Source organism: Corallococcus sp. BB11-1 (assembly GCF_026626625.1).
GTDB classification, from domain to species: Bacteria; Myxococcota; Myxococcia; order Myxococcales; family Myxococcaceae; genus Corallococcus; species Corallococcus soli.
Genome location: NZ_JAPNJY010000002.1, coordinates 172230 through 229900, shown reverse-complemented (window position 1 = coordinate 229900; position 57671 = coordinate 172230). Strand labels below are relative to the sequence as shown.

The following is a 57671-nucleotide window of genomic DNA, read 5'->3' as shown; positions in this document are numbered from 1 at the left end:
TGGGCGTCTTGTTCGGCAGCTTCACCGTCTTGACGAGCACGCGGTCCAGGTTGTTGGCCGCGCCGCCCTGCCAGGAGAACTGCCCTTCGATGGGGGGCGTCGTGACCTGCGGGCGGGGCTTCGTGGGCAGGTTCACCACCAGCGCCTGCTTCGCGTTCTTGGACGTCACGCCCGAGGGGCCCAGCTTGTGGTACGAGTACAGGCCGTGCGTCGTGGTGGCGTGGTCCAGCCAGCCCAGTTGCAGCTTGTCCCAGGCGAAGAAGTCACCCGGCCGGCTGCCGATGTCCGTGGTGCCGTCGTTCAGGTACGAGCCCGAGGACATGATGCTCCAGAAGCCCGTCCCGTTGTCCGCCGCGTTCGTCGTGTCGTAGTGGTCCGGCAGGCCCAGGTCGTGGCCGTACTCGTGCGCGAACACGCCCAGTCCGCCGTTCTCCGGCTGGATGGTGTAGTCGCCCACCCACTTGTCCACGTTCGGCGCGAAGCGGGTGCCGCCGTTCGGGTTGTACGCGGGGCCGGGGCCGTCCGCGCTCAGGCCCGTGCTGTAGGCGAACCAGCGGTGGCTCCAGATGGCGTTGGGGCCCTGGTCGCCGCCGCCCGTCTCCTCGCCCACGCCCGCGTGGACGATCTGGAAGTGGTCGATGTAGCCGTCCGGCTCGTCGAAGTTGCCGTCGCCGTCGTGGTCATACCGGTCCCACGTGTCGAACGTGTCCAGGTACGCCTTGATCTCCGCGGGCGTCTTGCCGGCGGCCACCTGGCCCTGCGTCCACACCTTGATGGCGTCGCTGATGAGCGGCCACACGGAGTTGGAGCAGCTGGAGGAGCCGCACAGGTTGTTGCCGTAGCGCGCGGAGTTGTACGGCACGCGCACCCACTCGGACACCGCGCCGTTGACGGTGTAGCGGCCCGACGACGCGGCCTTGTAGAAGTTCGCCACCGAGTCCGCGCCCGGCGTCGAGTCGAAGTAGAGCCGCTCGTAGTGCGCGCGGTCGTAGTCCGGCTGCCAGATGGTGGTGTTGTCCACCGTCCGGTCCGGCTGGGCAATCACGTTGTGCAGCGGCCCGGGCACGTCACCGCCGGGGTTCGTCACGGGGTTGCCGAACACCGGGTGGATCTGCGTCCCGTACTCCACCAGGATGACGAAGATGCGGTCCGTGCGCTCCAGCTCCAGCTCCACGAACTTGCCGTTGCCCAGCTTGTGCACCCGGCCCGCCTGAGCGCTGCCTTCAATGCGCTCCTTCAGGGCCTGGGCCTTGAGCTCCTTCTGCTGCTCGCCCAACCGGTGCGGCAGGTCGTCGGACACGTCCACGGCCTGCTTGCGCAGGGACGTGGACGGCGGCGCGATGTCGGGTTGCGGCTTCTCGTACCACGCGCGCTCCGCGTACGCCGACGGGGCGATCGCGAGCAGGCTCCAGGCAAGCCATGACGGGGGTTTCCGCATTGCCACTCCAGTTTGGAAGGATCCCAGTGAGGTCCGGGATGACCGAGGTTTTAGTGGAAGCCATGGGATGATGGGAAGACCGGGAGGTTAAAAAATTCCCACAAGGACGGACCAGGTCTCCGTCTTCCGGCGGGCAGAAAGCGAAGAATGGGTAGGTGGCGCTCCGCGTCGAGGGACTACGTTTCGGGTCGCTATGGCGCGTACACGTCCCGTGGATCCCCCGCTGCGGCGGGATGTCCGGCTCTTGGGCCGGCTCTTGGGAGAAGTCCTGGTCGAACAGGAGGGGCAGGCCCTGTTCGACAAGGAAGAAGAGGTGCGCCACCTGGCCATCCAGCGGCGGCGTGGGCCGGTGGCGGGCCGGCGCGCGGCGGCGGCGGAGCTGGCGGCCGTGCTGCGGCGGCTGCCGTCGGAGCAGGTGGAGCCGGTGCTGCGCGCCTTCTCCGTGTACTTCCAGCTGGTGAACCTGGCGGAGCAGCACCACCGGCTGCGCCGCGCGCGGGCCCACGCGAGCCCCACCTCCACCCGGCCCCAGCGGGGGTCGCTGGAGGCGTCGTTGCTGGCGTTGAAGGCCGCGGGCGTGAGCTCGGAGAAGGTGCGCGAGACGCTGGGGACGTTGAAGGTGACGCTGACGTTCACCGCGCACCCGACCCAGGCGGTGCGCAGGACGCTGCTGGAGAAGCTGTACCGGCTGGCGCGGCTGTTGGAAGAGCGGGACCGCGTGGCGCTGACCCCGCGCGAGTCCGCCGCCAACCTGCTGTCCATGCGCGAGGAGATCACCGCGCTCTGGCAGACGGACGAGCTGCGCCGCGAGCGCCCCACCGTGGGTGACGAGGTGAAGAACGTCCACTGGTACGTGGAGGAGATGCTGTCGGAGCCGGTGGCCCGGCTGCCGGAGGCGCTGGACTGGGCCTTCGAGCGCGCCTACGGCGAGCCGCTGGGCGCGCTGGACACCCCCGTGCGCATCCACTCGTGGGTGGGCGGGGACATGGACGGCAACCCGCTGGTGACGCCGGAGGTGTTCGCGGACACGCTGCGCGCGCACCGCGCCCGGGGCCTGCGGCTGTTCCTGCGGGACGTGGAGCGCCTGGGCGGGATGCTGTCCCAGTCGGAGCGGCACGCGCGGCCCACGCAGGAGTTGGAGCGGTCGCTGGAGGAGGACGCGAAGGCGCTGCCGGAGGTGGCGAAGCAGCAGGGCCCCCGCACGTCGGGTGAGCCGTGGCGCCGCAAGCTGCGCTTCATGGAGGAGCGCCTGTCGCTGGCGCTCGAGCACGTCGTGGCCCGGCGCGAAGGCCGGCCCTCCCAGCTCGCGCCCCAGGCGTACCGTTCCCCGGAGGCGCTGGGGGACGACCTGGCGGTGCTGGAGCGGTCGCTCTTCGCGGCCCGCGCCGAACAGGGGGGCCTGCGCGAGGTGCGCCGCATGTCCGAGCGCGTGCGCGCGCTGGGCCTGGGCCTGGGCGAGCTGGAGGTGCGCGCGCCGGCCGAGGACGCGGTGAGCGCGGCGGCCTCCTTCAACGGCGGGCCCGCGCCCACGGAGGGTGGCGCCCGGCTGATGGCGGTGCTGGAGAGGCTGCGCGAAGGCCAGGACGAGGGCGGCGAGTCCGTCTGCCGCACGCTCATCCTCTCCATGGCCTCCACCGCGGACGACGTGCTGGCGGCGTTCCAGTGCCTCAAGCACGCGGGCCTCTGGGACGAGGAGCGCCAGTGCGCCACCGTGGACGTGGCGCCCCTGTTCGAACAGCTGGGCGCGCTGGACGCGGGGCCCCAGGTGCTGCGCACGCTGTTCGCGCACGCGGAGTACCGCCAGCACCTGAAGGGCCGGGGCGTGCAGGAGGTGATGGTGGGCTACAGCGACTCCGGCAAGGAGGTGGGCCTGCTGGCCGCGAGCGCCGCGCTGTACCGCGCGCAGGTGGCGCTCACCCACGTGGCGGACGAGCACGAGGTGCCCCTGCGCCTGTTCCACGGCCGGGGTGAGACGGTGGCGCGCGGCGGCGGTCCCGCCCAGACGGCCATCCTCGCGCTGCCGCCGGGCACGGTGGCCGGGGCCTACAAGGCCACCGAACAGGGCGAGGCGATGGACCACAAGTACGCCCGTCCGGAGCTGGCGCAGCGCACGCTGGAGCTGGTGGTGGGCGGCGTGCTGCTGCACACGCTGGATGCGCAGCCGCGCCCGTCCCCCGAGGACGAGACGGCGTTCCGTGCCGCGTTCGACCAGCTGGCGGAGGAGGGCCGCAAGGAATACCGCGCGCTGGTGTGGGACGACCCGCGCTTCGTGGAGTTCTTCATGACGGGCACGCCGGTGGAGGAGATCTCCGCGCTGCCCATCGGTTCGCGCCCCAGCAAGCGCAAGGCGGGCGGGCTGGACACGCTGCGCGCCATTCCGTGGAGCTTCGCCTGGACGCAGACGCGCGCCATCGTCCCGGCCTGGTACGGCGTGGGCACCGCGCTGGAGACGTACGCGGCCACGCCCGAGGGCGCGGCGCTCCTGCAGCGCATGTACAAGGAGTGGCCCTTCTTCCACGCGGTCATCGACAACGTGACCATGGTGCTGGCGAAGACGGACATGGCCATCGCGGCGCGGTACGCGAAGCTGGCCCCCGCGTCCACGCGGCCCCTGTGGCTGCGCATCCAGCAGGAGCACGCCCGCACGCGCCGCGCGGTGAAGACGCTGACGGGGGAGGGGAAGCTGCTGGACAACAACCCGCAGCTGCAGCGGAGCATCGCGCTGCGCAACCCCTACGTGGACCCCATGTCCTTCCTCCAGGTGGAGCTGCTCAAGCGCAAGCGGGAGGGGGACGCGGCGTGTGACAGGCCGCTGCTGCTGGCCCTCAACGGCATCGCGGCGGGGATGCGGAACACCGGTTAGAGAAGAGCCCTACTCAAGCCAGTCAGGAGCGCGTGGGATGGCCCAGGAGACGTTCACCGTGGAGGAGATCAACCCGAAGCACGGCTTCGCGCGCCTGCGCCCGGAGGCCGGGGAGGGGCTGCTCCACACCGCCCTCTATCCGGAGCCGGAGTTCACGAACGCGCCGCCCTTCCAGCTGCGCCAGGGGGACCGGGTGACGGGCCAGCGCCGGGGGCAGACGGTGTCGGAGGTGTCCTGGGTGACGCGCGTGGAGCCGCCCTGGGAGGAGGTGGAGCGCGTGGCGGAGCTGCTCGCGCTGCTGGAGCGCTGGGAGATCCGCGTCCCCTTCGAGGCCCGGCTCCTCGCCGAGCACGCCTGGCGCGACAGCCGGGAGAACCCCCTGCGCGACGAGCTCCAGGCGCAGCTGCCCACCTTCTTCGACCTCGAGGGCGCCCACCCCTTCGAGGACCCGTCCCTGCTGGAGCGCCTGTCGGCCGCCATGCAGCCGTACCTGCCGGGCTTCTCCGTGCAGCCGGTGCAGGGGCAGCCCGCGGTGCGCGTGGAGCCCGGCGCCGTGGAGGTCACCGCGGGCGTGGGGAGCTGGGACATCCCGCAGCCCACCTTCGCCCCGATGATCGCGGAGGTGAACGCCCGGCTCGCCGCCGTCCAGGCCCCGGTGCGCTGGGTGCCCACCCGCGAGGACTGGATGCTCGCGCCCCCCGCGCTGGCCGCGCTCCTCCAGAAGCACGGCCTGCTCGAAGGCACCGCCATCCCTGCCTGAAGGCCCTGGCGGGTGGAGCTGCTGTCGCGCTGTGTCATAGGACGGTGTGAGGTCAAACGATTGTTTGATAGAGGAAGGAGACACCATGGGTCTCCGCCACCTCGCCTCCGTCTTCGTAGGTTTCTTCGTCCTCCTTGGGGCTGCCTGCGGGCCCGAGCCGGAGCGCCGGCTGGAAGAGGCGGTGCTGCCCGCGCGTCCGTTCGTCTCCATCGACGGGCAGGAGCCGGTTCAGCAGCGCCTGTTCGGCTCGGTGTCGAGCGACGTGGGCGTGCCCCGGGTGGAGGTCTATGAGGACGGGCACTTCCTGGGCTTCGCCGACGTGGAGGCTGGCCGTTGGAGCCTGCCGTGGTGGCCGGGCCGGCGCGCGTTGAGCCTGGAGGTCGTGGCGAAGCATCCGCTGGGCGGCACGGCGCGGGCGCGCGTGGACTTCCAGCACCTGGCGTTCGACGCGAGGCCCGGGCTCTACCACCCGGAGACGCTGCTGGCGCTGCCCACGGCGCGGGGCGTGCGGACGTACTTCACGCGGGACGGCTCCACGCCCACGCCCGCGTCGCCGCTCTACACCGGCCCCATCGCGCTCTTCGCCCGCGCCAGTCCGCCCGTGACGTGGGCCTTCGTTCCCACGACGCCCGCCACCGCGCTGGAGGGCTTGCGGTGGGGCGCGCCCCAGGAGGAGGTCCCCCAGGCCTCGGTGGTGCGCTTCCGGCAGTACGTGGGCGCGGAGCCGGTGGGGCCGGTGCGCACGCGCACGTTCCTCATCGGGCGGGCGCCGTACACGCTGCCGGTGCTGTCGCTCGTCACCGACGCGGCGAACTTCTTCGCTTCGGACCTGGGCATCTACGTCCCCGGCCTCGTGTTCGAGGCGAGCCCGGAGGAGCCATGGGTGGGCAACTACACGCAGGACGGCAAGGCGTGGGAGCGCCCCGTCCACGTGGAGTGGTTCGAGACCACGGGCGCGCGCGTGCTCGCGCAGGACGCGGGCGTGCGCATCCACGGCTCCGGCAGCGCGGTGCTGCCACAGAAGGGCCTGCGGCTGTACGCCAGGGAGGAGTACGGCCCGAAGACGTTCGCGGGCCCGGTGTTTCCCGGCTCGTCGGTGACGGACTTCACGCGGCTGCTGGTGCGCGCGTCCGGGCAGGACCAGGGACAGGCGCGGCTGCGCGACTGCGCCCTGCAGGGCCTGCTCGCGCAGACGCGGCTGGCGCTCCAGGCCTGCCGTCCCACGCTCGTGTTCCTCGACGGCGAATACTGGGGCCTGCACGAGCTGCGCGAGCGCTACGACGAGTACTACCTCGCCTCCCACCACGGCGTGGACCGCAAGAAGGTCGTCATCCTGGAGCGCGACGGCGAGCTGGACGTGGGGGAGGACGGGGACGCCCAGCCCTACCTGGAGCTGCTCGACTATGTGCGGACGCATGACCTGGCGGTGCCGGAGCACTACGCCCACGTGGAGGCGCGCATCGACGTGGAGGACTTCATCGACTACCAGGTGGCCCAGCTCTACCTGGGCAACCAGGACTGGCCCCAGAACAACGTGAAGTTCTGGCGGTTGCGCACGGGCGCGCCGGAGGCCCCCCACGGGAAGGATGGACGCTGGCGCTGGCTCGTGTACGACCTGGACTACGCGCTCCGCCCGGAGCCCGCCTTCGACAGCCTGGGGCGCGTGCTGGAGGACCCCTCGCTGGAGTCGTCGACCGTCCTGCTGCGGCGGCTGCTCCAGTCACCGGGGTTCAAGGCCCGGTTCGTCGAGCGCTTCCTCTGGCACCTGGAGCACACCTTCGCCCCGGAGCGGGTGGTGGCGTACGTGGACGCGGTGGCGGAGCAACTGGCGCCGGAGATGCCCGCGCACGTGGCGCGCTGGCTCCAGCCGGCCTCCGTGGAGGGGTGGCGCGTGAACGTCGAGGAGCTGCGTGAAACGGCGCGTCAGCGGCCGGCGTTCATGCGCCAGTACCTGGCCCGGTACCTGGGGCCGCTCTAGCGGTTCGTCTTCTCGGGGAGTTCGGTGCCGTAGCTGCCGCTGCGCACGTCCACCAGCCGGCCGTCGCGGAAGATGGCGACCTGCATGAGCCGGTGGGGGCCGAAGTTGTAGGTCCACTCCTCGACGGTGGAGGTGGTCCCCACCTCCACGGTGCGCTCCTCGGTGGGGCTCCGCTGCCTGTACCGGTCGCTGACGTACTCCGTGCGGGTGCGCTTCGACATGGGCTCGCCGCACTTGATCAGCGCGTCGTCGGTGGAGGCCCCCTCGGACACGAGCTTGTTTTCGCAGCGCAGGGACGACGCATGGACGAGCGAGGGCAGGGCGAGGCAGGCGACGACGAGGCTTGCGGACAGGGCACGCATGGAGGCTCCGGGAGGGACGCGGTACAGGGGGTTGCGTTCGGACGCGCGGACCCCGAACCTATTCAAACCCGCCCCGTCGTTTCCAGCCGCGGCGCGCCGCCCCGGGGTACTACAGGCCGCCCTTCGCCTTGAGCACGCGCACCACCTCGGCGGCCATCACCCGGTGGCCCTCCTCGGACGGGTGGATGCCGTCCACCTCCAGGCCGTCCAGGAACAGGTGCACGTTGCCCGGCTGGCGCGTCACCGCCTCCAGGTCGATGACCTCCGCGCGCGTCTGGGCACGGAGCCACGCGTTGAACTCCAGGCGCTGCGACTTCACCGCTTCGTAGCTGCCGTAGTTCGTCTTCTCCTTGGGCAGCAGCGTGCTCACCCACAGGCGGCACCGGGGCTGGAGCTGATCGAACAGCTGCGTCATCCGCTGCTCCAGCTTCGCCTGCGTCATGCCCTCCGAGGCCAGGTCGTTGGTGCCCAGCAGCACGATGCAGTCGGTGAAGCCCTGCATCGCGAGCACCTCCTGCGGCAACTGGAGGTTGGCGTCCCAGAAGCCCTGGCCGGACGCCCCCGAGTTCACCACCGGCACCCCGAGCGCTTGCTCCACCAGGGCCGGCCACGCGTTGCGCGTGTCGTTCTTCGTGTCCATGTAGCCTTCGGTGATGCTGTCGCCGATGGCCACGAACGCCCGGCCCGGCGCGCCCTCCACGTCCACCGTCGCCACGGCCTGCGCGAACTCCCACGGCTGTCCGCCCAGCGCGCCCTGCGTCGTCGCGTACGCACCGGAGCGCGCGAAGCTGCCCGGGAATGCCTCGATGCGGCTCTGGGCCAGCTCGCCCCGGACCTCGAAGGAGATCGCCACCTCGTCCCGGAACCCCACCGGGAACGCCACCGGATCCGACGTCACCAGCGAGCGCGTGCTCGCGGTGAAGCCCGGCTGGCCATTGAAGGTGAGGGCCACCGGCGCGGAGGCCAGCGCTCCGTTTTCGCCCGCCTTCGCCACGGTGGCCCGCTGCAGCGTCATGCTGCCGTTGCCCGAACGGAAGGTGACGCGCACCCGGCTGCCCGCGCGCCCCACGGGGACGCGCAGGCGGTAGGTGGTGAGGCTCCCCACGGAGTTGTTTTCACGCAGCGCCTGGTGGAAGCCCGGCTGGAACGCGATGGCCGGAGGCGCCACGGGCGGGGTGCCCTGCACCTTGCGGTCGTCATGCAGCGTCAACGTGGGGGCCGCCTCCACGGCTGGCGCCGGCGCGGTGACCTCCGCGTCGGTGCTGCCGGATGCGCCGGTCGGCTCCAGCCCCGGCTCCTCCACGCCGCCACAGCCCATCATCAGGCCCAGGGCACCCACCCAGCCAAAGCGCAGCGCCTTCGTCAGACCCATGCCCACAACCCTCCCGGCGCAAGACAATGTGCACGACCTCGCTTCCTGGCGACCGGAGGATTCACGGAACGCGCCAATCCGCCGGGAGCCCCGAGCGGCCCGCGCTGGGAAACGGCCCGGGACGACTTCCACCGCAAGGGGCGAAGGCCGGGCCACCCGGACGGGGAGGCTCCCCTGGAGGGCCGGGAACCTGCCCCCCCTGGGAAAACCCTTCACCCTCCACCTTCGGCCCTCCTCAGGGCACGCAGGCGCCGACGTCGCCGTTGTTGGCGATGGCCCGGCAGGTGCCGTTCGGGCAGGCGGGCGAACCCGAAGGCAGGCGGCACAGCGTCCGGCACGTGCCCACGCCGTCGGACACCGCGCAAGTGCTGCCCGGTGAACACTGGTTGCTGAACTCGCACGGGCTGCCCGGCGTCAGCGTGCCGCTGCCCGCGCACACCGGGCCGTTGGTCGCGGGATAGCAGCCCAGCGGACCCTGGCAGTCCTGGGCGAACGCATCACACCCCGCGGACGGCGGGCCGCACACCAGCGGAAGCTCGTCCGTGCCGGGCAGGCGCAGCACGGTGTTGCAGTCCCCGGAGGCGCAGTCGGAGGTCGCGTGGCACAGCTTGCGGCAGAAGAAGCCGGTGCCGCCGTCGGCGAGCACGTCGTTCTTGCAGAACAGGCCCGCCGCGCACGAGTCGTAGCGCTGCCCCGCGGGCGCGTCCGCCGCCAGCGTGCACGCCGCGCCCTCCGTGGCGGTGCCCGCGCTGACGCACTGGCGCTGCGTGTCCCCGCCCTCCAGCGTCACGTACGTGCACCGCTGCCCGGCCGGGCAGCCCTCCTGGCGCACCGGATCACACGCGCCCGGGAAGCACCGGCTGCCCGTGCCGCCATCCGCCAGGTCCGTGTACAGACAGTCCTCTGCCGCCGCGCACCCGTCCTGCTTCACCACGTTGCAGGTGAAGTCCGAACGGCCCGTGCCGCCATCCCCCGGGTCCACGGTCCCGGAATCTCCGGCATCGACCCCGGAATCCACGGTAGTCCCCGCATCCGCCGGGGGGCGGATCGTCTCACCATCGTCGCAGCCCGCCGCCCACAGCCCCAGCAACAGGGCACCACCCAACAACACGAGACGTGAAGACATCCGGAAACTCCTGGCGTGGAAGTAGTCTGGGACTTACACGAGCCGTTCCACCTCACGGGGCCCCTTGAACCGGGCCTGGAAACCAGCCGACACTTCCCGTTTCAGGACCGAGGGGGTCAGGGTGCGCATGAACACGAAGTTGGATGGGCCAGTGGAGCCAGACCCGTACTTGAACCGCCGCGCCGAGGAGCGCGTGGCGGCCCGGTTCGAGGTGCGTTTCGAGCAGGCGGAGGACGCGGCGCGCGCGCTGCGGGCGTACTCGCTCAATCTGTCCGCCGGTGGACTGTGCCTGCGCACGCGCAAGGCCTACGACGTGGGGTCGCAGGTGCGGCTGGCCATGGTGGTGGACGGCGAGGAGTTCCACCTCACCGGCGTCATCGCCTGGGTGCGCGACGAGGCGGAGGCCATCGGCGTGCGCTTCATCGACGTGAGCGAAGAGGACCACGAGCGCCTGCGCCGGGTCATCGCGAGCTTCAAGCGCTGAAGGCCCTGCTCGCGGCCCACCCACCGCACCGGGAGTCCGGGGCGCCCGCGAATCGGGCGGCCCGCTCCGTGAGCGAGGGCAGGGCGCGAGGCCGTGACTAGCGCTGCGTCTCGCTCTCGGCGTGGCGGAACACGCCGGAGTCGCCCTCGACGTAGCCGCACGCCTTGTAGAAGGCGCGCGTCTCGTCGGTGACGTTGAGCGGGGCGATGAGCTGGAGCTGCTTGACGCTCAGCACCTTGCCCCGCTGCGCCACCTGCGCGAGCAGCGCGCGGCCCACGCCCCGGCGCCGCCAGCCCTCGGACACGACGAGCTCGTCCACGGTGGCCACGCGTCCGCGCAGCCGCAGCTGCGGACGGTGGGAGAAGGACACCATGCCCACCGCGCGGTCCTGCGGGTCGCCGGCCACGAAGATCTCAATCTCCGGATGGCTGATGACCCAGTGCACGGTCTGCTGGTCGGTGCCCTGCGGGTAGCCCAGCTCGCGCAGGAGCAGCGCCATGACCTCGGCGTCGCCTCGACGCGCGCGGCGGATGCGGAAGGCGTTGGCGTCGGGGGCGGGGGTCATGGTGCGGACGATGGGCTGGGACAAGGCATCCGTGATTCTAACGACAGGGCCGTCGGACCTCCAAAGAGGAACGACGGCCCTTTGACGACTTCACGTACGAAAGCAGGGACGCCCGGTGTGGGCAGGCCCGCTCAGGGCTGTTCGCCGGCCAGTGAGCGGATGGCGGAGGTGATGTCCGCCTGCTGCGGCACCGACGCCATCTCCAGCGCGTCCGCCAGGCCGATGCCCGGGATGAACTTGCCGGCCACCAGCCGGGGCGGCGCGAGCAGGGAGTAGAACAGCTCCTCCACCGTGCGCCGGACCAGGTGCTCGCCGAAGTTCGTGACCTCCGTGTCCTCGTTCACGAACAGGACGCGGCCCGTCTTCTGGATGGACGCCTTGATGAGCTCCCAGTCGTAGGGCCACAGCGAGCGCAGGTCGATGACCTCCACGCTGAAGCCGTCCTCCTTGAGCTGATCGGCGGCCTTCGCGCACAGGGGCAGGGTGCGGCCGTAGCTGACCACGGTGACCTGGGTGCCCTCGCGCACCACCTTGCCCTTGCCGATGGGCACGGAGAACGCCTCCAGCGTCGGCCACTGGGGCTTCCACTGCGAGCGGTCCCCCAGCGGCGCGTCGATGAGCTTCGACAGTGCGCGGTCGTCGTCGGGCTCGCCCGGGATGCGCTCGTCGCCCTTGACGCGCAGCAGCGCCTTGGGCTCCAGGAACATGACGGGGTTCGGGTCCTGGCACGCGGAGATGAGCAGCCCGTACGCGTCCAGCGGCGTGGAGGGCATCACCACCTTCCAGCCGGGGATGTGGGTCATCGTCGCGTCGAAGGAATGCGAGTGGTACATGGACCCGCGGATGCCGCTGCCCACCGGCGTGCGCACCACCATGGGCAGGTTCCAGTCACCGTTCGTCGCCCAGTGCGTGTTGCCCGCGATCTTCAGCAGGTCGATGGTGTTGTAGATGTAGTCGCAGAACTGGATCTCCGCGACCGGGCGGTTGCCGGCCATCGCCAGGCCCATGGCCGCGCCGATGATGCCGCGCTCGTCCAGGGGGCTGTTCCACGCCGTCTTCAGGCCCTGCGTGCAGGTGAAGACGCCGCCCAGCGGGGCGCCCACGTCCTCGCCGAAGATGTCGGTGACGCCCAGGTTCTCCTCGGCGTAGTGAAGGGCCATGCGGATGGCCTGTGCCATGTTCGCCATGGTTATTTCTTCTCCGCGTAGATGTGGTCCCAGATGCTGTCGCCAGAGGGTTGCGGTTCATCCCGCACAGTGCGCGCCGCCGCCGCCAGCTCCTCGCTGTAGCGGTTGCGCACCTCCTCCATCTGCTCCCGGCTGAGGACGCCTTCCTGCTCCAGGCGGGCCTCGAACAGGCGCAGGCAGTCCTGCTCCTCGTTGACGAAGTTCGCGCCGGACGCGGACGAATGCCCGTACAGGCGCGACACCCGCGCTTCGATGAAGTACGGCTTGCGCTCCTTGCGCACGTACTCCATCGCCGTCTGGAGCTCCTGGTAGGACTCCACCGGATCATTCCCGTTGATGGTCTTCGCCGGGATGTTGAAGGCGCGCGCGCGGTCGCTGATGTTCGTCTCGCCGTGCTGGCCGTCGGCGGTGGTGGAGATGCCCCACTTGTTGTTGGTGACGATGATCAGGATGGGCAGCGGGTTGGCGGGGCGGCTGCTCCACACCAGGCAGGTGGGGAAGTCACCCTCGGCCGTGCCCGCGTCGCCGCCGGTGACGATGGTGATGGCATCGCCGCCGTGGCGCTTCTGGGCCATCGCCGTGCCCGGCGCGATGGAGTACTGCACCTCGATGGGCGACGTGATGGGCGCGATGTTCTTCGAGCGCCGCGTGAAGTGGCCCGCGAAGTTGCGGCCGCCGGAGTAGGGGTCCGTGGCGGTGTTCTTCATCTGCCGCAGCGCCCCGATGGGCTCCTCGCCCATGGCCAGCAGCGTCGCGGACTGGCGGTAGTGCGCGTGCAGGTAGTCGTAGTCCAGGCCCTCGCCCACCTTCATGAGCATGCCCAGGGGGACGTTGAACGCCTCCTCACCGGGGCCGCCAATCCAGAAGTAGCCGTGGCCCTGCTTGTACATCTGGATGAGGCGCTCCTCGAGGACGCGCGCCTTCACCATCAGGTCGTGGATGCGGATGAGCTGCTCTCGGGCGAGCGAAAGCGGCGCGGAGTTTTCTTTGATCAGCCGGGGCCGTGACACGCGCGGAGGACCTCGAAAAAGGGGAAAGGGAAGGCCCCTATACTCCGAACGCGGCCCTCCGACTCAAGGACCTGCGTGCAACGGTGTTCTCCGCCCCCCGTTCAGCCCCCGGTGGCGCGACGCGGCAATGAGCACAACTCATCCATCCCCCCCACCGGGCGCCCGGATCCCCCCACGGCCCCACGCTTAGTCCGGGTGGAAGACACGGGGAGCGGCCGGCTGCCCGGTCGGGGAGGGGCAGGGCGGATCCGTTGAAACGGCTGGAAGGTGGGCTCCTCGCGTCAATGAGGAAGTGAGATAGAGTCCGCGCCGCCCCGCCCGTGTATCCCCCCAGCGGGCCTCCCCAGGTGTGCCTTGTCCCGTACGAACACGCGCTTGAACCCCGCGCCTGATGCCCCTGATGCGTCCCCGGACGCGACGGCGGGGGCCACCCCGCCGCCTCCCCCCGAGTACACCGGCACCCATTCCCGGGAGCTGACCGTCCTTCCCGGGGAGCACACGGCCACCCGGATGACGGGGTCGGTGGGGCTGCCGCAGGCGGACGGCACGCACACGCTCATCGCGCCGCTGGAAGCGGGCGAGCTGCCCAACGTGGCGGCCATCCGCGGGCTGCGGTTGGATCAGCTGCTGCTGCTGACCACCGGGGCGCTGGTCATCATCATCGTGGGCCTGCTGGCGGCGCTGTCGGCGAAGACGACGGAGTCGCAGCTCACGGAGGCGTCGGACCGCTTCACGCAGCGGCTGCAGTCCCAGGCGCGCGAGCTGGGCCAGACGGTGAGCCACACCCTGGCGCTCACCTCCGCCACCAGCCTGCGGGACAACAACTACGCGTTCCTCACGGAGGTGGCGCGCTCCATCATCGCGGACAACCGCAACATCCTGCGCGTGCAGATGTTCGACGCGGACTCGCAGCTCGTCGCGGACAGCGACCCGGCCGCGAAGCTGGGCTCCGCCTCCGGGGGCCGCACCGCGGAGCGTCGCTGGGCCAGCGCCTTCTTCAACGGCCAGCCCGTCTTCGAGTTCCAGGAGCCGCTCGACTACGGCGCCCAGGCCGGCAAGGGCGTGGTCGTCATCAGCTATTCGCTGGAGGAGCTGCAGAAGCAGCTGCACGAATTGGAGGAGGCCAACCGCGCCGCGGTGCGCGCCAACACCCTGCGCATCGTGGGCCTGGGCCTGGGCTTCGTGGTGCTGGCGGGCGTGCTGGCCGCGTACCAGAGCCGGCGCATCACCAAGCCGCTGGGCGTGCTCACCCACCGCGTGATGCAGCTGGCCGCCGGTGACCTGGGCGCCCGCGCGGGCACGGCGCCGGGCGCGGGCCGCGAGGTGACGACGCTGGGCGTGGTGTTCAACCACATGGCCGAGCGCATCAAGGTGCTGCTGGAGGACGTGCGCGCCAAGGCACAGCTGGAGCGCGAGGTGTCGCTCGCGCGCACGGTGCAGGAGACGCTGCTGCCCGGCCGCGACGCCGTGACGGTGGGGCCCCTGCGGCTGGCCGGCCTCGTGGTGCCGGCGGACGCGTGCGGCGGCGACTGGTGGTTCCGCGCCGCGCTGGATGACCGGCGCGTCGTCATCGGCATCGGGGACGTGACGGGCCACGGCCTGTCCACGTCACTGGTGGCCACCAGCGCCACCAGCGGCTTCGCGTCCGCCATGACGCTGCGCGAGCCGTCGCAGGTGCACGCGCAGATGCTGATCACCGCGCTCAACGTGACGCTGGCCAACGTGGGCCGGGGCGAGCACCAGATGTCCAGCGCGCTGGCGGTCATCGACGTCTACAACGGGCAGATCGACTACGCGGCGGGCGGACACCCCGCGGCGGCCGTGTTCAACCGGACCACCGGGCAGATGGCCTCCCTGCCGGCGCGCGGCCCGCTGCTGGGCGCGAACGTCGCGTCGGAGTTCACCTCGCGCCAGGCGCAGCTGCGGCCCGGCGACATCGTGGTCTGGTACACGGACGGCCTCACCGAGGCGCGTGACGGCGCCAACCGCCTGTACGGCACGCAGCGGCTGGCCGCCGCGCTCCAGGCCAACGCCCACCTCCCCGCCGACGCCCTGCGCGACGCGCTCCTCGCGGACGTGCGCGCCTTCAGCGCCGGCCAGCCCCAGCGCGACGACATCACCGTCATCGTCGCTGAATTCAGTCCCGCCCCCTCGCCGTGATGAACCGCATGCGCCCATTCCCCCGCTCCCCGCGCCGCGCCTCCACCGCGCTCGTCCTGCTGGCCACGCTGGCCGGCCCGCCGACGGCGCTCGCGCAGTTCCGTCCTCCGCCCGCCACGGAGGCCCAGCGCCTCTCGGAGCAGGGGGAGCAGGCGCTCGTGTCCGCCAACGCCGCCGCCGCCAAGGGCGACAAGAAGGAGGCGGAGGAGAAGTTCCGCCGGGCGCTCCAGCTCTTCGAGCAGGCCCTGGCCCAGGATCCGCAGTCCGTCGCGGCCGCCGCGGGCCTGGGCAGCGCGGCCAACGCGGTCCAGGACTTCCAGCGCACGGCGGCGCGGCTGCAGCCCGTCTTCGCCCAGCACCCCGGGGAGCTGTCGCTGGCGTATCCGCTGGGCACCGCGTACTTCAAGCTGCGCCGCTTCGCCGAAGCGGTGCCGGTGCTGGAGCAGGTGGCGGCGGCGGATCAGCCCGACCACCTCATCGTCCACTACTACCTGGCCAGCTACTACCTGTACGCGCAGGACGGGAACCGGGCGGTGACGCGGCTGCAGCGCTACCTGGCCCTGCGCCCGGAGAAGCTCGCCGGCAACGACTTCCAGATCCATGAGCTGCTGGGCAAGGCGCACCTGCTGCGCCGGGACACGCCCGCCGCGCGCGCCGCCTTCGAGAAGTCCCAGGCGGGCCGCCAGGAGTCCGCGCCCGCGCAGATCGGCCTGGCCGCCGTGCTGGAGATGGAGGGCCGCGTGCCGGAAGCCCGCGCGCTGCTGGAGCGGCTGGTGACGAAGTTCCCGCAGGTCGCGGAGCCGAAGGAGCGCCTCGCGCGCCTGTACCTGTCCGCCGGGGACGTGCCTCGCGCGGAGGCCCAGGCGCTGGCCCTGGTGAAGCTGGGGGGCACGCCCGCCGCGCACCTGCTGCTGGGCGACGTGCGGCTCGCGCAGAAGCAGCCCGCGCAGGCGGAGACCGAGTTCCGCAAGGTGCTGCAACTGCAGCCGGGCCTGCTGATGGGGCAGATCGCGGTGGGCAAGGCGCTCCAGGCGCAGTCGCGTCACGAGGAGGCCATCCAGTTCCTGGAGACGGCGGTGAAGGCCGGCGGCGGCAGCCTGGAGCTGTGGGCGACGCTGGGCTCCGTCAACCGCCGCGCTGGCCGCTTCCAGCGCGCGGTGGAGGTGCACCGGCGCGTGGTGGAGATGGCGCCGCGTCAGGCCCTGGGCTGGATGCTGCTGGGGGCGGATCACTTCGCCACCGGCCAGTGGGATCAGGCCATCGAGGACTACAGCGGCGCGCTCCAGGTGGAGCCCAACCACCCCGGCGCGAAGCAGTGGCTGGCCCGGGCGCTGGCCCACCGCGCCAGGGATCGCGCCGGCACGCAGCGCATGGATGACGCCATGCGGGACCTGCGCCGCGCGTATGACCTGGATCGCTCCGTGCCCATGGCCCGCCGCCTGGGCGCGGTGCTGCTGGACAGCCGTCAGTTCGCGGAGGCCCGCAAGGTGATGGAGGGCGCGGTGACGCTGCCGGGCGCGACCTGGCGCGAGCACCTGCTGTTGGGCTACGCCCGGCTGGGCAGCGGGGACGCGCAGGCCGCGCTCGCCGCGTTCACCCAGTCCGCTGAAGCCACGCAGGAGCCGGATCAGCGCGCGGAGGCGTCCGCGGGCGCCGCGCTCGCGGAGGTGGAGCTGGGCCAGGTGGACGCCGCGGTGCAGCGGCTGTCGGACGCGGGTCCGTCCAAGTCCGCCGCGAAGGTGGCGGAGGCGAACCTGCCGCGCGTGCTGGTGCGCCGGGCCCTGGCGAAGCTGGAGGCCGGTGACGCCGCCGCGGCCCACCGCGACCTGGACGCGGTGGACCGGGTGGGCACGGGCAAGCGCACGGACCTGGCGAAGCTCGCGACCTTCGCCCGGGCGCTCGCGCGCGCGGAGGAGGGGAGGTTCGCGGAGGCCTCGTCCGGGCTGAAGCGCGCGCTCACCCCCGCGCCGGCCTGGGCCTGGCCCAACACGCGGGCCCTCGCGGAGTCGTGGGTGCTGTACCGCCAGGGCAAGGTGGCGCCGGCGCGCAAGCTGCTCACCACCGCCCAGAAGAAGCCCATGCCCGGGCAGCCCCGCTGGATGGGGGCCCTCACCGGCGCGCTGCTGCGCCGCGAGGCGGCCATCGCGTATTCCTCCGGGAACATGAAGGCGTCGCAGAAGGCGCTGAAGGCCGCGCTCGCCGCGACGCCCGACGACGCGCTCGTGCAGCACAACCTGGCGTGCGTGGACTGGCGCCAGGGGAACACGTCCGGCGCGCTGGCGACGTGGAAGCGCCTGGAGCCGAGCGTGGCCGTCGCCGCGCTCAACCTGGGCATCGACGCGCAGGAGCGCCGCCACGAGCCCGCGGAGGCCGTGGAGGCCTGGCGCCGCTACCTGGCGGCGGGCGCGGGCCCCCGCGCCGCCCAGGTGCGGGAGTGGAAGGATCGCCTGCAGGGACTCTACGGTCTGGGGGACGCCTCGGGCGCCGCCCCGGCCGGGGTCACCGCGGAGGAGACGCCGTGAAGACGCCATCCGTTGTCGCGCACCGCGGCCTCATGCTCGCCGCCGTGCTGTTGCTGAGTGCCTCCCCCGCGTCCGCGGCGCCGAAGAAGGCGACCCTGGGCGTGTTCCTCGCCACCACGCTGTCGGACGGTCAGGAGCGCTTCCAGTACGCCGAAGCGCTCGCCCAGAAGCTGGAGTCGGGCCTGGGCCGCCCCGTCGCCGCCCGCAGCTTCGGCCGCTACGAGGACTTCTCCAAGGCGGTGGGGGAGGGGCTCATCGACTTCGCCGTGGTGGACGCGTGGGCCGCGGTCCAACTGGGCGCCAAGGCCCAGCCCGTGGCGTACGCGCCGCGCGCCGGTGAGACGCAGCAGCGCTGGGCCATCATCTCCACCCAGAAGGGCTCCGTGAAGGACCTGGCCGGCAAGCGCATGGCGCTGGTCAAGGGCGCGGGCCCCGCGGATCCGAAGTTCGTCTCCCACGTCGTCCTGGGCGGCGACCTGGATGCCCAGAAGCACTTCAAGCTGGTGCCGGTGCCCAACGTGGAGTCGGCGGTGAAGATGCTGGAGGCCCGGGGCGCGGAGGCCGCGCTCGTGCCGGTGACGCATGCTCCCAAGGATCTGCGCGTGCTGTTCCGCAGCGGCCGGGTGCCGGGCGCGGTGCTGGTGGAACTCAAGGGCGCGGGCGACACGCTCTCCCAGTCCCTGTCCGCCGTGGGCGCGGTGGCCCCCTTCGACGCCTTCACGGCCATTCCGGGTCGCGAGTTCGAGGACTTCCGCAGGCTCGTGACGCAGGGCCCGCCGCGCCGCCAGCCCGTGTTCGCGGACGCGCCCGAGCTGCGCGTGGAGACCCCGGTGCTCGTGCAATCCGAGTCCCTGGGCCCCGCGCTGCCGCCGTTCACGGAGGACCTGGCCGTCTCCTCCGAACAGCCGGACGACTGAACCTGGAAGGACTGATCCGTGAGCGTACCTGGGGACGACTCACGGGATTTGCCTGCATCGGAGGCCACGACTTGGCCCCGGTCGAAGGACTGCGGTAGCGTCCCGTCTTGAGCGCTATCGTTCAGGGTTGGAAGTTCGCCCGTTGGAACGATTGTCAGGCGCATCGGCTTTGAACCGGGGCGTACAGGACCGTTGAAGGCGCTCTGCTTTCCCTCGTGGAATTGAGATCGATGGACTCGACTGGGTACTTTGGGCCGCAAAACCATGCGGCGAAGAAGGTTTTGGGTCGTCGGAGCGCACGGGTGTCGCTGTCCCTGCTGCTGTGCGCCTTCGCATGGCTGTCGCCGGGGCTTGGTCGGGCCCAGGATGAAGCGGAGTCCGCGCCAAAGACGCGGACGAAGCCCGCGCGCAAGCGCGTCACGCCCGCCACGCCCCGGACGCCGCGCGCCGCGAAGCCGCGCAAGGGGACGAAGCCCGCGCCCGTGACGCCGCCGGCCGCTCCGGACACGGGGCCGTTGGTGGACGACCCGTTCGTGACCAGCGATCCCGCGACCCCGGTGGCGGATCCCCCCGCCGCGACGGCGACGACCCCCGCGCTGCCGCCGCCGCTGCCGGTCGCCACCCCGGGCTCGCCCTACGACGGCCCCTCCACCAGCGGGCCGCTGTCCCTGGACGCGCCCACCACCCCGCCGCCCGCGGACGCCTCCGCGGGGAGCGTTCCGCTGCCGCCCGCGCAGCCGCTGAGCAACAACAACGTCCCCGACCGCGCCCCCTTCACGGAGCCCAGCCCGGATCGCGCCATGCCGCCGCCCTCGGGGCTCGCGGGCCTGGACGGGCCGGATCCGCTGGCCGTGGACGCGCTGGAGGAGTCCGTCAGCCGCGTGCTGAGCGAGGCGGTGGTGACGACGGCGTCCAAGCGCCGCCAGCGCATCGCGGACGTGCCCCTGACGGTGTCGTGGATCCCCGCGGAGGAGCTGGAAGGCACCGGCCAGTTCTCGCTCTGTGAAGCCATCCAGTACTTCCCCGGCATGGAGTGCCGCCGGGGCTCCATGCGCAAGGCGGCGGTGAGCGCGCGCGGCCTGGGCTCCAACTACCTGTCCAACCGCCTGCTGCTGCTGAAGGACGGCCGCCCGCTGACGGACCCCTGGACGGGCCAGTTCTACGCGGACGAAACGACGCCCATGACGAACCTCAAGCAGGTGGAGGTCATCCGCGGCCCCGGTTCGTCGCTCTACGGCTCCAACGCCTTCAGCGGCGTCATCAACATCATCGAACGGCAGCCCTCGGACCTCATCCCCAAGGGGCAGAACATGGGCGCGGACGCGCGCGTCCTCGCGGGCCAGGACAAGACGTGGCGGCTGCAGAGCACCGTGGCCGGCCGGGGCGGGCCCGTGGAGGCGCTGCTGGGCTACTACGGCTTCGGTTCGGACGGCCCCCAGCTCTTCAATGATCCGCGCGTGGGCCAGGTGGACGACAACGAGGACTCGCTGGTGCACCAGGTCAACGGCAAGGTGCGCGTGGGCCCGCTGGCGCTGGACGCGGACTTCACCGACGCGAACATCGGCCGTCCGGGTGGCCAGAACATCTCCACCGTGGGCAACTGCGGCCGCTGCCACTACACGGCGCAGGACAACGAGCACGTGCAGAACCTGAACACCTCCATCCAGGTGGATCAGCAGCTGAACGACAAGGTGCGCGTGTTCGCCCAGGGCTACGCCTTCTTCAAGCGCCGCGACGTGGCGCTGGAGAACCAGGTCACGGGCGCGCTGGAGTCCGCGCTGGGCAAGCGCCGCCGGCTGGGCGGCGAGGCCCGGGCGCACTTCTCGCTGGATCGCCTGTCGCTCACCGTCGGTGGCGACGTGAAGGCCGATCAGGTGAACAACCAGAACATCCTCTCCGGCCTGGGCCTGGACGACACGAAGCAGACCATCCTGGGCGGCTTCGTGGACGCGGAGTACCGCATCACGGACCGGCTGGTGGTGGGCGCGGGCGCCCGCTACGACCGCTACCAGATCCCCGAGCGCGTGTGGACGGCGCGCAGCGATCAGGTCTCCCCGCGCGCCAGCGTCGTGTTCCACGCCATCCCGGAGCTGCTCACGCTGCGCACCAACTACGGCCGCGCCTTCCGCGCGCCCACCCTGGCGGAGCTGGCCATCAACCAGCAGATGTACGCCGCGACGCTGCTGGGCAACCCGGGCCTGCGCGCGGAGACGCTGGACACGGTGGAGGCCGCGGTGGACTTCTGGCCCCTGGAGCGCAAGGTGCGCCTGACGGGCACGGCCTTCTTCAACCGCGCCAACAACTTCATCAACCAGGAGCTGCTCTTCGGCTCCACGTCGCAGTTCAAGAACCTGGGCGACGCGCGGGTGGCGGGCTTCGAGGCCGAGGCCGCGGCGCAGGTGCCGGCCCTCAACTCGTCCTTCGACGTGGCCTACCAGTTCCTGGACGCCCGGGCCCTGCCCGCGGACGGCGGCCCGGACTACACCCTGGACTACGCGCCCAGCCACCGCATCTACGCGCGCGGCCGGACCAACATCGGCAAGGTCGCGTTCGTGGAGATCTACGGCCTGTTCGTGGGCCCGCGCTTCGACCCGGGCTTCGTCGTGGACGAGCTCACCGGCACCACCCAGCGCGTGCGGCTGCCCAGCTACATCACGGCCTCGGCGCGCGTGGGCTTCCAGGTGCACGAGCGCGTGGCGGTCTCGCTGCTGGGCACCAACCTCTTCAACGCCAGCTATGAGGAGTCGCACGGCTTCCCGGCGCCTCCCCAGGGCCTCTTCACCGAAATCCGGCTGCGTTACTAGTAGGCCCCTTGGAAACCGCGACGCCTTCGAAGACCCCCCTGTTGGAGCTGACTCCGGACGAGTCGCTGACGCCGGCCGCGCTGGAGCGGGCGGCGGGGGCGCTCGCCCGGGATGGGCTCCTGCTGCGGCATGGGGTGGCCCACACGCCGCGCCTGGTGCTGTTCGACGGGCGGCTGGGCGCCGCGCAGGTGCCCCTGCTGGAGCGTGAGCCGGCCGCGCTGCTGCTGGCGACCCGGGAGCCGGACGGGGAGCCTTCCGCCTGGGAGGTGGCGCTGCTGTCCTCGCTGCTCCGGGGCTCGAGCCTGCTGCCGCTCCAGGTCCGGACCGGGCGCGCGCGGCTGACGAAGGTGGCGCAGGTGGGGCCGGCGTGCGAGGCGGCCTCGGAGGCGGTGCTGGAGGCGGGTGGTTCGCGGGTGGCGGCGGGGCTCGTGGCGGACGTGGCGCATGAGCTCGCGGCGAACGCGCTCCTGGACGCGCCGGTGGACGAGGCCGGGGTGCCCCGGTACGCGCACCGGCGGGACCAGGTGCGGGAAGTGGCGCCCGAGGATGCGTGTCTGCTGGAGTGGGGCGTGGGGGAGGGGAGGGCCTGGGTGCAGGGCGTGGATCGCTTCGGACGGCTGAAGGCGTCGCCGTTGATCCGGGTGCTGCGTTCGTGGGGTGGCAAGGCCCAGGTGGATGCTTCCGGGGGAGGGGCGGGGCTGGGGCTCCGCCGCATCCTGGAGCACAGCGATGCGGTGGCGGTGCGGGTGGTCCCGGGACGCGCGACGGAGTTCGCGTGCGCCGTGGACCTGGGGGAGGCGCGTCGCAGGGCCGCGCATCCCAAGTCCCTGCTGTTCTGTCTGGAGCGAGGGTAAGGCGGGTGGAGAGCCAAACTTCCAATGCCGGCATCAACACCGTGCGCGTGGGGAACCTTCTCCACGTCCGGGTGTCCGGCGTCATCGACGAGACGTTCCCCCTGTCCTCGTCCACCAAGGGCCTCAGCGGCCTGCTCGTGGTGGACCTGGGCCTGCTGGAGCGCATCAGCTCGTTCGGCGTGCGACGGTGGATCGAATTCGTCGGGCACCCGCCGCAGGGCGTGGCGGGGCTGTACGTCATCAACGCGCCGCCCATCGTGGTGGATCAGCTCAACATGGTGGAGGGCTTCGCGGGCGTCGCGCGCGTGCTCTCCCTGCTGGCGCCCTACACCTGCCGCTTCTGCAAGGAGGACCGGCTGCGGCTGGTCAACCTGGTGGACGAGGCCAAGGCCCTGGAGCAGGGCGGGGCGCCCGAGCACCACTGCCCCGTGTGCGCCCAGCCGCTGGAGTTCGCGGACGAGCCCACGGAGTTCTTCGACTTCGCGCGCCGCCAGCAGTTCTCCACGGTGGACCCCGCGGTGCTGCGCTACCTGCGCGCGAGCACGCCGTCGGAGTCGTCCGAGCTCTCCTCGCACCTGAAGATCGTCCAGGACGACATCACCTTCATCACGCTGGCCTCCACCCTCAAGGGCGACCTCAACGTGCGCCGGCTGGCGGCGGGCCTGGAGGGGCGCGTCGCGTTCGACTGCTGCCACGTGACGAAGGCGGAGCCGGAGGCGCTGGCCCGCTTCGAACAGGTGCTGGAGGTCGCGGCGCAGGGCGCCCAGGTGGTGCTCTCCCGCGTGCCGCCGCCCATGCTGGGGCTGCTGGCGCGCTCCGCCAAGACGCTGCCGGTGAGGCTGGCCACGCTGTGGCTGCCGTGCGACTGCCGCAACTGCGGGCAGGTGTACCACCAGCGCATCCAGGCCGCCGAGTACCTGGAGGCCCTGCGCAACAAGGGCAACCTGGACCGCGTGTGCCCTGTCTGCGGCGGGACGGCGCGCGCTCCGGCGCTGACGCAGTTCCAGGGGTTGCTCGCGCGCCTGACGCTGACGGAGCGGGCGCTGGACGACATTGAAGCGCTGGAGCAGCGCGCGCTCAGCCAGTACCTGTTCGGCTCCACGAACATCGACCCCGCGTCGATGAAGCACAGCTCGCCCACGGACCTCCACGCCCAGAGCGCGCGGGTGCAGATCATCCGCCGGCTGGGGCAGGGCGGCATGGCGGAGGTGTTCCTCGCCAAGCAGCAGGGCGCGAAGGGCTTCGAGAAGTACGTGGTGATGAAGAAGATCCTCGCGCAGTTCGCGGAGAACCCCGAGTTCGTCGACATGCTCTTCGCGGAGGCGCGCGCCAACGCCCGCCTCACGCACCCCAACGTCGTGCAGACCTTCGACGTGGGCGTGACGGACGGCGTGGCGTACATCCTGATGGAGTACGTGCGCGGCCCGGACCTCAAGCGCCTGCTCACGGAGCTGCGCCGCAAGGGCATGGCGCTGCCGCTGGAGCACGCGCTGCGCATCGTGGCGGAGGTGGCCGCGGGCCTGCACTACGCGCACAGCTACGTGGATCCGTCCGGCACCGCGCACCCGGTGGTGCACCGCGACGTCAGCCCCCACAACGTCCTCATCTCGCTGGACGGCGCCATCAAGCTCAGCGACTTCGGCATCGCCAAGGTGCAGGGCGAGGAGCACACGCAGGCGGGCGTCATCAAGGGGAAGATCTCCTACCTGTCCCCGGAGGCCGCCAGCGGCCGGCCGCTGGACTGGCGCAACGACGTCTTCGCGCTGGGCGTCGTCCTCTTCGAGCTGCTCACCGGCCAGCTGCCGTTCCGCCGGGACCATGACGCGGCCACGCTCGCGGCCATCGTGCGCGAACCGGCGCCGGTGCCCTCGCAGCTCAAGCCGCACATCCCGCAGGACGTGTCCGACCTCATCCTCCGGGCCCTGGTGAAGGACCCGGCGCGGCGCACGCCCTCCGCGGCGGCGATGCGCGAGGAGATCGAAGCGGTCATCGTGCACCACCGGCTGAGCTCCTCGCCCGCGTCGGTGGCGCAGTTCTTCAAGGAGGCCCTGGGGGACCGGCTCGCGGAGTACGCGCCGTCCACCAGCGGCACGGGCTCCCACCCCAAGCCGCTCGTGCCCGGCACCGGCTCCCACCCGCGCTCGCCGGCCCCGGGCTCCCATTCGGGCGCCAGCCACAGCGGCATGCGCGCTCCGGCGGACATCTCGCGGCCGCCGGTGAAGGGCGCCTCGGGCAGCATGCCCCGGATGGATCCAGGCGAGCCGCGGCCGCCTCCCCCGCCTCCCCCGCCCCCCATGGCGCCGCCCCCGGTGGCGTCGGACCGGGAGCGCGACCACACCGAGGTCGTCTCGCTGTCGTCCTCGGACATCCGCGCGGTCCCCGTGGTGCCGCCGGTGCCCCCGGCGCGCGCGGCCCCGAGCGCGCCTCCGCCTCCCGCCGTCGCGCCGGTCTCCGCGCTGCCGCCGCCCACCGCGGTGCGCTCGGCCGCCGCCGCGGCGGTGCCCACGCGGGTGGCCCCCATGCCCGCCGCCCCGGCGCGTCCGTCGGTGGCGGTGCCCTCGGTGGCGTCCGTCGCGCCCCCGCAGGCGCCCGTGGCCGCGGCCCAGCCGCCGCGCTCCAGCGCGGAGCACGCGTCCCCCGGTCCGTCGAGGCCGGGGACGGGCCGCATCGTGGCGCCGGTGCCTCCGATTGCCCCCGAGCCCGCGAAGCCGGTGGCCCCGAAGCCGGTGGCTCCGCCCGTCGTCGCGGCGACCGCGCCCGGCGCGACGCCCGCGCCGGCCTCCCGCCTGCGCACGCCGCTGCTCATCGGCGCCGGTGTCCTGCTGGTGGGCGCGTTGGCCGCCGTGGTGCTCATCCCTTCCGGGGGCGTGGAGATCCTCAACGCCCAGGAAGGCGAGCGCGTCTACGTGGGCGGCGTCCGCCTGGAAGCGGATCGCACCCTCCCGCCCGGCGCCTCCTCCGGTTCGATGCTGGTGGCCACCGCGGTGGACGGCCAGCTGCACCGCTTCGGCAAGGTCATGCAGTCTGAACGCATCGACCTGCGCACGCTCGCGGACGCGGCCCCGCCCCCCGGCAGCACCGGCACCTTGAGCATCACCGGCTCCTCCGGCTGCCGGGTCGCGTTTGGGGAAGCAGCCCCTGGAGGGGACCACGCCGCTGGCCAGCGCCCTGCCCGCGGGCCGCGAGTTCGAAGTGCGCGTCTCCTGCGGCGGAAAGCCTGACCTCGTGCGCTGGGTCATGGCGGTCCCCGGACAGGGCGTCGCACTCGACGTCCCCTGAGCCGTGCTCCTCACTCCATCCGGCGCCCGCCGGATGGATTTTGAGAAGATGTGATTATGCGCTCGTTGAAGGATTTTACGAGGGCGGGTAACCTCCATGTTCTGCGCTGACCCACCCCCCGGGTCACGCAAACAGGCGAATTCGCGGAGGGAAACCACAGTGACGAGCATGGTCTCGAACGGCGGCACGACTCGGGCGGACGCAGCGCTGGAGTCCAAGAAACAGCAACTTCTCACGGCGTATATGTCCTTCGCGCCGAATCCCAAGAATGTGGAAACCGTGGTGGCGCTCAAGGAAGGCGCTCCCGGCGCGCCGCGCCTCTTCTTCTGCCCGGCCACGGACGGAACGATTTCCTACCTGCGCAATTACATCCCGTACCTGCCGGAGGACTGGTGGTTCTACGGGTGCCAGACGCCGGGGCTCGAAGGGGAGCGCACGCCGTTCCGCACCATCGAGGAGATCGCGGCGTACGACGTGGAGAAGATCCTCGCCATCCAGCCTGAGGGCCCGTACCACATCGGTGGCTTCTGCAACGGCGGGCTCGTGGCCTATGAGATCTGCAAGAAGCTGAAGGAGAAGGGCCACGAAATCGCGCTGTGCCTGGACCTGCTGCCACTGTTCCCCCGGCAGTGGACGGACCTGGCGCACCTGGAGTCGCCGCGCAAGCGCGTGGTGCAGGACTTCCTCTTCGTGTTCGAGGAGTTCCTGGGCAACTCCATGACGGACTTCCCCGTGGAGTCGGTGCTGTCGCAGAAGGACGACGTGCAGATCGACACGTTCCTGCGCCTGCTCCGCGAGCACGGCTACCTGCGAAACGATCAGGAGGAGCAGCTCTTCCGGCACCGCGTGAACGTCTACAACGCGGGCCTGGAGGCGATGCTCGCGTACAAGCCGACGAACTTCCAGGGCGTCATCGACGTCATCGCCGCGGGTGAGGAGGAGCGCTACAAGAACGAGATCCAGGCGGACTCGCCCTATGCGACGCACCTGTGCGTGGTGCAGTCGAACCAGAAGCGCGTGCACTACGTGGACGTGCCGGGCAAGACGTTCGTGAACGGGCAGCAGCCCGGGCTGGACAAGATTGGCGAAGTCATCCGTTCCATCACCACCCGCGTGGCGTTGAAGCAGCCGGTGGAGACGTGTCGGTGAAGTCGCACCATGCGGCCGACGATGCCATCGCCATCGTCGGCCTCGCATGTCGCTTCCCCGGCGCGAGGGATGCCGCCGCCTTCTGGGAGAATCTCCGGGAAGGCGTGACGAGCATCTCCTCGACGCCGGAGGAGCGGTGGTACTGGGGCAGCGATCCCCGCGCCGACGACGTGTCCCCGCGCCGAGCCGGCTACCTGTCGGACGTGGACCGCTTCGACGCGCGCTTCTTCGGTCTCTCCCGGCGTGAAGCCGAGTGGATGGATCCGCAGCAGCGCATCATGCTGGAGCTGGCGTACGCGTGCCTGGAGGACTCGGGCCATGCGCCGACGTCGCTGTCGGGCGCGGCCGTGGGCGTCTACGTGGGCGTGTCGAACGCGGACTACCGGGAGCTGTACCACCTGGGCAGCCGGCTCGCGGAGCCGCACACGTCGCTGGGGCTCGCGACGTCGCTGATGGCCAACCGCATCTCCCACCACTTCAACTGGAAGGGCCCCAGCGTCCCGGTGGACACGGCGTGCTCCAGCTCGCTCGTGGCGCTCCACCAGGCGGTGAGGGATCTGCGCGCGGGCGACTGCGACCACGCGCTCGTGGGGGGCGTGAACCTCTGTCTGACGCCCTTCGTCTTCAACTGCTTCACGCGCGCGGGGATGCTCTCGCCGGACGGGCTGTGCAAGACCTTCGACGCGCGGGCGGATGGCTACGTCCGGGGCGAAGGGGCGGGGTTCGTGCTGCTGCGTCCGCTGTCGCGGGCGCTGGCGGACGGGGACGCCATCTACGGCGTCGTCCGTGGCACCGCCGTCAACCACGGTGGCGCCGCCGTCACGCTGACGTCGCCCAACGCCTTCTCGCAGTCGGCCGTCATCGAGAAGGCCTTCCGCGACGCGGACGTGCGTCCGGATCAGGTGTCCTACGTGGAGGCCCATGGGACCGGGACGCCGCTGGGAGACCCCATTGAGATCACCGCCCTCAAGCGAGCGTTCTCGCACATGGCCCGCGACGCGGGCGTCTCGCTGGGCGAGCGCACCATCGCGCTCGGTTCGGTGAAGACGCAGGTGGGCCACCTGGAGTCGGCGGCGGGCATCGCCGGGCTCGCGAAGGTCCTCCTGGCGCTCCAGCATGAGGAGCTGCCGGGGCTCGGGCAGTTCCAGACCCTCAACCCGAGGATCCGCCTGGAGCGCTCGCCGTTCCACCTGCCCACCCGTCCCACGCCCTGGCCCCGTGGCGAGCGCGTGGCGGGCCTCAGCTCCTTCGGCTTCGGAGGCGTCAACGCGCACGCGGTCATCGCGGAGGCCCCCGCCCGGGTCGCCCGCGCCGTGCCCACCTCACCGAGCGCGGCGCGACACGTCTTCGTCCTGTCCGCCCCGACCGGGGATCGCCTGAAGGCCCGTGCCGCCGACCTGCTCGCCTTCCTGGAGCGGGAGTCCACCGGGGCGCAGGCCCTGGCGGAGGACGCGTTCGCCTCGCTGCTCTACACGCTGCAGGTCGGCCGCGACGCGATGTCGGAGCGGCTGGCCGCGGTCGTGGGCTCGGCCCCGGAGCTGGTGTCGCTCCTGCGCGCCTTCGTCACCGACGGCGACGCGCCCTCCGTGATGCGGGGCCGGGTGGAGCGGGCGGTGAAGGGCTCCGGCCGCGACGCGGACTCCTGGGACGCCCGGACGCTCTGCGCCCGGTGGACGGAAGGCGCGGCCGTGGACTGGGCCCGCCTGCATGGCGAAGCCGCGCCCTGGCGCATGCGGCTGCCCACGTACCCCTTCGACGACCAGCGCTACTGGCAGACGGAGAAGCCGGCGCACCTGGCGTGGGGCAATCCCACGGTGTCCCTGCCGGACCGCAACGCGTCCATCCAGGCGCTGCTGGCGCGGCACCTGGACGACGAGCAGGCCCGTCGCGACGCCTGTGTCTTCGGCGTGCACCGGGCGCTCCACGCGCTGGGGCTGGGCACGGCCCAGCGCAGGGCGGGGCTGCGGGAGCGGCTGGGCGTGGCGGCGAACCACGAGCGACTGCTGGGCGAGATGCTGCGCATCGCCGCCTCAGCGGGCCTCCTGCTGGAGGAGGACGGGGACCTGCTCCGGCTCACCGGGGACGTGCCGCCGCCTCCGCCGAGGAGCGAGGCGCCGACGGCGCGGCTGCTGTGGACGTGCCTGGACAACCTGGTGCCGGTGCTGCGCGGAGAGACGCGCGCCACGGAGGTCGTCTTCCCCAACGGCTCCATGGAGCTGGTGGAGGCGGTCTACGCGGGCAACGACATCGCGGACTTCTTCAACGTCCGCGCCGCGGACGCGGTGGAGGCCGCGGTCGTCTCCCGGCTCGCCCACCTCCCGCCGGGGGAGTCGCTGCGCCTGCTCGAAGTCGGCGCGGGCACCGGTGGCACGTCCCAGTTCCTCTTCGAGCGCCTGCGGCCCTACGCGGATCGGCTCGTGTACACGTACACGGACCGCTCGCGCAGCTTCCTCATGCACGCGGAGCGCTTCCGGGAGCAGGCGCCGTCCCTGACGCTGGCGGTGCTCGACATCGAAAAGCCCTTCGACTCCGGCTCCACCGTCGAGCCGGGCCCGTACGACATCGTCGTCGCCTCCAACGTGCTGCACGCCACGCGCGACATCCAGCGCACCGTGGAGAACGTGGGGGCCTTCCTCGCGCCGGGAGGCGTGCTGGTCCTCAACGAGCTGGCCTCCGTCACGGAGTTCACGACGCTGACGTTCGGCCTGCTGGAGGGCTGGTGGCTCTTCGAGGACGCCGAGCTGCGCATGCCGGGCTCTCCGGCGCTGTCGTTCGCGCAGTGGTCGCACGTGCTCGGACGCAAGCGCTTCGTGGAGATCCGCTCGGTGGCGGGGGTGGGCACGGAGCACCTGGGCCAGCAGCTGGTGACGGCGGTGTGGTCGGGAACGTCCTCGGCGGCGACCCGGGCCCCCACCGCGCGCAACGTCCTCCGGCAGGGGGGCCTGGAGGCCGCGCTCGAGCGGCGTCCGGATGAAACGCCCGAACAGAGCCTCATCGCCACGCTGGCGGTGCTGCTGAAGGTCGCGGCCGAGGAGATCGTCCTGGACGCGCGGCTCAACGACCTGGGCGTGGACTCGCTCGTGGCCATGGACCTGCGCAGCCAGCTGGGCAGCCGCCTGGGGTGCACCATCCCCATGAGCCTCTACCTGGACGACCTCACGGTCGGGGAAGCAGCGCAGCGACTCGCACAACTCCAGGGCACGTCCGCGGGGCAACCCCCTGCGGCGGCGCCCGATGACAACGAAGAAGGCCATGTCTGACTTCGAGAGCGGACTCGGGCAGCTCATCAGCCGGGGCGTTGAACTCTGGGCCGAGGCGGATCGCCTCCACTTCAAGAAGGTGGGGGGCAAGCTGGCTCCGGAGGACAAGGCGTTCCTCCAGGAGCAGAAGCCCCGCATCCTGGAGTTCCTCCGGGGCCGGAGGCTGACGTGGCTGAGCGGCATCCAGCAGCGCATCTGGTTCATCTCCCGGTACGCGCCGGAGTCCAACGCGTACACCATCCCGTTCCTGTTCCGCGTGGACGGGCCGGTGGACGTGGAGCGGCTGCGCGCCTGCCTGGAGCAGCTCACCGAGCGGCACCTGTCGCTGCGCGCCGTCTTCCCGAGCGTCGCGGGCGTCCCCGTCCAGCTCTTCGAGCAGCACGTCCCCATGGCGCTGCCCGTCATCGACCTGCCGGACGACCCCGCACTGCATGACGAGGTGATCCACGCCACGCTGGTGCGGCCGTTCGACATGTCGAGGGCGCCGCTGTTCAAGGCCTTCCTGTTCCGCGCCCCCGACGGCCGCCATCAGCTGGGCCTCACCATGCACCACCTGGTGTCGGACGGCTGGTCCCTGCGGTTGATGGTGGACGAGCTGACGGCGCTCTACACGGACGCGAACGCCCTGGCGCCGCTGCGCGAGGAGCAGTCCATCATCCACTTCCTGCGCGCGGAGCGGACGCAGGACCCCACGCTGGCGACCCAGAACCTGGGCTACTGGCGCAAGCAGCTCGCCGCGCCTCCCGTCATCGAACTGCCGTGTGACTTCGAGCGCCCGCGGCAGCTCACCTACGACGGCGCCCAGGTGCCCTCCGCCTTCTCCGCGAACACCTCCCGGCGGCTGCACCGCTTCGCCCGGGAGCAGCGCACCACGCTGTTCTCCGTGCTGCTCGCCGCGTTCGGCACCCTGCTGCACCAGCACACGAAGCAGCGCGACCTGCTCATCGGCACGCCGTACGCCAACCGCGAGGACGCGGCCTTCCAGGGCATCGTCGGGTGCCTCATGTCCACGCTGGTGCTGCGACTGGACACCGACCCGGGCATCTCCTTCCGCCAGCTGCTGGCGCAGTCGGGGACCGTGCTGAAGGACGCGCTGCGCCACTCGGCGATGTCGTTCGATCGCATCGTCGAGGCCCTGTCGCTGGAGCGCGACACCAGCCGCAATCCCGTGTTCCAGGTCCTCTTCGGGCAGATTCCCACCGACGCGAAGGAGCGCCCGGGCCTGCGGCTGACCAATGCGTACCTGGACGCGCGCAAGTCGCAGTTCGACCTGGAGTACTACTACCTCACCGGCGAGACGGACGACGTCCTCTCCGGCAGCTTCGTCTTCAACACCAACCTGTTCCGCCGCGAGACGGTGGAGGCGCTCCAGGCCTCCTGGCTCCAGCTCGTCGAGTGGTTGCTGGATCACCCGGATGCCTCGCTGGGCACGGCGCCCCGGTGGACGCCCGCGCAGCGCGCGCGGGTGACGGAGGGGTGGAACCACACGGCGCGGGCATGGGAGCATGCCGGCCCGCTGCAGGGGCTCGTCTTCCGTGAGCACGCGCACGCGCCGTCGGAGGTGGCGGTGCGCTGTGAGCAGGACCAGGTCAGCTTCGAGGGGCTGGCGCGGCGCTCGGACCTGGTGGCCGCGGCCCTCGTCGCGCGGGGCGTCGGCGTGGGGACGCTCGTCGGCATCAAGATGGCGCGCGGCGTGGACATGGTCGTCGCGCTGCTGGGCATCCTCAAGGCGGGCGCGGCCTTCGTGCCGCTCGACCCCGGCTTCCCGGAGGAGCGGCTGGCCTACATGATGCGCACGGCGCAGGTGCGCTGGGTCGCCTGCGATGCCAGCACGGCCGGGACGCTCCCGGAGGGCGTGGAGGCCCTGCGCGTCCACGACCTGCGGGAGCCGGCCCCCGGTGAACCGACCGCGTTCTCCGCGCCAGCGCTGACGGGTGACGACCTGGCCTACGTGATGTTCACGTCGGGTTCGACGGGCGCTCCCAAGGGCGTGCGCGTGACGCACGCGAACGCGGTGAACCTCCTGCTGTCCATGGGCGTGGCGCCGGGCATCGCGCCCGGGGATCGCTTCCTCGCCGTGACGTCGCTGTGCTTCGACATCTCCGTGCTGGAGATCTTCCTGCCCCTGAGCGTGGGGGCCACCCTGGTGGTGGCGTCGGACGCGACGCAAGGGGACGCCGCGCGGATGCTCCAGGTGCTGGACGCCGAGGACATCACCGTGATGCAGGGCACGCCGTCCACCTGGCAGCTGCTCATGAACTACGGGTGGAAGGGCCGCCCCGGGCTCAAGGCGCTGTGCGGCGGGGAGGCGCTGAGCGTGGCGCTCGCGCGTGAACTCACGCAGAAGACCGCCGAGCTGTGGAACGTCTACGGCCCCACGGAGACCACCATCTGGTCCGCGCGCCGACGGGTGCCCCGGGACACGGCGGCGGTGGACCTGGGACACCCCATCGAGAACACGCGTTTCTACGTGCTGGGCGACGACCTCCGCCCGGTGCCGCCCGGCGTCGTGGGCGAGCTGTACATCGCCGGCGCGGGCGTGGCCCGGGACTACCTCCACCGCGAGGACCTCACCGCCGAGCGGTTCGTGACGCTGGACCTGTCGGAGTTCGGCGCGGTGGCGGAGCGCTGCTACCGCACGGGCGACCGCGTCCGCTACCTGCCCGACGGCGCGCTCGCGTTCCTCGGCCGGGCGGACCATCAGGTGAAGCTGCGCGGCTACCGCATCGAGCTGGGGGAGATTGAAACGCAGCTGGGCGCGCTGGAGGGGGTGGCGGAGGCCATCGTCGTCGTGCAGCGCGGCGGGGCAGGGGAGCGGCTGGTGGCCTTCGTGCGCCGCCGCGATGACACGCTCACCGAGGAGGCCGTGGTGGCCGCCCTGGCGCGCCAGCTCCCCGCGTACATGGTCCCGCAGGTGGCCTTCCTCGCGCAGCTCCCCCTCACGCCCAACGGCAAGGTGGACCGCAACGCGCTGGTCCGGATGGCCGGCGGCCCCCGGACGCGGACGGGCCCCGTCGAGCCGCCGCGCACGGACATGGAGCGGCAGGTGGCCGCCTGGTTCGCGGAGATCCTCTCCGTGGAGGTGGCGAACCGGCACGCGCAGTTCTTCGAGCTGGGCGGCCACAGCCTCCTGGCGACCCGGCTGCTCTACCGCGTCAACGGCCACTACCGGGTGGAGGTGCCCCTGTCCGTGTTCTTCCGCGACCCCACGGTGATGGGGGTGGCGCGCCTCGTCGAGGAGGAGCTGGAGGAGCGCCGCCAGGACCTCATGGCCCGCATCGAGTCGATGTCCGAGGCGGAGATCGACGAGGAGCTGACGCGGCTGGGGCTCGCCGGCTAGGCCGCCCGTTGAAACCTCCCGAGGTGTCCCGCCGCGACCGGGTTGTCGAGGCCGGCGGGAACTTGGGTTAAACCGTCGGAACGGGGCATCGTGCCCCCTGGACAGGAAGGTCCGTTTGGCGAAGACGATTCTCAAGGTCCTGGGCGCCGTCGTGGCCCTGCTGGTGGTGGCCCTCGTCGGTCTGGGCTTCTACGGAAGCTTCAAGCTCAACCAGGTCGTGGACGCGCCCCTGCCCACCATCGCGGCGGCGACGGACCCCGAAGCGGTGAAGCACGGGCAGTTCGTGTTCCGGGCGGTGTGCGAGGACTGCCACCGGCAGGACAGCAGCGGCCGGGTGTCGGGCGGCTTCATGAAGGGCGTGCCGTCCATCGTCGGGCGCGTCTACGCGGCGAACATCACGTCCGACAAGCAGGCCGGCATTGGCGCCATGAGCGACGGCGAGCTGGCGCGCGCCATCCGCTATGGCATCAAGCGCGATGGCCGGCGGCACGTCATCATGGCCAGCTACGCGATGTCCGACGAGGACCTGGCGGCGGTGATGGGCTTCATGCGCTCGGACCACGCCCTGTTCGCGCCCTATGAGACGCCGCACCCCAAGAACGAGATCAGCGTCCCGGGCCGGGTGGCCATGGCCCTGGCCCTGGGCTCGGTGCCGCTGGACCGTCCGGCCTCGGGCCTCAAGGCGCCGCCCAAGGCGCCCACGGTGGAGTACGGCGAGTACCTGGCGCGCGGCGTCTACGAGTGCGTCAACTGCCACACCCCGGGCCTCAACCCGTCCAAGGTCAACGGCTCCAAGGCCTTCACCGGCGGCTTCAAGTACTCGGAGACGGCCACGAGCACCGTCTACTCCACCAACCTGACCTTCCACGCCACCGGCATGGGCGGCTGGACGCAGGAGCAGTTCGCGCGCGCCATGCGCGAGGGCGTGACGCCCGCGGGCTACGTGATGCGCTCGCCCATGCGCCGCTTCCGGGGCATGGATGACGTGGAGGCGGAGGCGCTCTACCGCTTCCTGCAGAGCCTCCCGCACGTGGACAACGCCATCCCCCTGGGCACGGCGGGGCGCGTGAAGGCCGGTCAGGAGGGTGGCCCGGAGAAGCTCTTCGCCTCGCTGGGCTGCGGCTCGTGCCACGCCGAGGGGGCCAAGTTCCGCGACATGCTCAAGCAGTCGCGCGGCAAGCCCACGGAGGAGGTGGCCCGGTGGATCCGGAACCCGGAGAGCATCATGCCCGGCACCCAGATGCCCACCTACAGCGAGCTGCTGGATGAAACCCAGGCGCACTCGCTCGCGGGTTGGGTCCAGCAGCAGGCGGCCCTCATCCCGTAGTCCAAGGAGGGCCCGCCGCCAGGAGCGCTCGTCCGCGAGCGCTCCACTGGCGGCCTCCGGCTGGCGGAGTCCAGCCGGGGTTCAGAACGGGTAGACCATCAGCGTCAGGATGACGAGGAACCCCAGGTGCCACGCGGTGACCAGGGCGATGAAGCGGCCGCGCAGGGAGCCCAGCGCGGCGGCCTCCCCTGAGCCCTGGACGGCGACCACCAGCTGCTTCTTGGTGGGCTCCAGCCCCAGCTTGGCGATGAGCAGCAGCACCACCGTGAGCCCGAAGCCGGCCCAGAAGCGCCACGGCGCTTCGATGAACCCCTGCGTCATCCGCATCAGCCCCAGGCCCGTCAGGAGCGTCAGGACGGCGGAGGGGATCAGCACCTTGTCCGCGCCAGCCACCTGATCCGGGATGAGCTCCACGTAGGGCCGTCCGCGGGCCAGGGTGCGCAGGATCTCCAGGGGGGACATGATGGACGCGCCAAGCCAGACACCCATCGCCAGCAGGTGGAGGCCCTTGAGCAGGTAGTAGGTCATGACGGAGGGGGACGGTACGCGAGGGGAGGGGGGTGGGCAACGCCAGCAGGCGATGTCAAGGGTAGGGTCCCGGTAATTGTCACGGTTGGACACGGGTGGTAGAAGTCACCTCCTGCCCCCAAGCGCCTTGCTCCCCGTGCCCGACATGATTCGTTCGACCTTCGTGCGCAGCGTCCTGTGTGCGCTTCTGGTGCCCACACTGTCCTGCAACCTGCTGGACGTGAATGACAATGAGGACGTGAGCGGTCGTGGCGCGCGCGTCTTCGACCCGTATCAGTCGTCCGCGTCGGGGGCCATCCGCCTGAGCCTGCAGCAGTTCAACGGCTGCGCCATCCTTCCCAATGGCAGCGCGGTGTCCAAGGGGACGCTGGACCTGCCGGGTTACCCGGACCTGTGCCCGGACATGGCGGCCGCGGACCCCACCAGCGCGCGCACCGCGCCCACGGGGACGCTGCGCCTGCTGGTCGGCACCCGGTACTTCCTCAACCAGCTGTCGCTCAGTGAGATCGTCCTCAACAAGCACACCAGCACCACGGACTTCACCGACGCCGTGCGCTGGATGAAGAACGAGTCGCGCTTCCGCAACCTGGACTGGGGAGACCTGGGCAAGGTGTCGGACACGTGGACGTTCAGCACCGGCATCGAGGGCTTCTCCCAGGACGCGTGGACGCGCGAGGTCCTCTTCGACAACGCCCGCTGGCGCCGCGTGACGGACGACACGTTCACCGTGGAGATCCTGGACGCGGACGGCGAGACGCCCCGCATGACGCCGGTGGTGTACTCGCGCGCGGACTTCCTGGGCGACTCCGCCTTCGCGGGACACTCGCGCCTCGCCTGGCGCCTGGAGACGGTGCAGGCGCCCCAGTTCCCGGGTGACACCGCCGTGCACCCGCTGCCGGTGCTCACCGGCCAGCCCGCGTCTCCGCCCGCCTTCCGCACCATGGTGAAGATGGAGATGGTGGGCAGCGCCAACCCCTTCAAGTCCTTTGAAGCGCCCTTCATCCCCGGCCCCGCGCTCCTGAAGCTGACGTGGAGCCAGCTGCCCGACGAGCCGTTCCTCTTCCCCATCGAGCTGGTGACGCCGGAAGGCGTCGCCCCGACGTGCACGAACGCGGAGGGCCAGCCGGTGGTGTGCGGCTTCGGCGTGGATCCGCGCTTCAAGTTCAGCACGCCCTCCAACGGGAAGGGCTTCTACGAACCGGGTGAGTCGTTCCGCCTGTTCCTGGACATGCGCGACGGTGACGGCAACCAGATGCTGCCGGACGGCGTGCTGCCCAGCGGCAAGGACATGCTGGCGGACAAGTCGAACGGGCTGCTCTACCCCACGCAGGCCACCTACTTCTCGCTGCTGGAGCGCGACTCCGTGCCCGGCTACATCGTCGCGGGCCCCCTCCAGAACCTGAAGGTGCGCAGCGACCCGCAGGCCAAGGCGCCGTACTGGTCCGCGGACGCGGAGAGCATCGGCCTGGTGGACGAGCTGGCCACGCTCAGCGCCTTCCCGGGTGTCTTCTCCTCCACCTGGACGACGCGCTACACGGTGGATCTGCCCAAGGACGCGGAGCCGGGCACGTACGTGGCCCTGGTCAAGAGCCACCGCTACTTCCTGGGTGAGCGCACCGCCAAGACGAACGCCTACTTCCTCCAGGTCGGGCAGGCGGAGCCCACGACGTACCCGAACGCCGTCGGCAACTGCCAGCTGTGCCACCGCGGCGTGCTGTCGCTGGACAACCTGCGCCACGGCCTGGGCGTGGACCACGTGGAGGCCTGCAAGACGTGCCACCAGCGCGACAGCGACCTGGTGTCGCGCTTCCAGCAGGGCATCCACCAATTGCACAACGCGTCGCCGCGCTTCACGCAGAACAAGGCGGACTGCACCGTGTGCCACCTGACGCGTGAGAGCGCGGTGCGCCCCAGCCACAACGTCTGCGCCACGTGCCACCCGTCGGTGCACGGCGACGAATACTTCTCCACGCAGTTCAGCGCCAAGGGCGAGCCGAACCGCTTCGGCAACTGCGCCCAGACGTGCCACGCGCAGACCACGCCCCGTGGTCACATCCTCCCCGAGAACTGACCGAGACCTCCGCCATGAACCGTTCCCTGCGTCTGGTGTCCGTCCTGGGTACGCTGGCCCTCGGTGCCGGCTGTGAATCCCCCTCCTCCTCCGACCCGGTGGGCACGCCCATCGTCAACACCCCCCAGTTCCAGGACACGGAGATCCCCGCACTCACCACGCGCGTGTCCGGCTTCGCCTGGGACCCGGAGGCGTTCTTCTTCAGCTGGGCCACCTGCGGCGCCACCGCCTGCCCCATCACCCCGGTCATCTCGGAGATAAGCCCGCTGTTCCTGCGCTCCGTCACCCAGAACGCCCAGGTCACGCTGCTGGACCCGGTCCTGGGCAAGCCCGCGGTGGCGCCCGTCCCCGCGGCGGCCAACGGCTTCTGGGTGTCGCCCAACGTGCCCAGCCGCCCCTCGCCGGCGTTCCTGTCGCTGAACGCGGGTGGGGGTTCGCTGCCCACCACGCCGCCCCCGGGCACGCCGCCGACGCTGCCGCCCATCCCGGTGGCGGGCCGCTACTTCCCCACGGTGACGCTGCGGCCCATCGCGACGAACCACAGCATGTGCGTGCTCCAGGAGTCGCTCGCCATCAGCGACATCGGCATCCTGGACGCCGTCGCGCGCTTCCTCACGGCCACCGGCACGGCCACCGCGGTGGGGGACTTCGTGGACCCCTCGAAGTTCCACGGCGTCAACGTCTTCTGGCTCTACCAGCCGGGCTTCCCGATGCTGCGCGCGCCGGCGGTGAACACCACCCTGGAGGCCAGCTCCGGCCAGGTGCTCAACGTCGCGTGGCAGCCCCCCGGTTCGCCGAACGTGCCTGCGGGGCTCCAGTCCCCCCGCGGCTTCGTCGTGCAGGCGGGTTCGCCCGTCAGCGGCCTGGGCATCATCGTCGTCCTGCAGCCCGCCAGCAGCCCCAAGCCGCCGGGCATCCGCTTCACCGTGCGCGACGACACCACGGACGCGGCGGCGCGCCGGCCGTGGAAGTTCGACCCCATCAACGCCCCGGCCATCCCGGGTGTCATCACCTTCGGCGGCCTGCAGATCCGCCCGTCCACCTTCGAGCCGCCCAATCCCTACGGCCCCATCAACGGCCCGCACCTGTGCCTGCCGTAGCCTGTCGGTGACGCGTCGTAGGGCCCGCGCACGTGAAGCCGCGTGCGCGGGAGGTGCTCGTCGGATGTACGCGCCAGGAGGGCCTGAACAAGGCCCCCGGCGCGCCGGTTACAGCGTCCTCAGCAGGAAGCGCTTGTAGTCGCCGTAGCCCGGCAGGTCGCTGCCCAGGGAGCCATCCAGCTTCGCCCGGACGGTGAGGGTGCCCCCGGTGAGGTCGAGCGTGTAGCCGGCCTCCTCCTTGTGGACGACGTGCACCGTCTGGATGCCGTCCCGCACCGCCTCCTTGCCAATCGTGTCGACGCAGACGGCCTTCAGGTCGTCGATGAGTCGATCAAGGACGCCATTGGAGAGCATCTGGATGGCGCCCACGCTGGTGAAGCTCGCTTCATCCAGGGTGAACTGGAGCTGCGCGCCCGCCGCGGCCTCCCTCAATTCGGCCAGCTTCGGCCCGAGGGATTCCTCCTTGAACGTCGCCAGCTCCTTGCGCTCCGCGAGACCCATGGTGCCATTGCTCCGTTCAGTCGTGGGTGCCGACGTGCAGATCGCCGTGCTGGACGCAGACCCAGTGGAAGGCGCAGGAGCATGCCACCGCCCGGGCGTGCGTGCAGCAGCGGCCGCCGAAGTGCTCCGGCAGCGGCTCCCGCGTCGGGGCGGGCGGCTCCGGCAGCTCCCGGGGCGCCCCCCGTCCGGAGCCCGCGGGAACCCTGCCGCAGCAGCCGCGTGACAGGCAGGCGGGGCACAGGGACAGCTCGCAGTGCGCGCACCAGTCGAACACCTCACCGGCGGTGCCACGGCGCTCACAACCTCCACAGGCGTCGAACATGGGCGTCCTCCAGGCTCACTTCCCCTGAAGGTAGAGGAGGGGTCCGACATCACGCGCGGTGCGAGGCGGGGCGGGCGCTTCGGGCAGGGTAGGCGATGGATGCCGGACGCTCGCGATGCGCACCTTCCACGGGTGGACGCGACGCGTGCCGCACGCCGGTCCGTGATCCCTTGCGGCATTGGCCGGGGATTCGCATGGAACAGGGGTTGGGTTCGCCAGTCCGGGAAATCCGGAGAGGACGTAGCCATGCGCAGAAACCGCCGCATTATCGGAGTGTTCGGCTCCGGAACAGAAGCCCACGAGGCGTGGGTGATACCGCTGGCGCGGTGGATCGCCGAGGCGGGCTTCGACCTGCTCACCGGGGCGGGCGGCGGCGTGATGAGCGCGGCGGCGGGGGCCTTCGTCCAGGTGGAGGGGCGGCGGGGGGCCTCCATCGGCATCATCCCCGGCACCGTGGGGCCGGATGGCCTCTACCTGCCCCGGGCCGGCTATCCGAACCCGGACATCGAGCTGCCCATCTACACGCACCTGCCGCTCAGCGGGGAGCAGGGCACGGACCCCATGAGCCGCAACCACATCAACGTGCTGACGCCGCACGCGCTGGTGGCGCTGCCCGGGGGCGCGGGCACGGCGGCGGAGGCCGTCCTGGCGCTGCGATATGGCAAGCCGCTCATCCTGCACGGGCCACCGGAGGCCTTCCGGCGCTTCCCGGCGGAGGCCGAGCGCACCACCTCCCTGGAGCGGGTGGCGGAGTTCATGCTGGCGGCCACCCGGTAGCGGGGGGCGAGCAGCCCGCCAACCCCGCGTAGGGGCGGGGGAAGGCACCCCAAGGGGTGGGAAAAGCTTTAGGATGGGAACGTGGGGCAGGGTGTGCCCAGCAACCGGACGCCCCGCCGTCGCCACGTTCGCCACCATGATCAACCCCGACTATCCGCTGGCCAGCTGGTTCCTCGCGGTCTCCACGTCGCTCTTCCTGGTCTTCTACGCACTGCCATTGCTGTTCGTCCCGCTGCGGTGGGCGCGCTGGTTCGGGTGGGAGCTGCCCACGGGGAACAACGACCTGACGGTCTACTTCGCGCGCTGCCTGGGCGCCCTGGCGCTGGCCGTCATCATCGCGGTGGTGCAGTTCATCCCGGACCCGAAGAGCCACCTGGTCATCTTCGAACTCATCGGCCTCATTGGCGGCCTGATGACCGCGGTGCACGTCTGGGGTGCGGTCAGGAAGCAGCAGCCCTGGACGGAGACGGCGGAGATCCCCCTTTACGGAGCGGTGTGCGTGGCGGCCCTGTGGCTGCGCTACGCCTCGCTGTCCTGAGCCCAAGGCCCCGGGATGCCCTCCGAGCAGCACATCGATCCCGTCGTCGCGGCGCTGGCGCCCTACATGCCGGCGGCCATCCTCGCGCGGCTGGCGACCCATGAGGCGGATGAGCTGCCCCGGGTGGAGCCGGTGCGCGGCGCCATCCTGCTGCTGGACATCGCGGGCTTCACGCCCATCGTGGTGGGGCTGAGCGGCGCGGGGCCCCGCGGCATCGACGCGCTCCAGCGCCTGCTCACGAACTACTACACGGAGATGATCGACGTGGTGCGCGACCACGGCGGGGACATCTACCAGTTCGCCGGCGACTCCATCCTCGCGTGCTTCGAGGCCGCGCCCGAGGAGGCGGACGGGGACGTCGTGCAGCGCGCCGCGGTGTGCGCGCTGGGCGTGCAGCGCCGGCTGGCGCGCTTCGCCCGGCTGGAGCTGCTGGGCCAGCGCTTCGGGGTGTCCTCGCGCATCGGCATCGGCTTCGGTGAGTCGAACCGCATCGTGATGGGCGCCTCCGGCCTGTGGATGCACCCGGCGCTCGTCGGAGAGCCCCTGGCGCAGGCGGTGGGCGCGGAGAAGCAGGCCACGGTGTCGGAGGTCGTCCTGAGCCCCCGGGCCTGGGCCTCGCTGCCGGAGGGCGCCCGCAGGGGCGATGCGCGCGAGGGGGGCAACCACCGGCTGGCCCTGGACGCGCCCGTGGAGTCCATCAAGCGGCCCCTGCCCGCGCCGTCGGGGGGCGCGCAGCTGGTGGGCCGGTGCGCGCTGCTGCTGCACCCGGTGCTCTTCACGAAGATCACCACCGCGCACCAGGAGTTCTCCGGCGACTTCCGCGACGTCACCTGCTTCTTCGTGCGCTTCACGCACGCGCCTGGCGACGGGGACGGCACGTCGTTCACGCGCGACCTGAACGCCTACTACGAGTTCGTCCAGCGGGAGAGCGCGCACCACGGCGGCGTGCTCCTGATGACGGACTTCACCGACAAGGGCAACGTCCTCTACGTCCTGTTCGGCGCGCCCACCGCGCAGCAGAACAAGGAGGTGCTGGCGTGCCGGCTGGCCTGCAAGCTGCTCAAGTCCCGGGAGTCCTTCCCCTTCCTCGGTGACCTGCAGATCGGCGTCGCCACCGGCCACGCGTACTGCGGGGACATGGGCTCGCCCTGGCGCAAGGGGTACTCGGCGCTGGGCGAGGTCGTGAACATGGCCGCGCGCCTGATGACGCACGGGCGCGGCGGCTCCGTGCACATCTGCGCCAACACGCAGGGCCGGCTCCAGCAGGGCGGCTTCGCCACCGAGTTCGTGGAGGACGCGAAGCTCAAGGGCGTCTCCCGCACGGTGCCGGTGTACCGGCTGCTGGGTGAGACGCGCCGCAGCCTGTTCATCAAGGGCCGGGGGGACATCATCGGCCGCCGGCGCGAGCTGGCCGTGCTGCACGAAGCGCTGGACGCGTCGCTGAAGGGCAAGGGCAAGGTGTGCGTGGTGTCCGGCGAGGCGGGCATCGGAAAGTCGCGCCTGGGCGCGCGCGTGCTGGAGGACGCGGAGGAGCACGGCGCGGGCGCGCTGTACGGCATCTGCTACTCCTACGAGATGTTCACCCCCTTCTTCCCCTGGAAGGAGGTGCTGCTCCAGGCGTTCGGGCTGCATGACTCGGACGACTTCGCCACGCAGCAGGAGCGGCTGTCGCAGGGGCTGGAGGGCCTGGAGGACGTGGGGCCGGAGTGGATCCCGGTCATCGCGGGCATCCTCGGCATCTCCCTGGAGGAGACGCCCGACACGGCGTCCATGGACGCGCGGCGCAAGCAGCAGAAGGTGTTCCAGATCGTCCACCAGCTCCTGGAGAAGCTCAGCCTCGCGCAGCCGCTGCTGCTCTTCTTCGAGGACCTGCACTGGGCGGACAACATCTCCCTGGATCTGCTCCAGTACCTGGCGCTGCGCCTGGGCTCGCACCGCATCATGGTGCTGGCGACGATGCGGCCGGGCGACCAGCTGCGAGGCATGCGCGACCTGCCGGAGTACTGCCCGGTGGAGCTGACCAGCCTGGACGACGACGACACGCGGGAGATGCTGCGCGTGCACCTGCGCATGTCGCCGCCGGACCTGGCGCTGGAGGAGCGGCTGCTCGCGAAGGTGCAGGGCAACCCGTTCTTCATCGAATCCATCGTGGAGGGCCTGGCCGAGCAGGGCTACCTGGGGCTGGCGGAGCCGGGCTCGCAGCGGATGGAGCTCAAGCGCGGCCTGCAGGACCTGCTGCTGCCGGACTCCATCCAGGACGTGGTGCTGTCGCGCATCGACCTGCTGTCGGAGACGGAGAAGCTGGTGGTGAAGGTGGCGTCCGTCATCGGGCGCGTCTTCACGCTGGACGCCGTCTCCGCGCTGGTGCCGGGCTCGCTCGTGGGGCCCCGGCTGCGCGAGGCCGTGGACACGCTGACGCGCCTGGGCCTCATCCTGCTGGAGACGGAGGAGCCGTACACCTGCCTCTTCAAGCACATCGTCATCCGCGACGTGGCCTACAACACGCTGCTGGTGTCGGCGCGCGAGGACCTGCACCGCCGGCTCGCGCGCTACCTGGAGGCCCGCGCCAGCGACAACCTGGTCGGCTCCGCGGGTCTGCTGGCCTTCCACTTCCTCGCGGGCAACGTGGAGGACAAGGGCCTGGAGTACACGCTGATGGCGGCCCGCAGCGCGCGGGCGCAGTACGCCAACGACGACGCGCTCTACCACTACAACCGCGCCCTGGAGCTGCTGGGCACCGTCGTTCCGGTGGACCCGGAGGCGATGCTGCTCAAGACGCGCCGGGTGATGCAGGAGCTGGCGGAGACGCTGCTCCAGGCGGGCAACTACGCCGCCGCCATCATCATGTTCGAGCAGTGCCTGGTGGACGAGGAGGAGGTCCCCCGTCAGGCGGAGCTGCACCTGGGCCTGGGCCGCGCGCACCAGGAGAAGGGCGAGTCCGGCCGCGCCACGCACCACCTGGAGCAGTCGCTGGTCCTCAGGGGCCGCAGCCTGCCGCGCAACCTGCCCGCGCTGGCCCTGCGCACGCTGGCGAACCTGCTGCTGCGGGGGCTGGCCACGCTGCTGCCCTTCATCCTGCGGCCCATCCCGGCGGCGCGCCTGCCGCACTACCTCCAGCAGCTGAGCACGCTCAACTCGCTCATCCGCATCTACTACTTCGCGGACATCACCAAGCTCACCTGGGCCACGCTCGTCTCCACCAACATGGCGGAGCGCTCGCGCAACGACTACGCGATGAGCATGGCCAGCGGCTACTACGCCACGCTGCTGTTCGGCGCGGGGCTGCTCAAGCGCTCGCGCCACCACGGCGAGCGGGCGCTGGAGTACGCGCGGCGCTCCAAGGACCCCGTGGCGGAGGGGCTCGCGCTCAGCCGCCTGGGCATCCAGGCCTTCTTCGCCAACGAGCTGAAGCGCTCGCGCGACTTCCAGGAGCAGGCCGTCTCCACGCTGCGCGTGGTGGGCGAGCGCTGGGAGCGCCAGACGTCCCTGATGATGCAGGCGACGGGCGAGTTCCTCTGCTCGCGCTTCAAGACGGCGGAGGGGCTCTACGAGCAGATGAAGACCATTGGCGTGGAGCTCAACGCGCTGATGCACCAGGGCTGGGCGCACTCCTGGGCGCCCATGTGCCGCTACCTGCTGGGCGAAGGTGACGTGGGCGAGCTGTGCGCGGAGCTGGAGCAGGGCCTGCGCATCAGCGAGGAGGTGGCGGACCTGGCCAACCAGTGCGCCAGCCTCAACCACCTGGCCAACGTCACCGTGCGCGAGCACCAGGTGGAGGAGGCGGCGCTCGTCGCGGTGCGCTGCTTCAAGAGCATCTGGAGCTACCAGGTGCTGGTGCCGTTCCTCCAGGTGGGTCTGGTGGACGCGGCGGAGGCGGCCCTGTTCGCGCTGGAGGAGGGCGCCACGGTGGTGCCGCGCAAGCAGCTGCTGCGCATCGTGCGGCTTGCGTCCCTCAAGGCGCGGATGATCTCCAAGCTGTACCCGTACCTGAAGGGGCCGGCGCTGCGCGTGACGGCGCGCTCCCTGCGCCTGCGCAAGGGGCCCAAGGCCGCGGAGCCGGTGTTCCTGGAGGCCATCGCCATCCTGGAGGCCAGCCCCAACCGCTGGGAGACGGGCGTGGCCTACTTCGACGCGGCGGTGGCGCTGCCCCACCGGCGGGCGGCCTTCCTGGCCCGCGCGAAGGAGATCTTCGTGGAGGTGGGCGCGCTCGCGGAGCTGCGCCGCATTGATCGGCTCCAGGCCTCCGCGCAGGCCCTGCTGCCGGGCGCCACCGTGCTGCCCCCGCTCCCCGACGCGGGCCGGCGTGACGCGCGCGTGATGTGAGCCCGGGCCCCCGCGGGCCCGGCGCCGAAGTCCCGCTCATTGCTTGTCCCGTCAGGGCGGGCCCCTAGACTGGCCGTCCACTCCTCGCACGCGCACCGGGCCATGACTTCCGTTCCCCTCCGCTTCCAGGCCAGTCCCGTCATCGTTGGTTACATGCTCGTGGTGCACGCCCTGGCGGCGCTGGCGTTTCTGCTGCCCTGGCCTCCGTACGCGCTGCCGGTGGGGCTGGCGGTGTACGTGAGCATCGGGCTGGGCACGACGGTGGGGCTGCACCGGCTGCTGTGCCACCGCGCCTTCGTGTGCCCGCGCTGGGTGGAGTACGCGCTGGTGACGGTGGCCATGCTGACGGCGCAGGGCAGCCCGCTGCTGTGGGCCGCGACGCACCGGCTGCACCACGCGAAGGCGGACGCGGACGGAGACGTGCATTCGCCCCAGCGCGGCTTCTGGTACGCGCACATGGGGTGGATCCTCAACGAGGCCTCCACGGACGATGACGGCTGGCGCACGTGGTGCCGCGACATGGCGCAGGACCGCTACTACCACTGGCTCCTGCGCTACCGGATTGGCCCGCAGGTGCTGGCGGTGCTCTTCGTGGGGCTGACGTTCGGCTGGCACACGGTGCCCGCCTACTTCTTCCTGCCGGTGGTGTGCTGGATGCAGAGCACCTACGCGGTGAACTCCGTGTGCCACGCGAAGTTCGGCACCCGCGTCCACGACACGCGCGACAAGAGCCGCAACGTGTGGTGGGTGAGCGTGCTCGCGCTGGGCGAGGGCTGGCACAACAACCACCACGCCTTCCCCGCGTCCGCGCGGCACGGCTGGGTGTGGTGGCAGTGGGACCCGGGCTGGCTCTTCATCCGGGCCCTCCAGGCGCTGGGGCTCGCGTGGGACGTGCGGCTGCCATCCCGCGCGCGCTGAAGGCCCCGGAGGCTCAGGTGACGAGCTGGGGCTTCAGGCCCAGCCTTGCCATCTGTTGCACGTCCCAGTCCTCCAGGGCGTCCAGGCCCGCGATGTAGCGGCGCGCCGTGTTCTTCACCGGGTTGCGGATGCTGAGGATCTCCGGGCCGGAGAAGAGGATGGTCTGCTTGTAGCGGGGCATGTCGCTCATCGTCAGCTTGGACGCGTAGTGCTTCGCGACGTTGGGCAGGCTGCCCAGCGTGCCGCACAGGCGCAGGAAGTGCTCCACCACCTCCGACGCGTGCAGCTGCTTGGGCCGGTGGCACAGCGTGTAGCCGTCGTAGTCGCGGCTGGTGGTGCCCGGCAACAGGCGGTCCTCGGCCTGCAGCTCCCGGAAGAAGGGCGTCTCCGGGTAGGGGCACACGATGCCCAGGAAGGTGACGGAGAAGTACTTCAGGTCCGCCAGGTACTCCGGCAGCCGGTGCAGGTATTCGTTGGTGTCGCCGTCCGAGCCCACGATGAGCCCGAAGGACAGCAGGATGCCGGCGGAGAAGACGCGGCGGATGACGGCGTCCACCTCCGACAGCTTGTTCTGGCCCTTGTTCATCGCCTTGAGGGAGTCCGGGTTGAGCGACTCCAGGCCGGTGTAGACGTAGCGGCAGCCCGCCTTCGCCATCAGCTTCACCAGCGCTTCGTCCTTGAGCACGTTGAAGGTGAGCGCGCAGCCCCACGTCTTCTTCAGGGGGATGAGCGCTTCGCACAGCTCGCGCAGGTACTTGGGGGAGCCGCCCAGGTTGTTGTCCAGGAAGACGAACGCGTCATCCATCATCCCCAGGAAGTTCGGGTTCCAGCGCATGCGCGTCTGGATTTCGTCGATGACGGCGGGGATGGGCCGGAAGCGGTAGCGCTCGTTGCCGGTGAGGACGCAGAAGTTGCAGGAGAACGGGCAGCCGCGCGACGCCTCGATGCCCGGCAGGCGCACCTTGTTGTGCGTGAAGTCGATGAGTTCGTAGCGGTACGGCCGGATGGCGGACGCGCCCAGGGACGGCCGGCTGTAGCGCGGCTGGAGCTCGCCCTTCTCGAAGTCGGCGACCAGCGCGGGCACGTTCGCCTCCGGCTCGCCGGTGATGACCGCGTCGAAGTACAGGGCCGCGTCGTCGGGGAAGTAGCCCGCGTGGCGCCCGCCCGCCACCGTCGTCATCCCGCGCTGGCGGAAGAGGGTGGAGAGCACCTTGGTGTGCTCGTAGTACGAATGCAGGTACGAGAAGAAGACCAGGTCCCAGTGGCGATCCAACGGGATGTCCGCCTCCTTCTCGTTGAAGATCTCCACCTCCGCGTGCTCCGGGCACAGGCCGGCGATCAGCTCCGGCACGGAGGACTGCATGATGGAGGGCTCCTTGATTCGCAGGCGGGTCGGGTGGGTGTACGTGGCGATGATGGCGATGCGCATGCGTGCATTCCGGAAGAAGACGCGGAAGGAACGGCACGCGCCCGTTCACGAATACACCTGCCGGACTGCGTCCCCCTCCGTGGGGGCAGAATCACCCGGAGTCCGGGCAGTGGCAAAGGAACTCCGCGCGCACGACGCACTCCCCGTGTTCCAGCGGGCCGCGGAGACGCCGGGCTGAAACATCAAGCGGGCCACCTCTTCCAGGCATTGTCTGGAAGAAGGGCCCGCCTGGTGGGACTGGCGAAGCGCTGATGGGGAAGGGGGCCTGCCGGGGGCTTCAGCCCACCATGCGGACGATGGTCACCGTGATGCCGTAGACGAGCACGGACACCAGCGCGGCGGCGGGGATGGTGAACACCCACGCCCAGATGATGCGTCCGGCGGTGCCCCACTTCACCGCACGCCAGCCGCGCGTGGACCCCACGCCGACGATGGCGCCGGTGATGGTGTGCGTGGTGGAGACGGGGATGCCCAGCTCCGCCAGGGCGATGATGGTGACGCCGCCGCCGGTCTCCGCGCTGAAGCCGCCAATGGGCGCCAGCTTCGTGAGGCTGTGGCCCATGGTGCGGATGATGCGCCAGCCGCCGAAGAAGGTGCCCAGGGCGATGGCGGCGTGGCAGGAGATGATCATCCACCAGTCGATGTGGAACGGGCGGTCACGCCAGATGGTGCCGAAGAGCACCACCGCGATGATGCCCATGACCTTCTGCGCGTCGTTGGTGCCGTGGCTGAAGGAGAAGATGGCGGACGACACCAACTGGAGCCGGCGGAACCACGTGTCCACGCGCAGGGGCGTCTGCTTGTGCACGATCCAGGTGCTGATGACCATCATCGAGATGCCCAGGAACATGCCGATGAGGGGCGACAGGACGATGAAGCCCGCGATGCGCGCGATGCCCGAGCCCACCAGCCCCTGGAAGCCGAGCACCGGCAGCGTGGCGCCAATCATCCCGCCCGCCAGCGCGTGCGACGACGACGAGGGCAGGCCCCACCACCAGGTCAGCAGGTTCCAGGTGATGGCCCCCATGAGGGAGGAGAAGACCACCAGCAGCACCGCGGTGGGACCGGCGGCGCGGAGCATCTCGAAGTTGATGATGCCCTTGCCCATGGTGTTGGCGACGTGGACGCCGCCGGCGAACGCCGCCACGAAGTTGAAGAACGCGGCCCAGGCCACCGCGAGGTTGGGCGACAGCACGCGCGTGGAGACGACGGTGGCGATGGAGTTCGCGGCGTCGTGGAAGCCGTTGATGAAATCGAAGACCAGCGCGACGATGACGATGAAGACGACCGCGGCGAGCAGCATTTCAGGAGTGCTCCAGCACGACGCCTTCGATGACGTTCGCGACACCCTGGCACTTGTCGGTGGCGGTCTCGATGAGGTCGTAGATCTCCTTCCACTTGATGATGGTCAGGGTATCCACGCCGCTCTTGAACAGCCGGCCCATGCCGGAGCGCAAGACTTCGTCCGCCTGGGACTCCAGGGTCTTGATCTCCTTGCAGCCGGCGAGGATCTGCTCCGGCTTCTTGATGAGGCGCAGGGCCGCGACGACCTCCTGCACCTTCTTCGTGGAGAGCAGCAGCAGGCGCGCCAGCTCCGCGGCGTCCTCCCGGGTGTGGTCGATCTCGTAGTACAGCAGGCGCGCCGCGGCCGCGTTCGTCAGGTCCAGCACGTCGTCGATGCGCGACAGCAGCGAGTGGATCTGCGTGCGATCAAACGGGGTGATGAACTGCTGGTGCAGGCGGTTGAAGGCCGTGTGCGTGACTTCGTCGCCGCGGTGCTCCACGTCCTTGAGGGCCTGGACGCGCGTGGGCACGTCCCGGTAGTCGCTCAGGAGGTCATGGAGGATCTTCGCGCCCTCGACCGTGCGGGCGCATTGGGCGTCGAAGTCGTCGAAGAACTCATCCGACTTCGGCATCAGCTTTTCGAGCATGGGGTGTCCCTCGGCGCCTGGAGCGGCAGGCGCGGTCCGCCGCGGGAGGGGTTCGCGAGGGTGAGACACTCCCGTGACGCGGCGTGACTACCCTACTTTCGGAGTTTCGCCAGTGTTCCGTGTAGAACTCCACGGATTCCGGGGGGTTGTGCGCGTCCGCGCCCGGCTCCCCAGCGGGCGCGCAGCGTCCGGAAGAGGATGACGCAGGGGCCTGTTCCCGAGGGGGCCTCACGTCCTACAGTTGGAAAATCGGCAATTCGTCTCTTGTCCCTCTTGTCGCGGAAGGCGCATGACCCTGTTCCGGCACCCTGAAGATCGCATCCCGGTCCTGTTGTTCGCGTGCGTGTTCGCGCTCGATGTAACGGTGTTCCTCACCGCGAAGAGCTGGTGGTTTCCGGTGCTGTGGTTCGGCCTGGGCATCATCCCCAAGGGGTGGATCTGCTCCTGGAACCACCACCACCAGCACCTGACGATGTTCCGGCACGCGCTTCCCAACCGCCTGCTGGAGATCATCTTCGGGTTCCAGACGGGCGTGACGTCGCAGGCGTGGTTCCTCCACCACGTCGTGGGCCACCACCGCAACTACCTGGACCAGACGAAGGACGAGTCCCGCTGGAAGCGCGACGACGGCACGACGATGGGGGAGCTGGAGTACTCGCTGAGCACGATGCTCACCGCGTACCCGCGCTCGTTCGAGGTGGGCCGCAAGCACCACCCGAAGGCGCTGCGCCTGTTCGTGGCCATGGCCGCGCTCCAGGTGGTGCTGCTGGCGGGCCTGTTCTGGGTGAACCCCTACAACGCGCTGTTCGTCTTCCTGCTGCCGATGGTGGCGTCGCTCTTCGTCACGGTGTGGGCGACCTACTTCCACCACGTGGACCTGAACACGTCCGTCCACGCGGAGGCGTCGTACAACATCCTCCACCGGGGCTACAACCTGATGACGGGCAACCTGGGCTACCACACCGCGCACCACTCGCGGCACGGCCTGCACTGGTCGAAGCTGCCGGAGCTGCACGCGCAGCTGGCCCGCGACATCCCCGCGCACCTGTACCGCCAGCCGGGCATCCCGTTCGTCTGGCGCGGCTCCGAAGCGAAGCTGGTGCTGAGCGAGCACGAAGTGGAGGCGCTCGCCGCTTCGTCCGCGAAGGCGAAGGCGCCCGTGGTCGCGCCGACCTCCGGGGAAGAGCTGGCCGCCTAGCGGCTCACGGCGCGCCGCCGGGCCCGCCCCCGGGTTCGGCGGCCCGCTTGCGCGCCAGGTACTCGCGCACTTCCGCCGGGAGGCCGTCTTCCGGCAGGGGCAGGTGCCGCGTCACGACCTCCAGGGTGTTGAGGTACTGCGGCAGCTCGAAGCCGTAGAACACCACCCGCCCGATGCGGGAGTGCTCCCGGGCGGACAGGTGGTCCTTGAGGGTGGTGCACGCGATCCGCACCGGGTCGTTCACGCCCAGCCCGCCGGTGCCCGCGCCCAGCGCCACCATGGCCACGGACAGCGGCGCGCCGTCGTCCGGGAGGGCCTCCAGCGCGCTCCACAGGTTCACGCAGCAGGCCTGGATGCGCGCGAGGTCCGGGGCCGAGTCGCCGGACAGCCCCTGGCGGTAGTCCATCACCGCCACGTGCGCGACCCACTTCGCCCGTGGGTGTTCGCCCGCGTCCGTCACCAGCACCTGTCCCGGCGCCATGGGGCCGTGGAAGCGGGCCTCCAGGGCCTGGGTGATGTGCTCCTGGTAGGCGGCGCCACACGCGAGCCGGATGGCCCGGGAGACGCCCGAGCCCAGCTGCACGTTCGTGTTGGAGGCGTTGACCAGCACGCGCTCGGCGCCGTCCGTCAGGCTGCCGAGCGCGACGTCGATTTGCGGCAGGGGAGCGCTCATCCCCCCAGTGTAATCACGGCTTCGCGGGGCCGGTGGGCTCGCCAGGCACGGTCGTGCGGTTGGCCGCGATGTTGATGACGTTGACCATCAGGTCCTTCACGCGGCGGGGCTTCTCGCCGCCGTTGTCCTTGATGATCTTGTCGATGTCGTCGTCCTGCCGGTGGTACTCGGGGATGAGGTCGCCGCCGCCGTTGGGGTTGGACAGGCCCTCGAAGAGGAAGAGCACGTCCTCGCCCTTGCGCCCGAAGGACGCGCCGTCCTGGCGGTCGCGGTACGTGTTGATGTCGCGGTTGATGCGGTCGAACGGATCCGTCAGCTGCTGGTTCGCCTGGTCCACCACGTCGCGGAAGTAGTTGGGCTGGCCCCGGGTGTTGGTGTCCACCACCGACAGGCGCTGATCATCCCAGCGGCCCACCATGTCCGTGTTGATGACGCCGGCGATGTTCTTCAGCTCCAGGCCGGGGATGGGGTGGTCCACGAAGTACTGCGAGCCCACCAGGCCCTTCTCCTCCGCGCCCGTCCAGATGAACAGGATGGAGCGATCCAGCTCGCCGCGCTTCTGCGCCTCCGCCAGCTCCGGCACCGCCGCCATCAGCACCGCGCTGCCGGACGCGTTGTCGTCCGCGCCGTTGAAGGCGTTGCCCTTGCGGTCCACGCCCACGTGGTCCAGGTGGGCCATCACCACGATGACCTCGTCCTTGTGCGGGCCGGTGCCGGGCAGCAGCGCCATCGTGTTGACGGCCTGGCCCGTCGCCGTGGCCACCTGCCGCAGCTCCTCCACGCTGCGCTGCGTGCCCGCCCGGGCCGGCACCAGCGGCTGGCCGGAGGCCTTCATCGTGGACTCGTACTGGCGGTTGAGCAGCGCCAGCGTGTCCTTGGGCATCTTGTCGTCCAGGTAGAAGCCCTCCTGGAACATCGTGTGCCCGAACTCCTTGTGCGTCCCGTGTTCCCCGTGCGCCCCGTGCGCGGCGCCATGGGTCGCGCCCTCCGCCTGCGCGCCGAGGAAGGAGAAGACGTTGAACTTCTGCTGGAAGGGGTTCTCCGGGTTGTTCGAGTTCGGGCCCACGAGGCCGTACTTCTTCACGTGGTCCTGCACGTAGACGGACGCCAGCTCCAGGCCCTCCGAGGGGCTGTCGCGGCCCTTCAGCTCATCGGAGGCCAGGTATTCGATGTACTTCATCGGATCCGAGTCGCTCGCCACCGGAGGCGGGGTGGGCTGCGAGGGCTCCGTCGGGGGCAGCGGCGTCGGGGTGGTGGGGGCCGGCAGCGACAGCACCGGGGGCGGCGCCGGCAGCCGGGGCGTGGCGGGGGGACGCGCGCCGGACGGCTCGAAGCCGTCCTTGAAGGTGATGGGGCGGTTCTTGGCCTGCGTCTGCGGGCCCCGGGCGTCCTGCGAGGACAGCCGCGAGACGGACGCGAGGGGGCGGGGGCTGTCGGGAATCTTCGTGGCCATGGTGGGGGAGTCCAGGGGAGGAACCGCGCTCCCCAGATTATCCGACCGGGGCCGTCACAAGTTGTGCGTCGCGGCATCTTCCCGCGCGGGTGCGGCCCATTCCTTGAATCCGGGTTTCAGGGGGGCCTCCGCCCCGCCGCGCGCATTCCACCCGCTGTGACCCCCCTTGCTACAAATGCGCTGTTTCATGTGACGCCCAGGGCTACTCCTGTTTTCTCAACTCATGAAATCTCCGAGTGAAGACAGACAGACTCAAGGTATTGGCTTGGTTGGTGCAGAGGGGGCCGGTGCAGTCCACCCCCCACGACGAGGTAGTGCATGCACCTGAAGATGACGGGTCCCCTGCTGGCTTCCATGCTCCTGAGCATGGCGGGCTGCGCCGGCGGTGCCGACGACGCCCAGACCTCCGGTTCGCTGAACGCGCAGGAGTCCGCGGCGGAGTCCCAGTGCATCAAGCAGTTCGACGGCATCACGAGCTGCGCGCTGGGCCGGGCGAAGCTCGCGTCCGTGAAGGAGGGCCTGTCGGTCTCCGGGCTCGCGGCGCAGACGGACGGCGTCGCCAGCACCTTCGCGAAGGCCGTGAAGTGGGAGCAGCGCAGCGCGGTGAGCCTGGGCGCCAAGGGTGGGCTCCAGCTGGCCGCCCGGGACGGCGATCAGGTGGTCAGCACGCTGCGGATCACCCCGGGCCGTGAGGCGAACACGGCCATCATGACGCCCACCTTCACGGGCTCTCCGGGCGGCTCGCGCTACGCGATGAACGTCTACCTGGGCGGCGTGCTCCAGGGCTCCAGCCCCCAGCCGGCCGGCATGCAGATCGTCTTCACCAACTGGCGGGACTTCCTCCGCTGGGCGGAGATGAACCAGCACTTCCTGAACGACTTCGACATCGACGGCCTGTCGAAGCGCGCGGCGTCGAACGTGGGCGCGTGCGTGTGGCGCGTGGGCGTGGAGAAGAACACCTTCACCGTGGACATGAACGGCAAGCCCGTCGTCGGTGACGCGGTGGAGTTCGTGGAGACCATCGCGGACGGGGCGTACCCGTACCGTCACTTCACGGGCATCGACGTGAACGCGGTGGCCAACGAGCTCACCATCCGCTCGGAGTCGATCACTCAGCCCGAAGGCGTGAAGTAGCAGGGTCCCGGCCGGGAACCATGGTTCCCGGCCGTCCGGCTTCCGTGGAGGCTACCGCCTCCCGGAGATGGAGGACGTCGGCGTCGCCACGTTCTTGCCGCTGCCGCCGGTGCCCGTCGCGGGACTCACCGTCGGCGTGCGCGCGGCCTCCAGGGGCTGCTTGCGCGCGGGCTGGAAGCTGGAGGGGACCTCGTTGGCGTAGAGCAGCTTGTAGGCGCTGTAGCTGCCGAGCACGCGTTTGACGTATTCGCGGGTCTCCTCGAAGGCGATGTGCTCCACCCACTCGTCCAGCTCCGCCTGGGGCAGGGCGCGGCGCCAGCGCTCCACCGCCGCCGGGCCCGCGTTGTAGGCGGCCACCGCGTAGGCGGGGTTGCCGTTGAAGTGCTTGAGCAGCTGGCCCAGGTACGCCGCGCCCAGGCGGACGTTCTGCGCGGGCTGGAGCAGGGAGGCCTCGTCGAAGGCGGTCAGCTTGAGCGAGTCCGCCACCTGCCGCGCCGTCGCGGGCATGAGCTGCGCGAGCCCCAGCGCCCCGGTGGAGGAGCGGGCGCGCGGGTTGAAGCGGCTCTCCTCGCGGATGAGGCCCTGGAGCAGGTCCGGATCCACGCGGAACGCGCGCGAGTGGCTCTGGATGAGCGGACGGAACGCGAGCGGCCACGTGGCCTCCCACACCGGCCGCGACGCGGCGCTCAGCGGCCCGGAGGTCTCCTGCCGCAGCGACATGCGGGCCACCTGGCGCGTGGCGCGGCCGCGACCGGTGCGGCGCATCGTCTGGTAGAGCAGCCGCGCGGGCGCTTCCGCGAGGCCGCGCGTGTCCACCGCGAGCAGCTCCTCCACCACGCCGGGCTGTCCCAGGCGCAGCAGCTCCACGCCCGCGGCGAAGCGCGGATCCTTCTGGAGCGGGCCGGGGGGCAGGGGCCAGATTTCGTCGGAGCCGGGGGCGGCGGTGGGCGCGCTCGCGACCGCCTTCTTCACCGCCGGGGCCGCGGAGGTCTCCGTCAGGCGGGCCAGCCGCTCCGGCGCGTGCTGTGAGAGCCGCGTCCGGGCCAGCAGGCCGTACCACGCCGCGGGGCGCTCGGTGGCGATGAGCTCATAGCGGGACAGGGCCTGATCCAGCGCGCCGCCGGTCTCCTGGACGCGGGCCTGCCAGTAGCGCGCGCGCCACAGGGCTTCGTCGGTGCGCGCCGTCTCCGGGAGCTGCTCCACCGACATCAGCGACGCCAGCCCCTGCTGCGTCTCGCCCTTGCGCGAGTGCAGCCAGAAGGCGCGGAACAGGGCCTCGGCGGCGAAGTTGCCGGCGGGGTAGCGCTTCGCGAGCGCCTCGTAGTTCTGGAGCGCCTCGTCCGCGCGGCCCAGGCGCTGCTGCGTCCAGGCCTCGAAGAACAGCGCGTCGTCCGCGTAGCCGTGCTCCGGGTAGTCCTTCGCCAGCGTGGCGTACGTCTCCACGGCGGCCTCCGGCTGGACCACCGACTGCGAGTAGGCCAGCAGGTAGAGCGCCTGGGGACGCTGCTCGGGGGACAGGCACTCGCGCGCCACGGGCTCCAGCACCTGGATGGCGCGGCGGTGCTGCCGCTCCTTGCGCAGGGCCCGGCCCAGGGTGAGCTGGGCGCGGCAGGCCAGCTCGTCCGGCAGCTCCGTGCGCGGCCCGGAGCGGGACAGGAGCGCCATGGCCGCGTGGTTCTGGTGCAGCTCCACCAGCGCTTCGGCCCGGCGCACCCGCCACTTCATGGGCAGCGGCAGGTCCCTCAGGAGCGCGCGGGCGCGGTCCGCCGCGGGCGACATGGGCGCGGTGGCCCAGACCTCCAGCAGCGCGCGGTGCTCCGCGTTGTACTGGCCCGCCGCGCGCGCCAGCCCGCAGTACTCCAGCAGCGCCTTCATCCGGAGCGCGTCCGGCCCGCGCGCCTGCCGGCTGTCGATGAACTCCTGCAGCGCCGTCAGGGCCTCCGGGATGCGCAGCTGGCGCTTGAGCACGCGCGCCATGGCGAAGCGGGCCTCCGGGTACAGCGGCGAGCCCGGGGACACCGCGCCGTACTGCTCCGCCGCGCGCAGGGGCTTGCGCAGGCGCTCATGGGACTGCGCGGCCCGCATCAGGCAGTGGTCGCGCAGCGGCGCGTAGTCCTCCGCGAGCGCCGTGAACTCCTGGGCCGCGGTGGTGAAGTCCCGCGCGAGGAACGCGCTCTGGGCCTGGAGGTAGCGGCCCGGGAGGGAGGGGGGCGTCTGCGTCGCGAGCAGCGCCCGCGCGGCCTTGTAGCGGCCCCGGTCGTACTCCGCCCGCGCCCTGGCCAGCAGCCCTTCGGCGAAGTGGGACGTGAGCCGCTCCGGCCCGAACGCCTCCGCGGTCAGCTCGTCCTGCGACGGCTGCGCGGTCGGCGTGTCCAGCAGGGCCTCCAGCTTCTCCTCCGACATCATGTCGCCGGAGTCGTCCTCGCCAGGAGCCTGGGCCCGCGCGGCGCCCGGCCCGAGCAGGCCCGCGCATGCGAACAAGACCACCGCTGTTTTTCGAAGTGTGTCCATGCCAGCCCTCGTTCGTCCGCCAGGGACCCGGATGGATTGGCACTGCCGGTACGGATGGGACCTGCCCGCCTGTTCGCTCGACAAGCACGCGTTGGCGAGTGGATATGCCAGGACGCAGGCGTCGCGCCGAGTGCATGAAATCCAACGGCCCGGACAGCCCGGAACTGGCACACGGTGTGCCAGCGGGCGTGAAAACGTGCCGCTACGGAATGGGTGACGTGCGCACGAGGTCCGACGGCTGGCGCGGAGCGACCTCGTAGGTGTCTTCGTACTGCGCGGCCAGGCCCGTCACCGTGATGGAGGCGCCGGACGCCACGAGCGCTTCGAGCGCCGCCTTGTCGAAGCCCGCGGTGATGTGCACGAACACCTGGATCTCACCGGAGCCGTCGTCGATGTAGAGCTTGTAGCCGTAGGGCGAGTCGTCCTCGAACGGCCGGGTGAAGCTGCCGCTGACGCGGACGAGCCTTCCCTCCACGGGCTCCTTCACGTCGCCGGTGCGCACGTCCCTGGCGACCACCGTCTTCGTCCCGGGGAGCAGGTCCACGTCCATGGGGACGGCCTTGAGGATGCGCAGCTTGTTCTGCTCATCCAGTGTGCCGGTGATGCGCACGCGCGCGTCCAGTCCGAAGGACTGCTTCTGCTCCAGCTTGACGTAGATGCCGCCGGTCGAGTCCTGCACCGCGAAGCCCTCATCCCCCAGGGCTGAGGCGAACGCGCCGGGCTGCACGGAGACGTAGCCCTCCACCGTCACCTCCTCGCCCGTCCCGAGCACCCGCGCCTTCTCGATGGGCATGGCGGGCGTGCAGGCACTGGCCGAGAGCGCGAACGCCCCCAGCAGCGCCAGGGCGCTCCGGCGTGAGAGGAAGGAACCACGGGCCACGGACGCGAAAGGGAGGATGGGCATGAGCCCCGACTCTAATCGTCGCGCTTCTTGGGTTGTGCAGGTTTTTCCTATTTAACTCGGATTCAGCCCCGGGGCTCCCGCAGGGCAGCGCCTACGAACTCACCTTCGAGTTCATCTGCGCGCGGGAGCTCCAGGCTGGACGGCTTGCCTCAGGAAGGCGTGACGCCTGCGACCAGGTAGACGCGCACCTGTCCGGAGTTGACGCCGTAGGCCACGTCCACCCCGAGCAGGGGCAGCACGACGTTGCTCAGGTACAGGCGCAGGCCCGCGCCCACGCCCTGGGCCACGGTGGCGTTGTCGAGCCCTGACTTGGACTCGGGCAGGTAGCCGCGGATGACGCGCCCGTTGGCGTCCCGCAGGGTCCCGCCCTGGGGCAGCTCGCGAAAGGCGATGAGGCCCGTGTCGGAGAAGCCCACGCCCCGGAACGCCAGCGATTTGATGGAGAAGAGCGGGAAGTGGTACTCGGCGGTGAAGGTGAGCCGCGTGTCGCCGCGGAACTGGCGGTACTGGAAGCCGCGCAGGGTGCCGCCGCCCATCACCAGCTCCTGGTGGAAGGGCAGGTCCTTTCCCACGGACAGCTCGCCTCGCAGGACGAGGTTGTTC

General features: G+C 71.0%; 40 protein-coding genes (2 of these 40 cut by a window edge). 22 read left to right on the top strand and 18 right to left on the bottom strand.

Annotated elements, in window-relative coordinates; genetic code table 11:
- Positions 1-1438, bottom strand: the 5' portion of a protein-coding gene (locus OV207_RS04790) for an immune inhibitor A domain-containing protein (RefSeq protein ID WP_267553001.1). 908 nt of this gene lie to the left of the window's left edge; 1438 of the gene's 2346 nt are visible here — the first part of the coding sequence; its start codon is at positions 1436-1438; the stop codon falls past the left edge of the window.
- A gap of 193 nt (positions 1439-1631) precedes the next feature.
- On the opposite strand from OV207_RS04790, the gene OV207_RS04785 reads away from it, so the two are divergent.
- The 3 genes from OV207_RS04785 to OV207_RS04775 all read left to right on the top strand — a co-directional run bounded on the left by OV207_RS04785 (position 1632) and on the right by OV207_RS04775 (position 7039).
- Positions 1632-4301, top strand: coding sequence for a phosphoenolpyruvate carboxylase (locus OV207_RS04785; RefSeq protein ID WP_267553000.1), 2670 nt, complete (start codon positions 1632-1634; stop codon positions 4299-4301).
- 37 nt (positions 4302-4338) lie between these two features.
- The gene (locus OV207_RS04780) at positions 4339-5061 is read left to right on the top strand and encodes a hypothetical protein (protein ID WP_267552999.1); all 723 of its coding nucleotides are present in this window, start codon (positions 4339-4341) and stop codon (positions 5059-5061) included.
- A gap of 85 nt (positions 5062-5146) precedes the next feature.
- A complete protein-coding gene (locus tag OV207_RS04775; RefSeq protein WP_267552998.1) occupies positions 5147-7039 on the top strand; it encodes a CotH kinase family protein in 1893 nt (630 codons plus the stop codon).
- Here the strand turns inward: OV207_RS04775 and OV207_RS04770 are convergent.
- The 3 genes from OV207_RS04770 to OV207_RS04760 all read right to left on the bottom strand — a co-directional run bounded on the left by OV207_RS04770 (position 7036) and on the right by OV207_RS04760 (position 9899).
- Entirely contained in the window at positions 7036-7401 is a 366-nt protein-coding gene (locus OV207_RS04770) for a DUF2845 domain-containing protein (RefSeq protein ID WP_267552996.1), read from the bottom strand. The two genes, OV207_RS04775 and OV207_RS04770, sit on opposite strands and share 4 nt — an antisense overlap.
- Before the next feature lie 109 nt (positions 7402-7510).
- Positions 7511-8773 (bottom strand): SGNH/GDSL hydrolase family protein, encoded by a 1263-nt coding sequence (locus OV207_RS04765; protein ID WP_267552994.1) that lies wholly within the window; start codon positions 8771-8773, stop codon positions 7511-7513.
- Positions 8774-9008: 235 nt separating this feature from the next.
- The gene (locus tag OV207_RS04760) at positions 9009-9899 is read right to left on the bottom strand and encodes a hypothetical protein (protein ID WP_193428730.1); all 891 of its coding nucleotides are present in this window, start codon (positions 9897-9899) and stop codon (positions 9009-9011) included.
- A gap of 127 nt (positions 9900-10026) precedes the next feature.
- On the opposite strand from OV207_RS04760, the gene OV207_RS04755 reads away from it, so the two are divergent.
- The gene (locus tag OV207_RS04755; protein WP_193428731.1) at positions 10027-10383 is read left to right on the top strand and encodes a TIGR02266 family protein; all 357 of its coding nucleotides are present in this window, start codon (positions 10027-10029) and stop codon (positions 10381-10383) included.
- A 97-nt stretch (positions 10384-10480) separates the two neighbouring features.
- On the opposite strand, the gene OV207_RS04750 is transcribed toward OV207_RS04755, so the two are convergent.
- From OV207_RS04750 to OV207_RS04740, 3 genes are all read right to left on the bottom strand, one after another.
- On the bottom strand, positions 10481-10972 hold the full coding sequence (locus OV207_RS04750; protein WP_120532907.1) for a GNAT family N-acetyltransferase: 492 nt from the start codon (positions 10970-10972) through the stop codon (positions 10481-10483).
- Positions 10973-11079: 107 nt separating this feature from the next.
- Positions 11080-12135 carry an alpha-ketoacid dehydrogenase subunit beta gene (locus OV207_RS04745; protein ID WP_267552988.1) on the bottom strand — a complete coding sequence of 352 codons (1056 nt, stop codon included), beginning with the start codon at positions 12133-12135 and terminating at the stop codon, positions 11080-11082.
- A 2-nt stretch (positions 12136-12137) separates the two neighbouring features.
- Positions 12138-13145, bottom strand: coding sequence for a thiamine pyrophosphate-dependent dehydrogenase E1 component subunit alpha (locus tag OV207_RS04740; RefSeq protein ID WP_193428733.1), 1008 nt, complete (start codon positions 13143-13145; stop codon positions 12138-12140).
- 354 nt (positions 13146-13499) lie between these two features.
- Here OV207_RS04740 and OV207_RS04735 point away from each other — a divergent pair, with 354 nt between their 5' ends.
- From OV207_RS04735 to OV207_RS04690, 10 genes are all read left to right on the top strand, one after another.
- The gene (locus OV207_RS04735) at positions 13500-15305 is read left to right on the top strand and encodes a PP2C family protein-serine/threonine phosphatase (RefSeq protein WP_267552985.1); all 1806 of its coding nucleotides are present in this window, start codon (positions 13500-13502) and stop codon (positions 15303-15305) included.
- A gap of 8 nt (positions 15306-15313) precedes the next feature.
- Positions 15314-17827, top strand: a complete 2514-nt coding sequence (locus OV207_RS04730) for a tetratricopeptide repeat protein (protein WP_267552983.1) — start codon at positions 15314-15316, stop codon at positions 17825-17827.
- Entirely contained in the window at positions 17824-18744 is a 921-nt protein-coding gene (locus OV207_RS04725; RefSeq protein WP_420715176.1) for a PhnD/SsuA/transferrin family substrate-binding protein, read from the top strand. The genes OV207_RS04730 and OV207_RS04725 overlap by 4 nt, the downstream gene beginning before the upstream one ends.
- Before the next feature lie 230 nt (positions 18745-18974).
- The gene (locus OV207_RS04720; protein ID WP_267552981.1) at positions 18975-21548 is read left to right on the top strand and encodes a TonB-dependent receptor plug domain-containing protein; all 2574 of its coding nucleotides are present in this window, start codon (positions 18975-18977) and stop codon (positions 21546-21548) included.
- An 8-nt stretch (positions 21549-21556) separates the two neighbouring features.
- Positions 21557-22402 carry a hypothetical protein gene (locus tag OV207_RS04715; protein ID WP_267552979.1) on the top strand — a complete coding sequence of 282 codons (846 nt, stop codon included), beginning with the start codon at positions 21557-21559 and terminating at the stop codon, positions 22400-22402.
- A 5-nt stretch (positions 22403-22407) separates the two neighbouring features.
- Positions 22408-25623: a serine/threonine-protein kinase gene (locus OV207_RS04710; protein ID WP_267552977.1), complete on the top strand. Its 3216-nt coding sequence runs from the start codon at positions 22408-22410 to the stop codon at positions 25621-25623.
- A gap of 340 nt (positions 25624-25963) precedes the next feature.
- Entirely contained in the window at positions 25964-26830 is an 867-nt protein-coding gene (locus tag OV207_RS04705; protein WP_267552975.1) for a thioesterase domain-containing protein, read from the top strand.
- Positions 26827-30090, top strand: coding sequence for a beta-ketoacyl synthase N-terminal-like domain-containing protein (locus tag OV207_RS04700; protein WP_267552973.1), 3264 nt, complete (start codon positions 26827-26829; stop codon positions 30088-30090). The genes OV207_RS04705 and OV207_RS04700 overlap by 4 nt, the downstream gene beginning before the upstream one ends.
- Complete coding sequence (locus OV207_RS04695) at positions 30083-33430, top strand: amino acid adenylation domain-containing protein (RefSeq protein WP_267552972.1); 3348 nt, start codon at positions 30083-30085, stop codon at positions 33428-33430. The genes OV207_RS04700 and OV207_RS04695 overlap by 8 nt, the downstream gene beginning before the upstream one ends.
- A gap of 115 nt (positions 33431-33545) precedes the next feature.
- A complete protein-coding gene (locus tag OV207_RS04690) occupies positions 33546-34757 on the top strand; it encodes a c-type cytochrome (protein WP_193428741.1) in 1212 nt (403 codons plus the stop codon).
- An 81-nt stretch (positions 34758-34838) separates the two neighbouring features.
- On the opposite strand, the gene OV207_RS04685 is transcribed toward OV207_RS04690, so the two are convergent.
- Complete coding sequence (locus OV207_RS04685) at positions 34839-35285, bottom strand: hypothetical protein (protein ID WP_193428742.1); 447 nt, start codon at positions 35283-35285, stop codon at positions 34839-34841.
- 145 nt (positions 35286-35430) lie between these two features.
- Here OV207_RS04685 and OV207_RS04680 point away from each other — a divergent pair, with 145 nt between their 5' ends.
- Positions 35431-37356 carry a hypothetical protein gene (locus OV207_RS04680; protein WP_267552970.1) on the top strand — a complete coding sequence of 642 codons (1926 nt, stop codon included), beginning with the start codon at positions 35431-35433 and terminating at the stop codon, positions 37354-37356.
- Between the two features lie 14 nt (positions 37357-37370).
- Positions 37371-38456 (top strand): hypothetical protein, encoded by a 1086-nt coding sequence (locus OV207_RS04675; RefSeq protein ID WP_267552969.1) that lies wholly within the window; start codon positions 37371-37373, stop codon positions 38454-38456.
- A gap of 108 nt (positions 38457-38564) precedes the next feature.
- Here OV207_RS04675 and OV207_RS04670 read toward each other — a convergent pair whose 3' ends face one another.
- Both OV207_RS04670 and OV207_RS04665 read right to left on the bottom strand, forming a co-directional pair.
- Positions 38565-38957: a hypothetical protein gene (locus OV207_RS04670; RefSeq protein WP_267552967.1), complete on the bottom strand. Its 393-nt coding sequence runs from the start codon at positions 38955-38957 to the stop codon at positions 38565-38567.
- 16 nt (positions 38958-38973) lie between these two features.
- Positions 38974-39279 (bottom strand): hypothetical protein, encoded by a 306-nt coding sequence (locus tag OV207_RS04665; protein ID WP_193428746.1) that lies wholly within the window; start codon positions 39277-39279, stop codon positions 38974-38976.
- A 246-nt stretch (positions 39280-39525) separates the two neighbouring features.
- Between OV207_RS04665 and OV207_RS04660 the strand changes: the two genes are divergently transcribed.
- The 4 genes from OV207_RS04660 (at position 39526) to OV207_RS04645 (ending at position 45835) form a co-directional block, all read left to right on the top strand.
- Positions 39526-40056, top strand: coding sequence for a molybdenum cofactor carrier protein (locus OV207_RS04660; protein WP_193428747.1), 531 nt, complete (start codon positions 39526-39528; stop codon positions 40054-40056).
- Positions 40057-40192: 136 nt separating this feature from the next.
- On the top strand, positions 40193-40594 hold the full coding sequence (locus OV207_RS04655) for a hypothetical protein (RefSeq protein ID WP_267552966.1): 402 nt from the start codon (positions 40193-40195) through the stop codon (positions 40592-40594).
- A 15-nt stretch (positions 40595-40609) separates the two neighbouring features.
- On the top strand, positions 40610-44917 hold the full coding sequence (locus OV207_RS04650) for an AAA family ATPase (RefSeq protein WP_267552964.1): 4308 nt from the start codon (positions 40610-40612) through the stop codon (positions 44915-44917).
- Between the two features lie 102 nt (positions 44918-45019).
- Positions 45020-45835 (top strand): acyl-CoA desaturase, encoded by an 816-nt coding sequence (locus OV207_RS04645; RefSeq protein WP_267552962.1) that lies wholly within the window; start codon positions 45020-45022, stop codon positions 45833-45835.
- A gap of 13 nt (positions 45836-45848) precedes the next feature.
- Here the strand turns inward: OV207_RS04645 and OV207_RS04640 are convergent, their stop codons facing one another.
- The 3 genes from OV207_RS04640 to OV207_RS04630 form a co-directional block, all read right to left on the bottom strand.
- Entirely contained in the window at positions 45849-47264 is a 1416-nt protein-coding gene (locus OV207_RS04640) for a B12-binding domain-containing radical SAM protein (protein WP_193428751.1), read from the bottom strand.
- Between the two features lie 277 nt (positions 47265-47541).
- On the bottom strand, positions 47542-48567 hold the full coding sequence (locus OV207_RS04635; protein ID WP_193428752.1) for an inorganic phosphate transporter: 1026 nt from the start codon (positions 48565-48567) through the stop codon (positions 47542-47544).
- A gap of 1 nt (position 48568) precedes the next feature.
- Positions 48569-49195 (bottom strand): DUF47 domain-containing protein, encoded by a 627-nt coding sequence (locus OV207_RS04630; RefSeq protein WP_193428753.1) that lies wholly within the window; start codon positions 49193-49195, stop codon positions 48569-48571.
- 289 nt (positions 49196-49484) lie between these two features.
- Between OV207_RS04630 and OV207_RS04625 the strand changes: the two genes are divergently transcribed.
- Positions 49485-50393, top strand: coding sequence for a fatty acid desaturase family protein (locus tag OV207_RS04625; RefSeq protein ID WP_267552959.1), 909 nt, complete (start codon positions 49485-49487; stop codon positions 50391-50393).
- Between the two features lie 4 nt (positions 50394-50397).
- Here the strand turns inward: OV207_RS04625 and OV207_RS04620 are convergent, their stop codons facing one another.
- Both OV207_RS04620 and OV207_RS04615 read right to left on the bottom strand, forming a co-directional pair.
- Positions 50398-51066, bottom strand: a complete 669-nt coding sequence (locus OV207_RS04620; protein ID WP_267552957.1) for a macro domain-containing protein — start codon at positions 51064-51066, stop codon at positions 50398-50400.
- A gap of 13 nt (positions 51067-51079) precedes the next feature.
- Entirely contained in the window at positions 51080-52519 is a 1440-nt protein-coding gene (locus OV207_RS04615; RefSeq protein ID WP_267552955.1) for a M28 family metallopeptidase, read from the bottom strand.
- A 318-nt stretch (positions 52520-52837) separates the two neighbouring features.
- On the opposite strand from OV207_RS04615, the gene OV207_RS04610 reads away from it, so the two are divergent.
- Positions 52838-53653: a hypothetical protein gene (locus tag OV207_RS04610; RefSeq protein ID WP_267552953.1), complete on the top strand. Its 816-nt coding sequence runs from the start codon at positions 52838-52840 to the stop codon at positions 53651-53653.
- Between the two features lie 51 nt (positions 53654-53704).
- On the opposite strand, the gene OV207_RS04605 is transcribed toward OV207_RS04610, so the two are convergent.
- From OV207_RS04605 to OV207_RS04595, 3 genes are all read right to left on the bottom strand, one after another.
- Complete coding sequence (locus OV207_RS04605) at positions 53705-56164, bottom strand: transglycosylase SLT domain-containing protein (RefSeq protein ID WP_267552951.1); 2460 nt, start codon at positions 56162-56164, stop codon at positions 53705-53707.
- A 202-nt stretch (positions 56165-56366) separates the two neighbouring features.
- Entirely contained in the window at positions 56367-57068 is a 702-nt protein-coding gene (locus OV207_RS04600; RefSeq protein ID WP_267552949.1) for a DNA-binding protein, read from the bottom strand.
- Positions 57069-57217: 149 nt separating this feature from the next.
- Positions 57218-57671: the final stretch of a BamA/TamA family outer membrane protein gene (locus OV207_RS04595; protein WP_420715175.1), read on the bottom strand. It continues 953 nt past the right edge of the window; only the last 454 of its 1407 coding nucleotides appear in the window; the start codon falls outside the window, past its right edge — the gene reads right to left on this strand; its stop codon occupies positions 57218-57220.

Excerpts from the sequence above, each read along its gene's own strand:
- OV207_RS04785 (WP_267553000.1), top strand. The coding sequence starts at position 1,632 with ATGGCGCGTACACGTCCCGTGGATCCCCCGCTGCGGCGGGATGTCCGG.
- OV207_RS04780 (WP_267552999.1), top strand. The coding sequence starts at position 4,339 with ATGGCCCAGGAGACGTTCACCGTGGAGGAGATCAACCCGAAGCACGGC.
- OV207_RS04775 (WP_267552998.1), top strand. The coding sequence starts at position 5,147 with ATGGGTCTCCGCCACCTCGCCTCCGTCTTCGTAGGTTTCTTCGTCCTC.
- OV207_RS04770 (WP_267552996.1), bottom strand. The coding sequence starts at position 7,401 with ATGCGTGCCCTGTCCGCAAGCCTCGTCGTCGCCTGCCTCGCCCTGCCC.
- OV207_RS04765 (WP_267552994.1), bottom strand. The coding sequence starts at position 8,773 with ATGGGTCTGACGAAGGCGCTGCGCTTTGGCTGGGTGGGTGCCCTGGGC.
- OV207_RS04760 (WP_193428730.1), bottom strand. The coding sequence starts at position 9,899 with ATGTCTTCACGTCTCGTGTTGTTGGGTGGTGCCCTGTTGCTGGGGCTG.
- OV207_RS04755 (WP_193428731.1), top strand. The coding sequence starts at position 10,027 with ATGAACACGAAGTTGGATGGGCCAGTGGAGCCAGACCCGTACTTGAAC.
- OV207_RS04745 (WP_267552988.1), bottom strand. The coding sequence starts at position 12,135 with ATGGCGAACATGGCACAGGCCATCCGCATGGCCCTTCACTACGCCGAG.
- OV207_RS04730 (WP_267552983.1), top strand. The coding sequence starts at position 15,314 with ATGCGCCCATTCCCCCGCTCCCCGCGCCGCGCCTCCACCGCGCTCGTC.
- OV207_RS04720 (WP_267552981.1), top strand. The coding sequence starts at position 18,975 with ATGGACTCGACTGGGTACTTTGGGCCGCAAAACCATGCGGCGAAGAAG.
- OV207_RS04695 (WP_267552972.1), top strand. The coding sequence starts at position 30,083 with ATGTCTGACTTCGAGAGCGGACTCGGGCAGCTCATCAGCCGGGGCGTT.
- OV207_RS04685 (WP_193428742.1), bottom strand. The coding sequence starts at position 35,285 with ATGACCTACTACCTGCTCAAGGGCCTCCACCTGCTGGCGATGGGTGTC.
- OV207_RS04680 (WP_267552970.1), top strand. The coding sequence starts at position 35,431 with ATGATTCGTTCGACCTTCGTGCGCAGCGTCCTGTGTGCGCTTCTGGTG.
- OV207_RS04675 (WP_267552969.1), top strand. The coding sequence starts at position 37,371 with ATGAACCGTTCCCTGCGTCTGGTGTCCGTCCTGGGTACGCTGGCCCTC.
- OV207_RS04670 (WP_267552967.1), bottom strand. The coding sequence starts at position 38,957 with ATGGGTCTCGCGGAGCGCAAGGAGCTGGCGACGTTCAAGGAGGAATCC.
- OV207_RS04665 (WP_193428746.1), bottom strand. The coding sequence starts at position 39,279 with ATGTTCGACGCCTGTGGAGGTTGTGAGCGCCGTGGCACCGCCGGTGAG.
- OV207_RS04660 (WP_193428747.1), top strand. The coding sequence starts at position 39,526 with ATGCGCAGAAACCGCCGCATTATCGGAGTGTTCGGCTCCGGAACAGAA.
- OV207_RS04655 (WP_267552966.1), top strand. The coding sequence starts at position 40,193 with ATGATCAACCCCGACTATCCGCTGGCCAGCTGGTTCCTCGCGGTCTCC.
- OV207_RS04650 (WP_267552964.1), top strand. The coding sequence starts at position 40,610 with ATGCCCTCCGAGCAGCACATCGATCCCGTCGTCGCGGCGCTGGCGCCC.
- OV207_RS04645 (WP_267552962.1), top strand. The coding sequence starts at position 45,020 with ATGACTTCCGTTCCCCTCCGCTTCCAGGCCAGTCCCGTCATCGTTGGT.
- OV207_RS04640 (WP_193428751.1), bottom strand. The coding sequence starts at position 47,264 with ATGCGCATCGCCATCATCGCCACGTACACCCACCCGACCCGCCTGCGA.
- OV207_RS04635 (WP_193428752.1), bottom strand. The coding sequence starts at position 48,567 with ATGCTGCTCGCCGCGGTCGTCTTCATCGTCATCGTCGCGCTGGTCTTC.
- OV207_RS04630 (WP_193428753.1), bottom strand. The coding sequence starts at position 49,195 with ATGCTCGAAAAGCTGATGCCGAAGTCGGATGAGTTCTTCGACGACTTC.
- OV207_RS04625 (WP_267552959.1), top strand. The coding sequence starts at position 49,485 with ATGACCCTGTTCCGGCACCCTGAAGATCGCATCCCGGTCCTGTTGTTC.
- OV207_RS04620 (WP_267552957.1), bottom strand. The coding sequence starts at position 51,066 with ATGAGCGCTCCCCTGCCGCAAATCGACGTCGCGCTCGGCAGCCTGACG.
- OV207_RS04615 (WP_267552955.1), bottom strand. The coding sequence starts at position 52,519 with ATGGCCACGAAGATTCCCGACAGCCCCCGCCCCCTCGCGTCCGTCTCG.
- OV207_RS04610 (WP_267552953.1), top strand. The coding sequence starts at position 52,838 with ATGCACCTGAAGATGACGGGTCCCCTGCTGGCTTCCATGCTCCTGAGC.
- OV207_RS04605 (WP_267552951.1), bottom strand. The coding sequence starts at position 56,164 with ATGGACACACTTCGAAAAACAGCGGTGGTCTTGTTCGCATGCGCGGGC.
- OV207_RS04600 (WP_267552949.1), bottom strand. The coding sequence starts at position 57,068 with ATGCCCATCCTCCCTTTCGCGTCCGTGGCCCGTGGTTCCTTCCTCTCA.